Genomic DNA, 57,671 nt, shown 5'->3' on the forward strand with positions numbered 1-57,671 from the left:
AACCTTATTTAGGACGGGTCAAATGAATAAAAAAAGGGACGTTTTCACGTCCCTTTTTTATTTTTAAGCACTTTCCACTTTGACACTGTAACCGCAATCTTTCTGCGGGCAGACTTTTTCAGTACCTTTACTCTTGGTGGTTTTGATACTCAAAATCGGCCAGTTACAATTCGGACAGGGTTCGGCAACCGGCTCATTCCAAATGGCATAATCGCAAGTCGGATATTCCGAACAGGAATAGAACACTTTGCCGCGTCGTGATTTACGGGTAAGGATCTCACCTTTTTTACACTTCGGACATTCAACACCGGTTTTATCCGGCTGTTCTAATGATTCAATATGCTTGCATTTCGGATAGCTGCTGCAGCCGATAAATTTGCCGTATTTACCTGTGCGAATCCATAAGTCCGAATCACATTTAGGGCATTTACGTCCTTCAACAACTTCAGGTTCACTTGCAGTAGTTTCTTCACCATCAATATTGCGGGTGTAATCACACTCCGGATAGCCAGTACAGCCGATAAATCGACCACTACGCCCCAACCGGCTGGATAGTTTTTTACCGCACTTGGGGCAGTCTTCGTCTAACAGCTCCTGGGTCACATCGCTGCGCTGGACTTCTTTATCCTTAGTTTCAACCTGCTCTTTAAACGGGCCCCAGAAGTTGCGTAATAGAGGAATCCACTCTGCCTCACCACGTGACACCGCATCCAGATCGTCTTCCAGTTTGGCAGTAAAGTCATAATCCACATAGCGGGTAAAGTGTTCAACCAGAAACTTGCCGACGACTCTTCCCACATCAGTGGGATGAAAACGCTTCGTTATCAATTCGACATATTCACGTTGCAGCAAGGTGGATATAATGCTGGCATAAGTCGAAGGCCGACCAATATCGTGTTCTTCCAGACTGCGTACCAGACTGGCTTCACTGTATCTCGGTGGTGGCTCAGTAAAGTGTTGTTCCGGTCGAATAGCGACCAGATCAACCACCTCGCCAACTTCCATGGGCGGCAGAATATTTTCGTCCTTATCGCCTTTGGTATCGTCTTTACCCTCAAGGTAAACGCTCATAAAGCCGGGATTCACCACGGTAGAGCCATTAGCGCGGAACGTATTGCCTTTGCCACAGCCTAAATCCACAGCAACGGTATTCAAGGTTGCATGAATCATCTGACTGGCCAGGGTGCGCTGCCAGATCAGGTTATACAGTTTGTGCTGATCGACGGATAAATATGCCTTCATTTCATCCGGTGTACGCAGCACCGATGTCGGCCGGACAGCCTCATGCGCTTCCTGTGCATTTTTGGATTTGGTTTTATATTCCTGTGGTTTACTCGGCACTGATTTGGCGCCATAACGCTGACCGATAAACATGCGGATTTCTTCAATCGCCTCTGCTGCCAGAGACACCGAGTCGGTACGCATATAGGTGATTAAACCTTCCGCACCCTCGCCAGTATCCACACCCTCGTATAATTGCTGGGCAACACTCATGGTGCGCTGCGCACCAAACCCCAATTTACGCGAAGCTTCCTGTTGCAATGTTGATGTGGTGAAAGGTGCCGCCGGGTTACGTTTGCGTTGTTTTTTCTCAACGTGAGTAACCAGTAACTTGCCTTCAGCAGCCTTCGTTAGGGTTTTAACGACATCCTCCGCCTGCTCAGTTTTCTCGATACTGAACTGGCTGAGCTTGTCATTTTTATAATGCGTTAATTTTGCCTGAAACGGGGTTTTCTCAGCGGTTGCGTCTGCCTCAATGGTCCAGTATTCCTGAGCTTTGAACGCTTCAATTTCCAGCTCGCGCTCGACGATCATTCGTAAAGCAGGACTTTGCACCCGACCCGCAGATAACCCTCTACGCACTTTTTTCCACAGTAATGGTGAGAGCGTAAAGCCGACCAGGTAATCCAGAGCGCGACGTGCTTGTTGTGCATTCACCATGTCCATCGACAGTTCACGTGGATTGGCGACCGCATCGTTAACAGCCTGTTTGGTGATTTCGTGAAAGACGACACGGAAAACTTCTTTATCTTTTAAAACGCCTTTCTTTTTAAGCAACTCAAATAAATGCCAGGAGATTGCCTCTCCTTCACGATCCGGATCCGTCGCCAGATAGAGCGAATCGGCTTTTTTCATGGCTTTGGCAATTGCATCAACATGTTTACTGTTGCGATCAATTATCTGATATTTCATCGCAAAATCATTAGACGGGTCGACTGCGCCTTCTTTAGGCAATAAATCCCTGACGTGACCATAAGACGCCAAGACTTCTACATCTTTGCCCAGATATTTTTTGATGGTCTTGGCCTTGGCCGGTGACTCAACAATGACGAGTTTATTTCCCATAAAATCCTGTACCAAAAATAGACGCTCTAAATAACACTGCCCGTGTAAAACGGGCAGTGTTATGAATTATAAGAGCGGTCAAATTCAGTGAATAACCGCCTCCAAATCTTCAAACACCAGATCTTCCATCCAGGCATAAGCCACTTCTCTGCCCGGTTGATAAAACAGCACCATGAGTACCACCCATTTGAGCTGTTCCAGATCAATTTCTTCACTATCCAGTGCCAACACACGCTCGATGACAACTTCGCGGGTTTCGACATCCAAAACACCCACCTGTTCCAAAAACAATAAATAGCCGCGACACTGAATGTCGAGACGCTCTATTTCACTTTCGCTGAAAACACGGATATGTGTATTGGGATTGTCTGTCTGCGGGGCCACCACAGTCATATTGTCAAGCCAATCAAGCGCTTTGTGTATCTCCAACTCCTGAAAGCCTACCTGCTCTAATTCAAGTTCCAGGACATCTTTATCAGGTTGGCTGCTATCTTCAGTATCGATATAGTTTTCGAACAGATAGAGCAACACATCAATTACATTTTCTTTCATCGGCTTCTCTATTGTGGGCCTGATCAGGTTCCGGCTCGGACGTATCGTCCTCCGGGTAATGATGCTACCTGACCTTGCAGCTCCAGTAATAACAGCATGGATGAAACGGCATCAGCCGTCAATCCGCTTTTGTCAATAAGTATATCGATGTGGATCGGGTCATATCCCAGAAACTCAAACAGTTGTTGATAATCTTTATCTAATTCCGCTGTCGCCAAAACCTTCTCTGTCGTCGCATAAGGATCCTCCAGTTGCGGGACAAATCCAGCTAAAGCTCCCAGCTCTTCAATAATATCATTGGCTGTCTCAACTAACTTGGCACCTTCTCTAATCAACTGATGGCAGCCCCGTGATAACGGGTTGTGTATTGAGCCTGGTATGGCAAATACCTCCCTTCCCTGCTCCATCGCCATTCTTGCCGTAATCAGCGAACCACTTTTAACGGCGGCCTCAACCACCAGCGTGCCTAAACTCAAACCGCTGATAATACGGTTTCGCCGGGGAAAATTTTCAGCTTTGGGTGAAGTCCCCAAAGGAAACTCCGAAACGATTGCACCGATTTCTGCAATATGGTGCGCCAAATCCCGATTGGCTGCCGGATAAACCCGGTCCAGTCCAGTACCGATGACGGCGATTGTTTTGCCGGATGCAGCTAAAGCGCCTTTATGTGCCGCCGCATCGATACCTGAAGCCAATCCACTGGTAATGACAATATCGCCATCTGCCAGATAGCGGGCAAATTCAAATGCTGTATCACGCCCCGAAGCCGATGGATTTCGGCTACCCACAATGGCCAGTTGCCATTTACCAAGCAAATTAATATCGCCCTGAACAAACAATAAAGCAGGTGGATCCGGTATTTGCTTGAGCAGCTCTGGATAGAGCGGATGCTGCTGATCAATAACATGACGATTATCAGCCGATAACCATTCCAGATCGCGTTCAACCTGATCCCAGTCCGGAGATTGCAGTAAGGTCAGGATTTTCGAATCAACACCTTTTAACAGGCGAGCTTCACGAAAGATATCGGCTGGCTGATTAACTTGTTGAACAAGTTTGGCAAAGGTAGCTGGCCCGACACCGGGAGTACGCTGTAAAGCCAGCTGACATGCCAGGGACAGTTGCGAAGCGGAAAATCGATGCAAACTGTTTCCTTTATTCTGCGGAACGCACCTTGTCAAACAGGTGCATGGAGGTTGTTGCTTTCATCACGATGGCGTAACTTACTTTGTCATAAAGCTTGAAGACCATTGCTTCCCCGGCATGTTCATCCGGTAGGGTTACCATTGCTTTGCGATCTTCACTGACCGCATCGCGAATCGTTTTTCCTGCTTTATATACGGATAAAACATGGCCGGTTTCCAGGCCGTCGCGACGACCGATATTTAATACAACAATCTGATACTGACCCACCTGAGAAACACCATCAAAGACAGAAATAATCACCCCTTCCATCGGTTGCGAGGGTGCTCTTGGGAAGAAGTTAAGATCAAAGTCTTCCTCTTCAACCGCTAACAATCTATCACCCACCATGACTTCCCGATTGGTGTAGGTTAAATCCATGGTGGAAACATCCCCAGGCTCCCTGACCACTGCATCGCCTGAATAAATAGCTTCAACACCAAGCTCTTCACCAGTATTCGGATCAAAATAAATCTTTCCGCCACGAAATACACTGAATTCATCTTGTTCCGGCTCGGTAATTCCGCGTGCATAAACAATATCACCGGCTCCGGATAACAATCTTTCATCAGAGGTCGCGACAACATATGGGGCAGCATCAAGCACTTCGGCCCCAACGACCCGCGGCTTGGTGAGAAACGGACGAATAATCGATAAAGGAATGGTACTTATTGCTTCATCCATCCTGATTTCACGCATTTCTGGTGAAAGTTTGAATGTTTGCTGACCACGATTCAGTTCCAGTACTGGCCGACCATCCCGGTAAACCAGTACTAATTCATCACCGGGGAAAATAAGATGGGGATTTTCAACCTGTGGATTAACTTGCCATATTTCCGGCCAGTGCCAGGGGTATTGGAGAAACTTCGCAGATATATCCCAGAGCGTATCGCCTTTGACTACCACGTAGCGTTCAGGATGGTTTGGATTAAGGGCTACCTGATTCGCAAGTAACGCAGAACTCATCAATAGGGCCATTAAACCCAAACAGATGTGACGTATCATCATAAAATCCTCATGGACGCTACAGGGCAGCCATTATCCCTGGATAAGCAGCAACGGCTCATAGTGTCTAATAAGCGTATACACTTATCAAGTCATCCGGCAACAAACTTGGTCTATAATGTGTCGATATCTCGACTGGTTAAACTTTTTTTGCCTGGAAAGGCCCTCTTCCTTGACGGAGTAAACAATGAAATTATCAGCTTTCTTTATTGCCAGCATGGCTACGATTGGCATTAATTCCGCTGCGATGGCTGCAGGCGATGTAGCTGCCGGAAAAGCAAAATCCGCTGTATGCGCTACTTGTCATGGTGCTGACGGCATTGCCATTATGCCGGTATACCCAAATCTCGCCGGGCAGAATGCGGAATATTTAGAGTCAGCACTTAAAGCTTACAGAGATAAACAACGTCAAGGTGGCATGGCCGCCATCATGCAGATGCAGGCAACAAACTTATCTGATGAAGATATCGCAAACCTTGCCGCATATTACGCAAGTTTAAAATAAATAAACTGCTGGTTAATTGATTCATAGCAGGTATTAACATGGCCTTACTAAACATATTGCATTTTCCGGATCCCAGACTGCGTCAGAAAGCCTTGCCGATAAAACAGGTAACGGATGATATTCGCCAGCTGGCTCAAGATATGCTGGAAACCATGTACGATGCTCCCGGCATAGGTCTGGCGGCGACCCAGGTGAACGAACAAAAGCGGTTAATCGTGATTGATGTTTCCGAAGATAAATCCAGTCCGCTGTTTTTAATCAATCCTGAATTACTGAACACTGAGGGTGAACGTGATTTTGAAGAGGGTTGCCTCTCGGTTCCTGAAGCCTACGAAACCGTTACCCGTGCCGATAAAATTCGGGTTCGTGCATTAAATCTTCAAGGCGAAACCTTTGAAATGGATGCTGACGGTATTCTGGCCACCTGCATTCAACATGAAATTGATCATCTGGAAGGAAAACTGTTTGTGGATTACTTGAGTAATCTCAAACGTCAACGCATCAAAAAACGGCTGGAGAAACACCAGAAACAAAAACTATAAGGACATCCATGCGAATCATTTTTGCCGGCACTCCGGACTTTGCTGCAACTATGCTGGCAGCTCTACTGACGACGGATCATGAAATCTGCGCCGTCTACACCCAACCGGACAGGCCTGCCGGTCGTGGCCGGAAACTCACTGCCAGCCCGGTTAAGCAACTCGCTTTACGGCATCAGATTCCTGTCGAACAGCCCATTAATTTCAAAGCCGAAGCGGATCGGGGAAAACTCGCCAGCTATCAGGCCGATCTGATGATTGTGGTGGCTTATGGGTTGTTACTGCCTCAAACGGTATTAGATACGCCCCGATTGGGCTGTATCAATGTTCATGCTTCTTTATTACCACGATGGCGTGGCGCTGCGCCCATTCAGCGCGCCATATTATCCGGGGATACGAAAACCGGCGTTTGTATTATGCAAATGGAAGCCGGATTAGATACCGGACCGGTTATCCAGCGTAGTGAAATTGCTATTGAAATGTCGGATACCGGTGAGACTTTACACGATAAACTTGCCCTTCTCGGCGCTTCTACCCTGCTGGATACGCTAAGTCGTTTTGATGAGTTACAGAAACACGCTGTTCCGCAAAATAATGCTGAGAGTTGTTACGCTACAAAATTACACAAAGCCGAAGCCAATATTGACTGGTCACATTCTGCACAGCAAATCGATCGTCAAATCCGTGCATTTAACTCGTGGCCGGTTGCTCAGACCCTGTGGCAAGACAAGGTACTCCGCGTCTGGAGTGCTGAAATAATCGATAATGCCAACAATGCAGAACCCGGCACTATTCTTCAAGTTAATCGTCAGGGGATAGATGTGGCTACCGGAGCCGGAATCATTCGTCTGTTATCTATCCAGGCACCCGGAAAAAAAGCGATGCCTGTCAATGATTTTCTGAATGCCCACCCATTGATAGCGGGTGATCATTTTGGCTAAAAGCAAAATATTGTGCGCACGTAGTGCAGCAGCTTTAGTTATTCAGCGGGTGACTCAGGGTCAATCATTAACGACGGCTTCTGTTGATATCATCAAACGTCTGGACGAAACACAGCGCAGCTTATTTCAACAGCTGGCTTATGGTGTGATTCGCTGGCATCCCTTGCTTGAAGCACTCAGCCAACAATTACTTTCCAAACCATTAAAATCCAAAGATGGCGATATTCAAGCGCTTTTACTGATTGGAATTTATCAACTTCGCTCCTTACGCATTCCGGATCATGCCGCCCTGTCTGAAACCGTTAGCGCCTGCAAATTGCTCAATAAATCATGGGCTAGCGGCTTAATGAATGCATGTCTGCGAAATTATCAACGGCAGCAGCAAGCAATGGAAAAATCCATCGCGGAACAGCCTGTCAGTCAATATGCGCATCCCGCATGGTTGATTGAAAAGTATCAAAACGACTGGCCGGAGTTATGGCAGAACATTTTGACAGCCAATAATCAGCAACCACCCATGATGCTGCGGGTTAACCGCCGGGAGTATTCCACTTCGGAATATCTGGAATTATTGGCTAAAGCCGGCATCCAGGGTGAAGCTATTGAAAATTGCCCTCAAGGCATCTTGCTGGAACAGGCATGTGATGTATTTGCCTTGCCGGGTTTTGTAGAAGGTGCCGTTTCAGTACAGGATGGTGCCGCACAAAAAGTTGCTGATTTGCTTGAATTACAGTCTGAACAACGCATTCTGGATGCCTGTGCAGCGCCGGGAGGCAAAACCTGCCATATTCTGGAAAGATTTCCAGCAAACCAGGTAACCGCACTCGATATTAGTGAGGAGCGGCTCAAACAGGTGAACGAAAACCTTTCCCGATTACATTTATCAGCTGATTGTCTGGCAGCAAATGCCAGCGATACTCTAAACTGGTGGAATGGTGAGCAGTTTGACCGTATATTGATTGACGCACCATGTTCAGGCAGTGGAGTCATTCGTCGGCATCCGGATATCAAACTGCTGAGAAAACCAGACGATATCGAACAATTGGCTCTGCAACAGCGAGCTTTGCTGGATAATTTGTGGCCATTACTGAAACCCGATGGTTTACTGGTTTACACTACCTGCTCTGCATTTAAGCAGGAAAATGAATTACAGATAGAAGCATTTTTGCAGCGTCAGCCTGACGCGATGGAGCAGCATCCAGCAAAGGCTCCAGCACGAAGAGTACGTTTTGGCTATCAATTGCTACCGGGAGATAACGATCTGGATGGTTTCTATTATGCCTGCCTGCGTCACCGCTAAACGTCTTCTGACGTCTGTTTTTTTGGTCTTTGTATCAGTGCAAACTGTACACGCGGAAGTTTTTCGTGTTGAAGAAGCTCGGACATCTCCAGCAGGCAATGGTTATCTATTGAATGCCAATATCAGTTATCCACTGAATCCCCGTGTAAAAGAAGCGCTATACAATGGTGTCCCTATAACGTTCGTGCAGGAGATTCAGCTCATCAGGATCTATCCTGTTTTGGGTGAATGGTGGCAATGGCGCAGCAATATCTGGTCAACCGAAATCCGTTACGTTTTGCGTTATCACGATCTCTCCCAACAGTATTTACTGCACTCAATGGAAACCAAAACGCATCGTAATTTTCCGACGATGGAGAGCGCGCTGATGGGTATGGGGGTGATAAAAGATTTCAGCTTACCCCCTCAGCATACCCTCGATACGCATAACCTCGTTCTCAGAGTACGCAGCCAGATTGATTTGAACGCCCTGCCGTCACCGATGCGGCCCGGCGCATTTCTGTCCAGCAAATGGGATTTAGCCAGCGAATGGTATGAGGTGGCATGGCCTTCCAACTAATCAGGGGACTCAGCTCAGGAACTGCACCGTATTTTTCACTGGCCTTGCTACTGTTAGTTCTGGCCTATTTACTCAGTGCGGCAACTCAGGATACCTCACGACTCAGTGACTTGTTTCTCTATATTTTCGGGCTGGGGCTGGTGTGCCTTTTATTGCTGGCCGGAATTCTGGCCCGTGGGTTATATCGGCTTTACCGGGATTTTAAACGCAAAGCACCGGGTTCCCGACTCACACTGAAACTGGTCAGTTTGTTTGTATTATTAATCGTCGGCTCAACCAGTATTGTTTACGGATTCTCTGTCCACTTCCTGCAACGCGGCATTAACAGCTGGTTTGATGTAAAAGTTGAGCAAGCTCTGGAAGATTCTCTTGAGTTAAGCCGCAGCGCTTTTGGTATACGTATGCGTACTTTACTGCGACAGACACGAATGATGGCGGGTGTATTATCAGAATTGCCAGACACCCGTCTGACCAATAGTCTGCGAGAGCTGGTGCAATTGAGTGGCGCCCTGGAAATCAGTATCTGGAATATGAGTGGACAACTAGTGGTTTCCAGCATTGAAAACCCGGCCATTTTTCTTCCCCAAGGTCCTGATGAATCGATTGTGCGCCGTTTGCAGCAAGGCGAAGACTATATAGGTCTGGATCCAGCAGCAAATGATGAACTGGAATTACGGGCTGCAGTAATGTTACCGCGTAAATCGATTCTGGCCGAAGAACGGTTTTTACATGTGGCTTTTCCGGTCAATGAACACTTGAGCTCCCTGGGCAAAAATGTTCAGGATGCCTACACTGATTACAAAGAGCTGAGCTATTTACGCAAACCGTTAGTCACCATATTCACCCTGACACTGAGCCTGATAGTATTTTTGACCATGCTTGCTTCAATCTGGTTTGCAGTATGGATTTCAAGACGTATGGTTCAGCCGCTACAGGAATTGGCTGCAGGAACCCAGGCCGTCGCTTCTGGTAACTACAATATGCAATTAACCGCATCCGGACATGATGAGATCGGTTTTCTGGTACGTTCATTTAATCAGATGACGCAACGCCTGACGCAAGCCAGAAATGCCTCCGATAGAAGCCATCGGTTACTGGAACAGCAAACCAGTTACCTGACGACAGTACTTGGCAGCCTGTCAAGCGGTGTTATTACCATTGATAACGATCTGTATTTGCGTACCGCCAATGTCGCCAGCAGTAAAATACTTGGCGTGAACTTGCAGCAACGATTGGAAAGCTCTCTGGATACATTGGGCAAAATCAATGACAACCTGCATAGCTTTTCCCTGTTAATACAAAACTACACATTCAAATCAGTTGCCTGGCAACAGCAGATAGAACTGCAACAAACCAAGGGACGTCAAACACTGATGTGTCACGGCACCCCTTTACCGGCTGACACGGGCTGGGTTATCGTGTTTGATGATATAACGACATTGCTTCAGGCACAGCGAAATGCAGCATGGGGCGAAGTGGCCAGACGTCTGGCACACGAAATCAAAAATCCGTTAACCCCAATCCAATTATCTGCCGAGCGCTTACAACACAAGTACGCTTCATTAGTGCCACCGGATCAAACAGAGACATTACAAAAACTCACTGATACGATCGTGCAACAGGTTGAAGCCATGAAAGATATGGTCAACGAGTTTTCGGATTATGCCCGCAGTCCCGGATTACAGCTGGAAAAAGTCTCCATCGGCGAATTACTCAGAGAAGTATTGACCCTGTATCAAAGTCATTCCAATCATCAATTCACTTTACTGAACAGTCCAACAGAGATTCCTATCAGGCTTGATAAAAACCGGATGCGACAGGTATTCCACAATTTACTGAAAAATGCCATTGAAGCCAGTGAAGAAGCGGACAAAGCTGTGGATATTGTGATCAGTTATCACGTTATCATTCAGCAACATATGCCGTGGTTGGAAATTACCATTAATGATCAGGGGCCGGGTTTTCCCCAGGAAATGATCGATAAACTGTTCGAGCCATACGCTACCACTAAAATCAAAGGCACCGGGCTGGGACTGGCAATAGTTAAAAAAATCATCGAAGAACATGGCGGGGATGTTTGGGCAGAAAACCTTAACCCCGAAGGAGCAGGTATAATAATCCGGCTACCACTGGAGGAAGATTAGGCGTGAGTACTGAAAAACCACTTATTTTAGTTGTAGATGATGAGCCTGATATCCGTGAGCTCATTAAAGATATTCTCGAAGATGAAGCCTACAGGGTCATCACGGCAAGTAATGGTGAGGAAGCGCGTCTGATCTTTACCCAAAAACAGCCACAACTGGTGTTGCTGGATATCTGGATGCCTGATGTAGACGGTATCAGCTTGCTGAAGGAATTTAAGCAACAAAATACAGGTGTCACCATTGTTATGATGTCAGGGCATGGCACTATCGAAACGGCCGTAGAGGCTACCCGCTCCGGTGCCAGTGATTTTATTGAAAAACCCTTATCCATGGCGAAATTACTCCGTGCAGTGGAATTAGCCATTGAGAACCGTGCAAAACAGGCTGCTCAGCGTTATGAGTTTGCTTTAGAACCGGTCGGTAAAAGTGCCAAAATGGCGCAGCTGCGTGAACAGGCCGAACGTGTTGCCGGGCATGAAATGCCGATATTACTGATTGGCGAAGGTGGCACAGGGAAACATTGTTTTGCCTATTATCTGCACAGATTAGGCTTATATAACAACGGGAAATTCATTGAGTTCAGTCCCGAAAGCTTCCCGCTTGATAGCCACAAATTGATTTCACTGGCTCAGAACAACACGATCTATATCAATGATGTCGCTTTACTCAGTGACGAAGCCCAAGCTTTGCTATTGCACTTGCTGGAAAGTGGTCGTCTCAGAGAATGCCAGTTGATTTGTGCCACCCAGCAGGGACTGGACAAGGTTATTGCTCGTGGAGACTTCAGTGAAGGTCTGTTTTATCAACTTAATACCATCACGTTACAATTACCCGCATTACGGGACCATGTTGAAGATATACCCGAACTGGTGCATTTCTTTGTTGATCAGCAGACCTCACAGGCGGATTTGCCCTATCGCCGTTTTACCGTAGCGGCTCAGAACCGCTTACGAAATTATGCCTGGCCAGGCAATGTACTGGAATTAAAAAATGTCATTCAACGGTTGTTGGTATTTGGCGATTCTGATGATATTGATGTCGATGATGTGGAAGCGGCTTTGCTGGCCGAGCAACCACCCCAGGCGGATGACGTAACCGGTATCAACTTTGATCAACCCTTGCGTGAGGCACGCGAACAATTTGAACGGATTTATTTACTGCAGAAACTGCAGGAAACCGATGGCAACGTGGGCAAAGCCGCTAAATTAGCCGGTATGGAACGCACCCATCTGTACCGGAAGTTACGGGCGCTGGGCATTGATAGTAAACAAGTTTAAGGATTTGCAATGAAGATTCTAATCCTCGGCGCTGGACAGGTTGGTGCCTCCGTTGCAGCTACTCTCGCCCGTGAGGATGATGACATTACCTTAGTTGATACAGACGCCAATAGTCTGCATAAACTTCAGGATCATTACGATATTCGTACTATTCAAGGTCTTGCTTCGCATCCGGCCGTATTAGAACGAGCAGGAGCGGCTGATGCCGATCTGGTGCTGGCTGTGACCAATAGTGACGAAACCAATATGGTGGCTTGCCAGATATGTCATACGCTGTATAACACACCCACCAAAATTGCCCGGATTCGTGCTCCTGAATATCTTACAAAACCAGAACTTTTCAACAATGAAGCCATTGCTATTGATGTGCTGATCAGTCCTGAACAGCTGGTCACCGACTACATTGAAAGATTAATCAGTCATCCTAATGCCCTGCAGGTTCTGGACTTTGCTGATGGCCTGGTGCAACTGGTTGCTGTCCGAGCTTTTCATGGGGGGCCTTTAGTCGGTAATCCGCTGCGCGAACTACGAAAACATATTCCAAAAACCGAAACCCGGGTGGCGGCAATCTTCCGTAATGGCAAAGCCATCCTGCCGGAAGCCGAAACCGTCATCGAAGCGGATGATGAAGTATTTTTTATCGCCGCCAGCAAAGATATCCGCTCGGTGATGGCCGAATTACGACGACTGGAAAAACCGTATAAACGCATCATGCTGGCCGGTGGTGGCAATATCGGTATCCGGTTGGCCAGAGCGCTGGAAAACGACTATCAGATCAAAATCATCGAAGCCAATAGCGATCGGGCAGATTATTTATCAGAAGAATTATCCAAAAGTATCGTCCTGTTAGGCGATGTCGCCAATGAAGAGTTATTACTCGAAGAAGAAATTGATAAGGTGGACTTATTCTGCGCACTGACCAATGATGATGAAGCCAATATCTTATCGGCAATGCTGGCGAAGCGCCTGGGTGCCCGCAAAGTATTGTCATTAATCAATCGTGCCGCGTATGTGGATCTGGTTGAAAGCGGCACCATTGATATTGCACTGTCTCCCCAGCAAGCCACAATCGGCAGCCTGCTCGCCCATATTCGGCGTGGTGATATTGTAGCGGTGCATTCCTTGCGCCGTGGCGCTGCTGAGGCTTTGGAAGCCATTGCTCATGGCGATAAAGGTTCTTCCATGGTAGTTGGCCGACGCATTGATGAAATTGATTTGCCACCGGGCACCTCTATTGGCGCAATCGTTCGCGGTGAAGAAGTTATTATTGCTCACCGAAACACCATGATTGAAGCAGAAGATCATGTCATTCTGTTTTTAACCAATAAACGCTACATCAAAGAAGTTGAACGCTTATTCCAGGTCGGGTTCACCTTCTTTTAATCTTATGTCCTATTCACTTAAACATCATTTTCTGATCGCCATGCCAACCCTGATAGACAGTTTTTTCTATCATTCAGTGGTGTATCTATGTGAACACGATGAAGAAGGTGCAATGGGCTTAATCATAAACCGTCCCACCCGAATCATGATGCAAGAGCTACTTAACCACCTGCAAATCACCAATACTTCCGAATGGGCTAGCAACACCGCCGTTTTGTTTGGTGGTCCAGTGCAAAAAGATCAGGGTATGGTGGTGCATGATGGTGGGGAACAATGGAAAAATACCCTTAAGATATCCGAGCAAACATTTTTAACCACTTCCAGCGATATCCTGCAATCATTAGGCACCCAGAACGGGCCGCCACATTCAATAGTCACTTTGGGTTATGCTGCATGGGAAGCCGGTCAACTGGAACAGGAAATAGCGGAAAACAGCTGGCTGACCGTGCAGGCGACCCCTGAACTGCTATATCAAACGCCCGCAGAGGAACGCTGGCATGCGGCAGCTAAATTACTGGGCATCGACATCAATCTGATGTCTAATACAACTGGTCATGCATGAATTCTGAGAAAAATATACTCGGTTTTGATTTTGGCATGAAAAGCATAGGTGTTGCGGTCGGTCATCAATTAACCAACACGGCCAGAGGCATTGCCGCTTTATCCGCCCGTGATGGCATTCCGGATTGGGATAGCATCGCTAATTTAATTAAGGAGTGGCAGCCTGGTCTTATTGTGGTTGGCTTGCCGCTGAATATGGATGGCACCGAACAGTTAATGACCGCCGCCGCCAGAAAATTTGGCAACCGGATGAACAATCGTTTTAATATTCCGGTGGCCTGGCAGGATGAACGCCTGACAACCTTTGAAGCACTCGATCAAATGGGAATACGCAGTAAAATGCAGTCCGATAAACGCAGCGATGTCGATAAACTTTCGGCTCAAATTATTCTTCAATCATGGCTGGACCAACAATGACAATGCCCCAAACCACAGCGGAAATTCAAAGTCTGCTAGAAGAGATGGCTGAATCCATACGTGATGATCTCGCCGACAAAGATCCGTTGCTGATCGGAATCCATACCGGTGGCGTCTGGGTCGCAAAAGCCTTGCAGAACATTCTTGGCGAAGACTTTTTTGATGCGCCGCTTGGCACCCTGAATATTGCCTATTATCGTGATGATTTCACTCGCATCGGCATGCATCCTCAGGTTTCGCCTTCCGATCTGCCCTTTGAAGTAGACAATCGCCATCTGGTGTTAGTAGATGATATTTTTTACAGTGGTCGCACAACACGGGCTGCGCTGAATGAAATTTTTGATTATGGTCGTCCAGCGAGCGTGACGTTAGCCGTGCTGATTGAACGGGATGGTCGTGAATTACCCATCCGTCCGGATATTGTTGGGGCCTCTGTTATTTTACCCCGCAATCAACATTTAAAACTTCGTAACCGCGATGGTTTGCAACTGGAAACACGCGCAGCAGGAGCGCTGCATGCCGAGTAATCAACTGACAGAAGGTGGCCAATTGCGGCATTTTCTGACGATTGAAGGTCTGAAACGCCCATTACTGACAGAAATCATGGATCGGGCTGAGCAGTTTTCCAGTATCAGCCATCGCCAGGTAAAAAAAGTCCCATTGCTACGTGGCAAAACCATTATCAATTTATTTTTTGAAAACAGTACACGCACCCGTTCAACCTTTGAGTTAGCTGCCAAACGTCTTTCAGCCGATGTGATGAACTTTAATATCAGCACCTCTGCAACCTCTAAAGGTGAAAGCCTCCTCGACACACTGCATAACCTTGAAGCCATGCACACGGATATGTTTGTGGTTCGCCATGATCAAAGTGGTGCAGCAGAGTTTATTGCCCAACATGTCGCACCGCATGTCAGTGTTATCAACGCAGGCGATGGCTGTCATGCTCACCCCACTCAGGCCATGCTGGATATGTTTACTATCCGCCGCCATAAACAGGATTTTGCCAACCTTCGCGTGGCAATAATCGGCGATATTCTGCACTCGCGGGTAGCCCGCTCACAAATTCAGGCGCTAGCCACACTTGGTGTAGGTGAGATCCGCGTTATTGGTCCACAGACGTTATTACCGCGTGAGAGCCAAACACTGGGTGTGCATGTTTATCATGACATGGCTGCGGGTCTTGAGGGTGTAGATGTGGTCATTACCTTACGCTTACAGCTTGAACGTATGCAAGGCGCTTTATTACCCAGTGCACGGGAATATTTCCGCTGCTATGGGCTGACCGAAGAAAAACTTAAATATGCAAAGCCGGACGCCATTGTCATGCATCCCGGCCCGATCAATCGTGGTGTTGAAATAGCCTCGTCAGTTGCCGATGGGCCACAATCAGTGATTCTTGAGCAGGTAACCCACGGTATCGCCATTCGCATGGCGGTGATGTCGATGGCCCTGGCCAGTCAATCAGAACAGGCAGAAGTCGAATAATGAAGATTTGTATTCAAAATGGTCGTGTCATAGACCCTGCCAGCCAACTTGATATCGATCACAATGTTTACATCGAAGATGGCCGCATCATTGCCATCGCTGAAGAGTTGCCAGACTTTGATGCCGATATCGAAATTGATGCCTATAACAAAATCGTCTGTCCCGGCCTGGTCGACCTGAGTGCCCGGTTACGTGAACCCGGACAGGAGCATACTGCCACCATTGAGAGTGAAACCCGTGCTGCTGCTGCAGGAGGGATCACCACATTGGCCGTTCCACCTGATACCGATCCAGTAATCGATAATCCAGCAGTAGTTGAATTGATCGAGGATCGAGCAAAAAAGGCCGGCCGCACGATGGTGCTCACCGTAGGTGCATTGACCCAAAAACTGAATGGCGAACTGCTGGCAGAAATGGCCGCGTTAAAAGCAGCGGGCTGTGTGGGGGTCAGTAATGGCGTGACCGAAATTAAAAATACCGTAGTCTGGCGCCGTGCACTTGAATATGCTGCTACGCTGGACTTGACTGTATTTATTAACCCCGCTGATCCCTGGTTACAAAAACAGGGCTGCGTGCATGAAGGAACGGTCAGTGCCAGATTAGGTTTATCCGGTATCCCGGAAAGTGCGGAAACCATTGCCGTAAGTCGGGACTTAATTCTGATTGAACAAACCGGAGTGCGTGCTCACTTTCACAGTATCTCTACAGGAAAAGCGGTCAAACTTATTCGCGAAGCACAAGAGCGTGGCTTACCTGTTACTGCTGATGTCAGCGCCCATCACTTACATCTTTGTGAACATGATCTGGGAAATTACGACAGTTTCAGTCATGTGATGCCACCCTTACGAAGCGTACGGGATCGCGAACAGTTAAAACAAGGCTTACGTGATGGAGTCATTCAAGCGGTCTCTTCTCATCATCAGCCGCTGGATGCCGATGCCAAATTAGGTCCGTTTGCCGAAACCCTGCCGGGCCTTTCGGCACTGGAAACCCTATTACCGCTGACACTCAAGCTGGTAGAAGATGATGAAATCACCCTGCATCAGGCTATTGCCAGTCTGACCTGTCAGCCAGCCGCTATTCTGGGTATTGAAGCAGGACAACTCAAAGCCGGTGCCAGTGCTGATATCTGTATTATTGATGCGGATGTACAATATGACTGTCAGCCCTCCGAATTTGTCAGTGCCGGAAAAAACAGCCCTTTTGGCGGGTGGTTGTTTCAGCATCAGGTCAGCCATACGCTGTTTCAGGGTAAACTCGTTTATCAGCGCCAGCCCAACTAGCCCATGCGGAGTCTTTAAAATGACAATTATGCGTTATTGTTTTCGAGTTCTTGGTTTGCTCGCATTTACTGTACTGTTTTCAGCCTGTACTCCTGAAATTGGTTCAGATGAATGGTGTGTGCATATGAAAGAGAAGCCCAAAGGTGACTGGACAGCAAATGAAGCCGGTGCTTATGCGGAACATTGTCTGCTCTGACTATCATGTTGCAACCGTTATTTGCATTTGATTTTGATGGGGTAATTTGCGACAGCGCCATTGAAACCGGATTAAGTGGCTGGCAAGTTGCAGCGCAAATCTGGGGAGATATGCCAAAGCAAATGCCGGAACAAATCCTGACGGATTTTCGTCAGGTGAGACCGGTGATGGAAACTGGCTTCGAATCGATTCTGATATGTCGACTATTGTTTGAAGCGATTAGCCCAGATAGTTTATTAAATGATTTTACCGGCCAAATCGACAATCTTGTGCTACGGGACCAGCTTGATAAAACGGATTTAAAAAAACGGTTTGGTGTGTACCGGGACAGCTGGATTGACGCCGATTTTGCCGGCTGGATCAAAATGAATCCGCTTTACCCGGGTGTTATTGACCTGTTAAGTCAAATCCCCCGTCACCAGCTTTTTATTATTACAACCAAACAGGAACGATTTGTCAGTGCGATCCTTGAAGCCAATCAAATAACTGTGGAGCCTACACAAATCTATGGTTTGGAACGTAATCTGAAAAAGCCTCAAATTCTTAATCAGCTACAGCAATCACATCCACAAACCGCTATTCTGTTCATTGAAGATCGACTGCCCACATTACTGGATGTTATTGCGACCGCTTCCCTGTCCAGCGTTCAATTGTATTTCGCAAACTGGGGTTACAATACTGGCGATGACAAACATCACGCATACCTGCATCCCAGAATCACCCATATAGATTTACCTTCTTTACAAAACTTGACACCATGTTGAGGTAACATCCCCTTGGAACTCTCGGCAGGGAAATTTGCCCATAAACGGAAACCAGACATCGCACCTAGCTGAATTAAGTTTAGACCATCATTCGAGACAACATCAGCCAATGAAGCACAAACTTTTATGGCATGCTCTATTGCTTACCATTATGGGCCTTACAGGGTGTGAGCGTGACAGACCACAGGCAACACAACAAATAAAACCTCACCTGGTTGAAGTCGTCACAGCTGAATTAAAAGATATTTCCGTTTCACGCGAACGTAACGGCACATTAAGAGCCATTCAGGAAATTCAGATCTTCAATCAGGAAGAAGGGCAAATTGCGGAGCTGCCTTTTTTTGAGGGCGATCAGGTTGAGAAAGGCCAGGTTATCGCCAGACTTGATGATCGCTTGCTTCGCTCCCAACTCACCCGCGCCCAGGCATTAACCAGAAAATCTGCTACCGATCTTGCCCAAATCAAAGATCTGGTTGCCCGAAAATTGACGACTCAGACCGAATTAACCCGTATTGAAACAGAACTCGCTGTCGCCCAGGCTGAACAGGAATCCCTACAAACCCGCCTATCCTATTTTGTCATTCGTTCTCCGATAAGTGGCGTCATTACACAGCGTAACAGTGAACCCGGCAACATTGCTGAGCGTTATTCACATCTGATGACGATTGCCAATCAACAGACGTTAATTACCGAAGTGCGCCTCTCAGAATTACTTTTAAACAATATTCAGGTCGGTGATGATGTATCCATTCAAATTGATGCATTACGTACTGGCCGACGTCCGCATCCAGACCTCACCGGTAAAATCAGTCGAATCTTTCCGGATATTGATCCAATGACCCGAACCGGAACACTTGAAATAGCGTTGTCCCCCGTTCCGGAAGGTGCCAGGGCTGGCCAATTTGTCCGTGTAACGCTCACCACACAACAGGCAAAAAGACTGTTAGTGCCATTTATCGCGCTGCGCCGTTCTGTCGAAGAGGAGTATGTGTTTATTGCAGATAGCGATAATGTCGTGAAGCGTGTGCCCGTCTCTACCGGGCTGGAAATTGCAGATCAGATAGAAATTGTAGAAGGCCTGGAAGGCGGTGAGCAGGTTGTTATTCGTGGATTTACCAATCTTCGGGAAAATAAAGCGGTGAAAATCGTTAATGCGCCTGCTGCAAGACAAGCCATGCCGGCATCAACCAAACAAATCACTTCCCAATGAAAATCCAGGGAGGCGGGCTGGCAGCCTGGTCGATTAAGCACCCGATCGGTGTCTCAATGATTGCAGCAACAGTCATCGTCCTTGGATTAGCGGTTTTAAGCCGCCTGGCAATCGATCTGCTACCCCAAATTGTCTATCCCGATATTCGGGTACGTATTCTCGATCCAGGTGTCCCCGCAAGTGTCATGGAAGATCAGGTCACACGGTTAGTCGAAGAACAGTTAGCGATTACCGAAGATGCGTTAAACGTGCAGTCCTCTTCTGATCTCGGTTTGGTTGAAATTGATATTACCTTTGATTATGGCAAAGATATCGATATCGCCCTCCGAGACGCCAGTACGCGATTGGATCGGGCCAAAACCCAGCTCCCCGATTCCATTCAACCACCTGAAATCTACAAACGTGACCCATCACAGATCCCGGTTATTGAATTTGTCGTTAGCTCTGATTTAATGGATTTAGTTGATCTGCGAACCTGGACCGACGATGTCTTAAGCAAATGGTTTATTAATTTGCCTGGGGTTGCTGCCGCAGAAATCGGTGGCGGGGTTGAACGCGAAATTCAGATCATCCCAGACCAGCAGCGCCTGGCAGCGATGGGACTCAGCTATCGCAATATTGTAGATGCCATTCAGACAGCCAACGATGATATCGCAATTGGACGATTGCAAATGCCGGGCAATGAGATTACCGGTCGCATTGGTGGCCGATTGAATTCGGTTGAAGCAATTCGGCAACTACCGATTGGACGATCAGATAATAATATTATCAAACTGCATGAAGTGGCTAAGGTTGTCGACAGCAGTGAAGATGAGAGACTGCGAATCCGGGCCAATGGTATCAGCGGCATCAAAATGGCCATCCAAAAACAGCCAACGGCCAACACGAATAATGTGGTTGAAGTGGTGAAACGCCAACTGCTCTGGCTTGAAGAACAGAATGTCATCCCCCCCGGCATCGATGTGACAACCGTGACAGACCAATCTGTCTATATCAAACAGTCTCTGAAAAATGCTGCAACAGCCGCTATCAGTGGCGGTATTCTGGCCATGCTGGTGGTGTATCTGTTTCTCGGCAATTTACGTCGTACCTTAATCATTGGCAGTGCTATCCCAATTGCCATTATGTTTACCTTTGTATTGATGGGCATGGGTGGACTGACGCTCAATATCATGACCTTAGGCGGTCTGGCGCTTGGTGTGGGAATGCTGGTGGACAACACCATTGTCATGCTGGAAAACATCTATCGTCATCAATGCAAGCATGAGCAACCCCTGGAAGCCGGTACCCATGCAGCAGCGGAAGTCAACGGTCCGATTATCGCTTCAACATCAACCAACCTTGCAGCCATTTTGCCGTTTTTATTTATCGGCGGTTTAACCGGATTATTGTTCAGCGAACTGATTTTCACTATTTCAGCAGCCATTTTTGCCTCTATGGTGATTGCCCTCACCCTGGTTCCAGCCTATGCCGCCAAAGTCACCCAAATCAGCAATAATCCCATCCGTAGAATGATGGATGGTTTAATTGGCTTTTTACAATTGGGTTACGGCAAAGTCATTCGTTTTTTCCTGAAAATCAAATTGTTAATCATCGCGTTATTTATTGGTGGCTTTGCCCTGAGTTTGCCAGTTTTTACCAGTGGTCATCAGATCTTACTGCCCAATATCGATGACGGTCGTATTGAAGTACGGATGATTTCTGACTCCGGTGTCTCGGTGGATGAGATGGACAGTTATGTTCAGGAGCTTGAACGAATCATGCATGCCAAACCGGAAACGATGACCATCTTCACTCTGGTAGGGGGCAGCGTCTTCGGACGCTCTCAGCGTGAAGAACCCAGTCGGGCAGAAATGACTGTTGAGCTTGTGCCTGCGGATGAAAGGGAGATATCCAGCCAGCAATGGATAAAAGATATCCGCAAACAGGTCGATGAACTGCAGATCGCGGGACTACGCGTGTTTTTATTTCAACGCGGCATTCGGGGATTACGCACTCATAGCGGAGATCAGGATATAAGTCTGCGATTACAGGGCGATGATTTTTCTGTCATGAAAACCGTTGCCGATGAGATCGCCGATAAAATGCGACGAATTCCGCAATTAAGCAATGTAGAACACTCTGCAGAAGATGAACGGTTTGAAATTTCCATCAAACTGAATCGGGATAGAGCACAGGAACTTGGGTTAAACATGCAGGATCTTGCTGAAGCCGCTCAAACGGCTTTGCAGGGACGCGTTATCAGTGATTTTCTTGAAGGTAACCGCTCTTATGATATCCGTCTGAGACTTCCTCAGGAAGAAATGAACAATCCACAGGCATTACGATCCATCATTCTGTTTCCTTCATCAGATGGAAGCACACCGTTATATCTTGGCGATGTTGCCGAAATTGAATTACTGGATACACCGTCACGGATTCGTCGTGAAAACCAGATGCGTATTGTAGAGTTATCAGCTGCATTGGTTGATGGTGCAACGTTAGGAGAAGCCTTGATTCAACTGGATCAAATGCGTCAGGAAATTAATTTACCATCGGGTTATACCATCTACGATGGGGGGCAAAGACAAGCCCTTGAACAACAGCAAAATCAAAACCTTCTTCTGATTGCTCTGGCATTATTTCTGGTTTTGGTCGTTATGGCGATTCAGTACGAATCGTTGCTTAACCCTATCATTATTCTGTTAAGCGTTCCGTTTTCCGCGATTGGTGTAGCACTGGGAATTTATTGGATCGATCTGCCACTCTCCATGCCAATTTGGTTAGGTACGATTATGCTGATTGGCATTGTGGTCAATAACGCGATATTACTGGTGAACTATATTGAGCTTGAACGTCGACACAACAACAACTTAACCGAAGCCGTCGTTGAAGCCGTGCGACTGCGGTTGCGTCCGATATTAATGACCACATTGAGTACGGTCATGGGGATGCTGCCACTGGCGATTGGTTTTGGGGAAGGTTCTGAAATGTTGCAGCCACTGGCGATAGCCGTAGTATGGGGATTAAGCTTTTCGATGATGGTCAGTTTACTGCTGGTTCCTCTGGTATATCACCTGTTTCACTCGATTAGAGATCGAAACACACTTGATAACCAGGCAGCTTTAACTTAGAGGGAAAGGTCTACCAAATAAATGGCGGAGCGGACGGGACTCGAACCCGCGACCTCCGGCGTGACAGGCCAGCATTCTAACCAACTGAACTACCGCTCCGCGACCTGATGGTTAACAGACAACCGGTCAGGAAGCGTGCAAGAATACAGCAAAAAATCAAAAGGTGTTAGTGTTCAACGGAAAAAAGCTTTTAGGACCAGATAAGTATTTGAAAAAACGTCTATTAAATGGGTCTATTGATTGCTGGACAGCTGCCTTGGCGAAGAATTAAAGACAAAAAAATCCCCCGGAAGCGTTAATAATTGCCTCACGGGGGATTTGGATTACATTGCTTCAGCTGCCTGGACCGCTTTATTTACCAATCGTTTTGCAGCACCCTTCGCGCCGGAGTTTTTGATCTGTTCCAGATTGACTGGCTCGCCTACGATAATAGCGCCGCCCATGCCAGCGCCGAAATGCGGTGTGCATTTATATATGTAGATACCTTCCTGAGTAAAAGTACGGCTGTAGTTTTCACTCATTTGAGACACCCACATTTCTGCACCTTCCGGAATCAGGCCTTCGATTGACTCGGTATTATGTGTACTCATATTGGTCCAGGATACAGAATCACCCGGTGCAATCGTGACAACAAGCGGTTCATAAATCAAACCTTGAGCAGTCACTGTATGATTTTTTGATTCTACCGTGGCGGGAGCAGCCACCTCTTCCGGCTCTGCCTTAATACCAGCTTCTTTAGCGACTTCTTCGAGTCTTGCTTCAGCATCAGCCCGGCCTTCAGCAGCTGCATTTTCTGCCGCAGCAATAGTTTCGCTGGCACGTTCACTGACACTTTGACTGGTTTCCTGAGCGCTCTCAATGGCAGACTCTACCGCATCGCTCGCGTTATCCACTACCTCTGTCTGTGTATTACTTTGCAATGCTTCTTTTTCCTGCTGTGAGGCCTCAGAAACCTGTTCACTGATTTCCGAAGTGGGTTCTGATTGAGCAACCTCCTCCGTCGACTCAGCAACCTCCGTCATTTTTTCGATTACTTCCTTAGGAGAGCTTGGACGATCGTAATGATCACTGCTTCCAGAGATAAAGGATGAAACAGCAGCCACAACAAAAACCGCTATGGCAATAATAATGACCGCAGTAATAATTGAACGGGAATGACGCATTAGACTCTCCAATTTGATAAATTTTTACCGATCATACCATCCCCCTAACGCTATTTATAAGCAATTCAGTCCTTTTCTTTGACCTGGGACAATTTATGGTTAGCAATCCGTTTTCTTGGTGTTTTTACAACACGCCAAAATAGTTTTGCACTTTCATCCTCAATTAAAGGTGTTAACTAGCAAAAAAAGGGCATTACTCCTGAAATTATGTGCGCAACTTCCCGAAAAACATCGATAAAAATAAGTGAAAAGCATCACCTCGTTGCATTTATACAACAATTTTTTATGTTTTTTTTCATTCAAACAACACTTTACAGGTGGGGCTGCATTTAACCAGATGGACGGCTACTTACAACCAACTATTTACAGGCCTTCCAAGAAAGCATGTTTTTTATGACTTCAACTTAATTCCTTCCCAAATTCATATTGGTTAAAAACAGCCACCCCCAAACTATGGCCATCTTAAACCGCATAAACACTTGGATTAGCGTGGTGATTTGCGTTGTTTTAGGAATTTTTCCTATATGAAGCTAAAACGGCTAAAGCTAGCCTGCATGAGCTTTTTACGCACAGGAGAGAGAAATGAATCTAAAACCAAAACTCATCAGCTCGGCGATAATGTCATCGCTGATGCTGATGCCTTATGCCGTTCTGGCTGAGGAAGATGCAATTGATACAGGCAAAATGACCGTCACCGGCATTTTGCCTGATCGTCTTGAAGCCGTTCCGGGCTCATTCGATATTATTGATGAGCAATATCTCGAAGAACGCCGCCCATTATCAGTTAATGAACAACTTAGAACTGTTCCTGGTGTAATGGTTGTTCCAGATGGCAGCATGAGCTTTGATTTAAATATAGGTATTCGTGGACAAGATCCACGTCGCAGCGCCAAAACTATGGTGATGGAAGATGGTATGCCGATTCAGTTAGCACCATATACCGATCCGGTTAATCACTATGCTACACCTTCAACAGCTGTTAGCCGAGTTGAAGTTGTTAAAGGTGCTGGCCAGATTCTTTATGGACCTCAAACACTGGGCGGTGCTGTTAACTTTGTCACTAAACCAGTACCTAGAAACGGTGAAATTGAAGGCAGTGTTACTTCTCGTTTTGGCAATCAGGATTTCCGTGGTTTACATGGAAATGTTGGGTTTGGGAACGAGGTTGGTGGCGTTATGTTTGATTTCTCGCAAATCAAAGGTGACGGCATTTTTGACGGCAGTGACTATGACATTAAGGAATATCGCTTCAAAGGTGAATTGGATATTACCGACCGCCAGACATTAGGATTGAAACTGGTTCACACTCGTGATCGTCGTAACCAGACTGAAAATTACCTCACTCGTGATGAATATGCTCGCGATCCATTCTCACATCCAACTGTAGAGCTGGATGAATGGGAACAAGATCGTGATGTGGTTCAGTTGACACATAAATTTGAAGTCAACGATAACTTCACATTACGTTCACAAGCTTATTACACCGATACCTTCCGGAATGGTTTACGTGGTAGCAACAGTGGCCGCTTAGTTGATGGTCAATGGGTTTCACGTTTACGTAACTGTGATGCGGCTAACGGTGGTGCTGGTGCCGCGAATGTAGCTGAATTAGGGAATCAGGACATTAATATTTGTGGTGGTCGACATGCTCCACGTCAATACTACACCTGGGGGGCTGAAACCCGTGCTGATTTTGGCCATAGCTTATTTGGTCTTGAAAATGATGCGATTGTTGGTGTCCGTTATCACCAAGAAAGAGCTCATCGTCAGCAGGTTTTTGCAACCAATACCGCCCAACGTGAGGACTACGATTTAGCATTGATCGCCGGTGAAGACCGTGAAGGAGCAAGGCTCGATGCTTACGCATTGTCCTATTATGCTCAGAACACGACATACCTTGGCGATTGGTCAGTTACTCCGGGTTTCCGTGTGGAAGATGTTCGAACAAGAGACCGGGATGAATTGTCTTCTGATCGTGCTTCAGACAGCTATACTGAGTTTCTACCAAGCTTTGGTGTCGCCTGGAATGGTTTACCGGGCACAACCGTTTTTGCTGGTGTGCACAAAGGTATTTCGCCTTCTCGTGCTGATCGTGAATTCGATGCCCCTGGTGCACGCGCTGAACCAGAAGAAAGCACTCTCTATGAATTAGGTATGAGAAGCAGCTATTTCAATGGTGTTGTTATGTCGGCAACGTTGTTCCACAACGATATCGAAAACACCATCGTTGATAATGGCGCAACTTTTGATAACAGTGGTGAAAGTGAGCAACAAGGTATTGAGTTAGCTGGCCGTATTAATTTCGGTGATATCTATGGCTGGACCAACAATATCTATTTCTCAGGCGCTTACACCAACCTGTGGACTGCTGAGTATGAAAAAGCAAATGACCCTGCCAATGACGGTAACAGAATGCAATATGCTCCAGAACATCTATTAAATTTAGATCTGGGCTATGAGCATGTTAGCGGTATCGATGCCCGAATTGGTGTTCAGTACGTCAGCAAGCAGTTTGTGGATGATGAAAATACTCGTGTTGAGACCGGAAACGGTATCGAAGGTACCATCCCTGGCTATACCATCTGGAATGCTACGGTTAATTATTACATTCCAAACACCAGTGTTACGTTGTTTGCCAGTGTCGAAAATCTGTTTGATAAAGAGTATCTGGTCAGCCGTAACGAAGGTAAGTTAGCAGGTCGTGAGCGTCTGTTCTTCGGCGGTATTACTTACGACTTTTAATCAGCTTCAACGTTGACGGAGAAGGTATGCAGAACATGTTTTAAATATGTAACAAAAACAGCCATTTCTCCCAGATTTGCTGTTTCTGCATCACCATTGCCGACAAGCCCGCCCTGTGCGGGCTTTTTTTTTGCACAAAAAAACCCACCTTTTCTGGTGGGTTTATTGTGTTTTACAGGTATCTTTAGGGTTAGTCTTTTTGTATTTATGGTTTATCGAGATCCATCAGCATGATTTGTCTATCGGGATATATCCTTTGAACCGCTTTTTCTGAACGTGTCACAAAAGCTTTTTAACTCGGGAGCAGGTTTCTTCATTTCCCAAGATTATCCAGAAGAACCAAGACCTGGAAAGTCATGGGAGCAGTATAAAAATCGTATGCTGCAATAACTGGAATAGGTTATTCGGTAGCTTCCAACTTTGTTTTCAATGACTTCATCGAAAATATACTGTCGATAATTTTCATGCTCTGCCAGAACGTAACCAGACAAAAACAAACCGCTGACATCAATAAGCTGAGCTTTCACGACACCAGTACTTTATTTAAAGCTCAGACTTAATTCTCACAAAACCCGGGTCCAGGTTATTAAGACTTTGAATCTCCCATTTTGCTTATGGTTTTGATAACCTCCATATAAGCTTCACCATGATCCCGTACTGCATCTGCATCATATTTTTCAGAGGCCAGGTGCACTTCTTCAAGTGTTGCAGCTAATTTGTCCAGTTCTTCATTTATTTTGGCCAGTGCATTTTCCAGGGTATAAGTCAGCTCATGGATTTTGGTCACATCTTCTGCCGACATCGACTCTTTTTTCAGTAATGTCTCCAATCGATCGTTGTAGCGTTTGAAGTGCGTTACCGCTTCTTCTAATGACTCGGCTGATTCGCCTTTAAAATGCTCTACCGTTTCCGCTTTCGCCATTGTGGCCACACCAAAACTCAGTGCTGCCGCTGCCAGGTAATTTATTACTTTCATGTTGATACCTAAATGTAAATAAGAACCGTTAACATATACAACGATAACCAGACTTGCAAATATAATTGGATAAACAAATACAAAACTCCAAGGCATAAAAAAACCTTCCGTCATTTAACGGAAGGTTTTTAACGTGTGATTCTGAATATCGGGTTACATTGCTTCTGCTTCCTGAATGGCTTTTCTGACTACACGCCCTAAGCCCCCGCTAGCATCAGACGCCTTGATGTCGTCCAGATTAGTCGGTTCACCTACAATCACGGCACCACCCATACCGCTTCCGATATGCGGGGTACAGATATAAACGTAGATACCTTCTTTATCAAAAGTATGTTGATAGTTTTCACCCATTGGAGACATTATTTTTTCAGTACCTTCTGGCACAAGACCTTCAATGGTTTCCACATTATGTGTCGGCATGTTTTCCCAACGAACGGTATCACCGGGCGCGATCTTAACGACCATAGGCTCAAACTTCATACCTATGGCGGTAACCACATGGGTTTCCGCAAATACCGACTGAGTTATAAACAATAATGCTGCAGGAATCGTTAGAGCTAGTTTAGTTTTTGGCATAATGCCTCCTCTAAAGAAGATGTATTAAAAAACACCATCAGGGTAAATTATTAATAATATTGAACGCTTTTCTGTGTGAAAAACTCCCTAATAATATTCAGGACAACGTTTTAGCGTTAGTGTTCCTATTTGATATATATAGATTTTTTTCATTTTGATAGTGGGATGATTTCCCGGGGAGTGCATTAACCTGCGTTAATCATTTTTGGGTCTGGCATTAAGTTTCGTGTTTAAAAAAGCTACTGACCTGGAAAATGAGAAAGCCCAGCGCCGATAAAACAATGGCAATTTCGTAATGAGCATAAGCGACCGACAAGCCAATAGCACCCGTCAGCCATATACCTGCTGCACTAGCTGTACCATTTATGGATCCTGATGTATTCATAATGCCGCCGTCACCAGAGGATAGGTTCGCATCCCAGCCCCTTTTGTCTTTTACTCACGGTTCAAGGCAATCGGAAGGCCAGCAAAAGACGATACCCAGTTGATATGAGTGATACCAAATCAGACCGACATTGATATCCATAAAACAACCTACTTTTGGTTAGGTTGATTTTGAACAAATAAATATAAAATGCTTACTTAATCTGAAGCAATTTGTGATTTTAAACTTCGTGGCCAGGCTGTCACCAGTGCCTTGAGTAAGGTTGCCAGAGGGATAGCAAAGAAAATACCCCAAAAACCCCAAACCCCACCAAAAAACAAAACGGCCAGAATGATCGACACCGGGTGCAGATTAACCGCTTCAGAAAACAAAATGGGAACCAGCACATTGCCATCTAAGGCCTGAATAATTCCGTAAGCCACCAATACATAGGCAAACTCCTCAGTGAGACCAAAATGAAAGCCTGCAACCGCTGCAACCGGCAATGTTGCTACTGCGGCACCGATAAACGGAATCAATACTGAAAATCCAACTAACACGGCCAGCAATGCCGAATAAGGCAAACCAAACCAGGCAAAAGTTATAAAAGCCACTGTACCCACAATAATGATTTCAACCACCTTGCCACGCACGTAGTTAGCAATCTGACCATCCATTTCATTCCAAATCCTGCTCATCAAGCCACGTTTTTCCGGCATCATTGATAAAATAAAGCCCACCAGCTTTTCTCTGTCTTTAAGCATGAAAAACACCAGAATTGGTACCAGGACCAAATAAACAATCAGACCAATCACATTGCCTAGTGAAGCTAAAGATAAAGTCAGTGCACGCTGACCGTAGATACTCAATTCTCTTGCCACCATTGAGATCCAGTTCTGAATTTCATCCGGAGTTATCAGTGTGGGATATTGCGCCTGAAGCTCATCCAGCCATTGCTGTCCGCTCGAAAGCATTCTGGGTGTTTCCAATACCAGATTAACCAGCTGATTCCATAACAATGGCATCAACAAAAAGGCCAGCGCTAACATCACACTGACAAAACCGACAAAAACGATTGCCACGGCAATCATTTGCGGCACGTGCCTCCTTGTTAGCATATTCACTACGCCCTGCAACAGAAACGCAATGATTAACGCCGTAAAAAAAGGGGCTAACATACGACCAAACCAGATGATCACAGCAAAGCCTAATACCAGTACAATCAGCATAATGACGGCTTCTTCATCAGAAAAATATCTTTCCGCCCACTTTTTGAATACTGCTCGCAAGGTCATATCTGTTTTGGTCCTGTTCAGCGTCTTAAGGTATGTCTGTTACTATTTTGGCATATCGTCATCAGACTTGTAGCGCATTAAATGCAGTCTAACATTCAAATTTGAGGAACTATCCAAGTGGATATCGTTCATTAATTGCATTCACCAACCATGCGAACCACTATGTTGAAATCATTTTCGTCAAGCAACCTGCTGGGTTGCGGGTTTATTTTTATACTATTCACTCAACCCGGCCTCGCGGCCACACCGGTAAGTGTCAGTAAGCCGATAGTATCAGAATCGACTGAAACACTGACCCTATCAGGCTCATTAACAGCTGAACGCAGGGCATTGCTGTCTCCAAGAGTTGATGGCTTAGTCAAAGAAGTTTTAGTGGATGCCGGCTTCCGGGTTAAACAGGGTGATGTTTTACTGAGACAGGATCCAGCTATCGCCAAACAACAGCTGGAACAGGCAAGGGCTGCAACAAATGAAGCTCAGGCCAGTGCAAGTGAAGCCGAGCGATTGGTCGAAGAAGCCAAACGGCTTCGTGGAGATAATTACATTTCGGCTACAGAGCTGGCTAATCGCGAATCCAATCTCTTATTGAGTCAAGCGGCTCTGGCAGCGGCCACGGCCATGCAAAACACCGCGGCAGAACAGCTGAGTCGACATGAACTGCCAGCCCCCTTCAGTGGTGTTATCAGCGCCAAAATGACGGAAGCCGGTGAATGGATTAATCGAGGTGATCAAGTGCTGGAATTGGTAGCTCTGGAGCCTGTCAGACTTGATGTTAACGTGCCCCAGGAACGATTTTCTGAGATCACGACAGAAAGCCGGGTCGAAATACTGCCTGATGCACTGCCGTCACAGAAACTCTCTGGAAAAATTACTGCTCTCGTCCCGGTCAGTAATACACAGGCCCGCTCATTTTTAGTCCGCATTGTTGTGGATTCAAATGATGTGACTCTGTTACCCGGCACTTCTGCCAGTGCAGTAATCTATATGGGTGGGGATAAAGCAAAAGGGTATCTCATTCCTCGTGATGCAGTATTACGTCATCCTGATGGCGGAAGAAGTGTCTTTATTATTGATGACAACAACCGGGCGCAACGCCGAACTGTGAGTGTCGGTAGTGAAAGTTCTGACGGTATCATTATTACTGAGGGGTTAACAGCCGATGACTTAGTGGTGATTCGCGGTAATGAGGTGCTTAGCGATAACGATGAAGTTGAACTTGCCAGCGACGCCAGATAAAAGGAATTAACCCCGCATGCTAGAAGCACCGATTCGTAACGCCAAACTACTTACTGTCATGGTGCTGATTGTTTGTGTTCTCGGCATCTCTGCCGCACGAATGATCCCCGTACAGATGATTCCTGATTTGGATGTACGCACCATCAGCGTTGTGACGCAATGGCCTGGAGCAACGCCTCAGGATATTGAAAAGGAAATCCTGATCGAGCAGGAACGCTATCTGCGTAATATTCCAAACCTTAAACGAATGGAATCGTTTGCCGAAACCGGTGTTTCATACGTTGAGCTGGATTTCCCGTTTGGCGTCGATATAAATGAAACCTTAATAGAAGTCGCCAATGCGCTAAGCCAGGTTCCCAGCTATCCGGAAAATGTCGATCAACCCAGTATCCGCAGCAGCTCGTTTTCGGAAAACGCTTTTATGTATTTTGCGGTATCCCCGCTACCAGGCAACCCGCTGAATCTTGATATCGACATGATCACCGACTTTATCGATGACAATATTCGTACTCAGATGGAGCGTGTGCCGGGTGTTTCCGAGGTTCAGCTCCGCGGCGGCGCCGAACGACAGATGCAAATCTTTATTGATCCCGCCAAACTGGCTCAAAGAGGCTTAAGCCTTACCCAGGTGCGCGATGCCATCCGTGCCCGTAACAGCGATACCTCTGCCGGTGACCTGGATGATGGAAAAAAACGCTATTTAATCCGAACGGTTGGCCGGTTTGATAATAAGCAGGAACTGGAAGAATTGATTCTGGCGCATCGCAACGGCACTGATATTTTCCTGAAAGATGTCGCCACGATTAATCTGGGTCACTATGAAGTTCGTGAAGTCGCCGTGGTCAATGACGAGCGTGGCCTGACGATGGCGGTTAAGCGCGAACCGGGTTCTAATGTAATCGATATAAAATCCGGCATGATGCAGGTGGTTGAAGAGATGCGGCGAGATTTACTGCATCCGAATGGCCTGGATTTAGTCCTGATTGGCGACGATGTTCGCTATGTCGAATCATCAATACAGAATGTCTCTCAGAACTTGCTGCTAGGGGCATTGCTGGCCACCATCATACTTTTTTTATTCCTTCGCAGTATTCGTGGCACATTAATCGGTTTGATGGGGATGCCGGTGTGTATTATTGCGGCATTTTTAGGGTTATTGGTTTTTGATCGTACGATCAATGTGATTTCCTTGGCCGGTATTGCCTTTGCGATAGGCATGACGGTCGACAACACGATTGTTGTACTCGAAAGCATTGAACAGGCCAGGCGCCGCGGCCTGGATAGAATTGAAGCCGCTATTACCGGTGTTCGTGAAGTGTGGACAGCGGTCCTGGCTTCCAGCATGACAACGATTCTGGTTTTTGCTCCGGTATTATTTGTTCAGGAAGAAGCCGGCCAATTGTATTCGGATATCGCTATTGCCATTTCGGTAGCCATTCTGGCTTCAATGCTATTTGCCGTAACCGTGGTGCCCGCCGCCTGTGCTCACTTCGGCCTTGGCAAAAGTCGTGGTACTCATGAAGATTTACATCGTCGAGGCGTCATCCTCCATAGCGTCAACTGGATTACCGGTGGTTTTTTCAGACGCCTGATCACCATGCTCATTACGGTATCAGCAACCCTGGTTGCCGCATGGCATTTAATGCCGCCGGCTGAATACCTCCCTGAAGGTGAAGAACCCAAAGCCTTTACCAGTATGATTCCCCCCCCCGGCTATAACCTCTCGGAAATGTTGCGAATCAGTGAAGAGGTCATTGAAATTCTCAGTGAGGCCAAAGGAGCTGATCCAGCCTTATTTGATCGTGGAGAAGCCCCGCTTCCATCACTTGCCTATTATTTTATTCGTACCACTCCAACCGGTTTACGCGTGCTCAGTGAGCCTACCCGAACGCAAGATATCGAACTAATGATGAATGCGTTAACCGATTTATTTGAAAGTTATCCGGGTATGCGTGCTTTCTCAGGTCGTGGTTCAATTATTTCCAGCGATCAGGGCGGAACACGTGCGGTCAGTCTGGATATTGCCGGTCCGGATATGGAAAACCTATACAGTACGGCAGAATTTGCGCTCAAACGAGCCGAACAGTTGTTTGAAAACCCACAGATAGATTCCATTCCTGGATCGTTATCGCTGGATCAACCATTAATTGAAATCCGGCCTCGCTGGTCGCGGTTAACCGAGGTCGGGTTTACAGCCAACGATTTTGGTTTTTCAGTTGCAGCATTAAGTGATGGCGCTTTTGTTGATGAGTTTTTTATTGATGATGACAAAGTCGATATGTTTCTGTTCAGCACTGCAGGGCAACAACAGAATTTGTCAGGCTTAGCCGGTCTGCCCGTACTCACCCCCAATGGCGGTATTATTCCATTGAATGCTTTGGCTGATTTGGTCGAAACCGTTGATAGTGCAACCCTTAGACGGGTTGATAGTCGCAGAACCGTCACCCTGCTGATTATTCCGCCGAGAGATGTGGCTCTGGAAACCGCAGTGAATAAAGTTCGCAACGAAATGATTCCCGCCATGCAGGCTGAAGGTGAAGTCGCCAAAGGAATTAACCTTTCTATTTCCGGCGCTTCGGATCAATTGGATGCCACAAGAGAATCCTTATCTGAAAATCTTGTGGTGGCCGTTATACTCATCTATCTGGTTCTGGTCGCTATATTCTCACATTGGGGCTATCCATTAATTATTTTAACCACTGTGCCATTAGGCATCGCCGGAGGTATTGTCGGGTTGGTCGCCATCAATGCCTCTGGCAGCCTGTTAAACTCGTTCGGCTTACCGGCAATCATCCAACCATTCGATATGATTACTATGCTGGGCTTTGTCATCCTGCTGGGTACAGTGGTCAACAATCCGATTTTGATTGTTGAACAGGCAAGACGTAATTTGACCGACAAAGCCATATCGGTACATACGGCCGTTAATCAAGCCGTAGCAACTCGGTTGCGCCCGATATTGATGTCGACATTGACCACCATTTTTGGTCTGGCACCGTTAGTGTTTATCCCTGGTGCCGGTACTGAGCTCTACCGAGGTGTGGGTATTGTGGTTCTGGTGGGCATCGCGGTTTCCACCCTTATCACGCTGACATTCCTGCCAAGCTTGTTAATATCGATTTTATCGTGGACACAACGTAAACAATTATCTCGGCAGCCTCAATCATCTAACGCTTGATCCTGTTCAACAAAGATCAGCTTGTCAGTATCAAAACCACGTTGCTCAGCCTCGTTAATAAAGCTGGCAATTAACTTGTCACTGACTTGCGGTGTACGGGCCAATAACCATAAATAGTTATGGTTAGGGCCTGACACATACGCATACTGGTAATCCTGTTTATCCAGACCAAACACCACATAACCACCATAAAATGGTCCAAAAAAGGATACTTTCAGGTGTGCAATATCAGCTTCTCTGACGAACTTTGCTTTACCTTCAGCTTCTTCCCATTGTCCTTTCTCACTGTTGTAGCCGCGATTGATCACCCTGACGGATCCATCATCCCGCAAGCTATAGTCGGCGGTCACCGATGTTAAACCCCGTTCAAAAGAATGATCCAGTCTCGCTATTTCAAACCATTTACCCAGATAACGATCCAGCTCAAAATCAGGGACAGGCTCAACCCCTTTGGGAGTTCCAGTGCAAGCAGTTAACATCAGTGATAGCAGAAGAATGGTAAATAGACGCATATTTCACACACCTTTGGTTAATTTACGAGTTTATATCTGAGGTCGCATGTATGAGTGAGACGCTAAGTTTGGCGGATATTTCCCGAATCATTGAAATGGCGTGGGAAGATCGTACACCGTTTGAAGCGATTTTCCGGCTGTATGGCTTACCGGAGAATCAGGTCATTAAATTGATGCAACGCGAAATGACACCAGGTTCATTTCGTCTGTGGCGGGAACGGGTTGCAGGGCGAAAAACCAAACATCAGGCTTTGCGTGATCCGCGTATCTCGCGGGCCTACTGTCCGACTCAATATAAACCACGCTAAGCCACTTGAGTTTTATTAAACGGCTGTAAAGGCTCTTATCGCAATATAAACACAACTTAACCAGCCGACCATAAAAATCAAACTGCGAAAAACAGCCAAATCCAGGGCGTAAAAAATCGGGTGTAGAATACGACAGGCCAGAAACAAAATGGCTGCTTCACTCAAATCCCGCAGATTTACACTGGAATAAAACGCCAGCAACGTGACGGCGGAATAGAATATCAACGCCTCCCAGGCATTTTTCTGTGCCGCTAACACGCGGGCAGCCACACCGGTTAACTCAGACTGTTGCTCTCTGGGATGGCGGTTATCAAAGATATCAACGTGTTTATAACGTAAGTAGCCGCCGATAAATGCCAGTATCATCGGGAAAAAAGTAACGATAAATAACACGATAAACAACGCAGGCATGTATTACTCCAGGCAGCAAAAGTTAATGGAATTAATCAGCTGAATTCAGCTGCAATTTTCAGTTGGGCATAATTTTTTACAAACAACTCACTGAACGCTGGATCAAATGCTTTTCCTGATTGTTCGGATAAATATTCAAGTACTTTATCTTCCGGCCATGCATCTTTGTAAACCCGGCGATGATAAATCGCATCCCAGACATCAACAATGGCAAAAAGTCTTGCTTCAAAATGTATCTCGGTTCCCTTCAAACCCTGTGGATAACCTAAACCATCCCATCGTTCATGATGTTCATAAGGAATCATCATATACTGTCGCAGGTAATCGTTCTTTGACAAAATATCATAAGCGATTTGTGGGTGTTGTTTCATGATTTCCCATTCTGCATCGGTGAGCTTTCCGGGTTTTGTCAAAATCTCATCCGGGATGCCGATTTTGCCAATATCATGCAGAATTGCGCCATAACGAATCGATTCCAGTTGTTTTTCATCACTTATGCCGCGGACAGTTTTGCCAGTGCTACCGTCATTCGGGTAACCCGCTCGGAATGATCTTTGGTTTCCTTGTGCCGTGCATCCATCACATGAATCCAGCCCATCACTGCCTGTTCAATACTGTCCAGAATTTTACGATTGGCTGCCTGAATCGCCTTGAAGTCATGACGAATCAGCACATACAGGAATGCAGCCGTTAAGATTACAAACGCCCAACCTTTGAAATGTTGTATCTGAGTAACACGTTCTCCTGAAAATAAATACTCTACAGAGATATCTGAAAAAAATATCCAGGCTATCCCAACAAGCAAATACACCAGAACAATTCGGTAATGAGGGGGTAAATTCATGTATTTTTTATTGTTAGCTGTCGGGAAACCATCCTTCAGACCCCGCGCAATAGATTAATTTGGCAGTTTTGCTTCCAGAAACTGCAATAGACGCTGCCACGATTTCTGATCAGCTGCAGCATTATAGCGATCAATACCAAACACGGTAAAAGCATGTTCCGCACCGCCATAGGCAATCATTTCGTTGGGGACATTATAGGTTTCAAGCTCTGTGCTCAGCTGAGCAAACTCCTGCATGCTTATCGCTTTATCAGCGGCACCATGCAATACCAGAATTTCTGCTGAAGTACTGGCATAATCCTGTCCCTGAGGGGTTTTTAAGCCCCCATGGAAACTGACAAAACCTTGCAGATTCTCCCCCGAACGAGCCATTTCAAGCACCGCTGCACCACCAAAGCAATAACCGATAATAACAACCTTTTGCCGGTTGGCTCCCAGTTCAGCGGCTTTGTCCAAAGCACCTTTCAGTAACTGACGCATTTTCTGCCTGTCCTGATACAGCTCACCGGTATGTTGCTTTTTATCTTTATCTTCCGTGGGTCGAATGCCTTTACCAAATAAATCCGCAGCAAAAACCGCATATCCCTCTTCAGCCAGCATATAGGCACGTTTGATTTCGTAATCCGTCAAGCCGTCCCAGTCGTGGATCAATAACACCAAAGGGGCGCTATCTGCTGGACTGACATAGAAACCTTCGTAGGTTTCATCATTCACCTGATAATCGATATTATCAGCGGCTGCCGCCACTGAAAAACAGGTAAGCCCGATTAATAAATATTTTTTCAGCAACATGCTATCTCCCTGGCAATCGTCTATGAACTATTACGACCAAATGATCGCTGCAGAGTTGGCAAAAAAGCTACCTTATTGAATGCATCTTTAGTTAGCCATCATGATGGTAGCGAACCACTCTGTCGACTTCGTTTTTTGAGCCCATAATGACGGGGACGCGCTGATGAATGTTTTCCGGCTGGATATCCAGAATCCGCTCGGTTCCGGTAGAGCTTACACCACCGGCCTGCTCGACAATGAAACTCATCGGGTTTGCTTCGTACATCAGGCGTAACTTACCGCCTTGCCTGGCAATTTTGGAATCTGTCGGATACATAAAAATGCCACCTCGTGTCAGTACGCGATAAACTTCTGCGACCATTGATGCCACCCAGCGCATATTGAAATTTTTCTCCCGTACACCCTCGGTGCCTTTCATACATTCTTCGACATATTTCTGGACCGGAGCTTCCCAGAAGCGCTGATTAGACATATTGATAGCAAATTCAGCGGTCTCTTTGGGAATACGCATATTTGGGTGGGTCAATATAAATTCACCGACATCACTGTCCAAGGTAAAGCCATTTACACCGTTACCGGTGGTCAAAATTAACATCGTCGCTGGTCCATATACTGTAAATCCAGCACAAACCTGCTCTGTGCCTTTTTGCATAAAGTCTTTTAATGTCGGATTTTTACAATCATTGGGGCAACGTAAAATGGAGAAAATAGTGCCTACTGAGAGATTGATATCAATATTGGAGGAGCCATCCAATGGATCAAAGCAAATCAAATACTTACCTTTGGGAAATTTGCTGGGGATCTGAATGATTTCTTCAATTTCTTCAGAGGCCATTGCGGCAAGATGGCCGGTCCATTTAAGATGATCAACCATTACATCATTGGTAATGATATCAAGTTTTTTCTGCGTTTCGCCCTGCACGTTTTCACTTTCAGCAAAACCACCGAGACCAATGATGTTGCTGCGACTGACTAAATGAGAGATTTTTTTACAGGCACTGACTATATCGCCTAATAATCCCGTCAAATCGCCTGTCGAATCCGGATGGGATCTTTGCTCTTCAACGATAAGTTGATTCACTGATTTGCCGATATCAGACATGGCGTTTCTCTCTTTAACTATTTATTTTTCAGGGTGTCGAGCTGATGATTCGCAGCTGTTTAAAGCGAGAGTAAACCAGTGGCGATGAAAATGCCAAGAGCAGTTAGAAGTGTTTTAAAATGCAGGGGAACAGACCCGCTTTTCCCCTGCTAATAATAACTAGATTTTAACGAGAATCTCACCCATACCAATGCCACCGAGATCACCCGCATAACGCTGCACCCTGGAAAAACTCTCCACCTTGGCAAATTGGCTGTCCAGCTTTTTAAACGACGCAAACATCAGGGGTAAAAATGCCAGCGTGTGCGATCCACAATCATTGAAATTGGCGGTAATGCCATGCTGTGGCATTTTGGGCAGCAATATTGTGCCCCGTTTCATCGCATATCCCAGATGTTTGCCGACCTCACCGAGCACTGCAATAGTGCCGGATATCATTCGTGAACCACAGTAATCACCAGCATTGCCTTCAATCAGAATCATGCCACGGCGCATATGATCACCGGTACGTGCGCCGGTATTTCCGGTGACGATAATAATACCGCCGGTCATCCCGTTTTTATAACCGCTGCGTGCTGCGCCAACAAAATCACCTGCGTTACCGTTAATTTTGATTTGGCCACCTTTCATTTCACAGCCGGTATAAATAAATGTGTTTCCGGTAATTTCTATATTTCCGCCTGTCATAAACTGGCCCAGATAGGCACCGGCATCGCCCTCAATAGTGATGCGTCCATGAGTCATCGCATGACCGATATGATCCAGTTTGGCAGAACTGTTCTCAAAGCGGATATCATTGACATCATCGCCGCTGATATCAAACAGCTGATCAACCGGTAACGTTAAACGTCCACTGACCAGTTCCATCGCAGCAATATCGGCTACATCTTTACCCGCCAGTTTATCCGGCGTTAATCGGGAGCAATCGACACGTTGTGCCAAATCCATTTTGAGTTTAAGAGTCAGTGCTTTCATGCCATGATCTCCTGCAAATGAAAGTGGAATGGGCCGAGTTTGCCACCATAATTACCAGCACTGATTCGGCGAATACCGTTTTCAGCGCCTAAATCACATGCCGCCTGAATGCCGACCCGCATGGCTTTATCAATATCTTCTTTGCTCAGACCATCAATAACGATTTCCATCACCGATTCGACTTCCGGCGAACATTCGGATTTAGTCTGACCTTTTAACGTTGGACAGAAGGCATCATTGGTTGACGCATTAAGTGCTTTGTACTTTGAACCGACTTTCGATCCACTGCGAACGACGCCTCCGGGAAACGGCATAATGATATTCGGTAACTGTTTCATCGCCTTAACTGCTGCTTCGCAGGCCGCCAAGGCCTGAGGCTGAGATTCCGCCAGAATCAGGAAGTTACCCCCTCCAACAGAAGAAACCACACCGGTGTTTTCCTGGGTAAGGAATTCCCCATCCATTACTGGAATGCGCCAGTAACGTTTACCATCAATCATTTTGGATATTTGATAACCATCACCAAAGAAACGCAGGTTTTTACCCAGGGCAATTTCTTTCCCATCTTCACCTTCAATACCCGAAAATAAAGCAGATGTTGGGGAAGTAAGTACACACTGACCAGCACGGGTTTCAACCTGTTTGGCTAATCCTTTGCCACCCATAGCAAAAATCAGACAGGCCACACCGGGACGACCATCAGGGGTTTCAGAAGGCTCTAATGTTCTTTCAATCGAAGCTTCACAACCGCAGGCAATAACCGAGGTTGCAAAACCAGTGAAGGCAGTTGCTGAATGCATCGCCCATTCAAGATTCTGAGCAGTAATAATGATTCGCGTGCCTTTCATCGGAAAGGCTTCGGCAAAGGTTTTATCAATGCTGACGCCATTGATGATCATAGTCTGCCTCCCTTATGCAGCGGCTGAATGGTTAAGCTACCACGACCATCATCGACGATTTCGTCATTACTGATTTTGAAGTTGCTCATTTTCAAAGTGTGGAATTTATCAAAATATTCCTGTAACGGTTTTTCGATACTCACATCATATTCCGGTTTAACCACATGTGTGGTGCCCCAGGTAATTTTGATGACCTGGCCTTGACGCACCACCATTTCCCCATCTTTAAAGACATAATCCGGTTTTTCGAACATCTTCTCACGATCACTGTTATCGGTGTAAACAGTGATATCCGCTGCCGCGCCAATTCCCAAATGTCCACGATCTGCCAGACCAACGAGTTTGGCTGCACCTGCCCGGGTCATGATGGCAATTTCATACAACGAATATTCACGATCCAACGACGCCAGATGGGTGGCTTTCTGTGCTTCCGGATGCAAAGTAGAGAGCATGTCGTTACGGAAAGACTTATCCATCAATAACTTAATCAGATGCGGATAGCTGGTAAACGGTGCACCATTCGGATGATCGGTGGTCAGGAAAATCCGCCAGGGATCATCGACCATCAGGAAGGTTTCCAGACCAATCATCCATTGCAACGCGTTTACATAACTTTGATCTTTATATTTAAACGGTACTACACCGCAACCGGCTTCACATTCGATATCCATACACACCCATTTATTAGGATGTGCATGTGGTGCTCCGGCAAACTGACGCATATTGTCGCCCGATGCCGTCACCGTCTGGCCGAACAGGATCTGCCCGACATCCACAGTAATATTTTTATGTTTATTAATCGCTTCAGCGATTTCAGCTGCGCCGGATGAGAATTTAAAATCACCTTCGGTGCCGTAGCTGTGGAACTGAATATGCGTCAAATGCATCGGCAAACCTTCAGCGCCCTGAATGGTATCCAGCGTCGTTTGCATATTCCCGGGTACGCCCAGATTACAACCATGCACATGTAACGGGTGCGGCACACCGATTTCTTTTACTGCTGTAGACAGCCGGTGCAGGATATCGCGCGGTGTCACCCCATAAAAATCGTTCTTTTCATCCAAATCAAGTTTGCGCTGATTAAATTTAAAAGCACTGATACCACCAGGATTAACTACTTTGAGGCCGACTGCCTGTGCATGATTAATGGTCCAGGCAACATAATTGTTAATCGCTTCCTGATCCGAGTTGGCGGCCATCATCCGCAGCAGAAAATCATCACTGCCGAGCATCACGTAACCACCTTTATCAATAATCGGTGTGTCATGCATTTCCATATGGGCCTGGCGTGCATTAATCGGTAATACGGCTGGCTCAAACCCGGCGGTATAACCCATTTCTGCGTATCGGTAGCCCGTCGTTAACGTGCTGGGTGCCGCGTGACCAGTTCCTGACCGTAACAACTCCGTCCGTTCATAAACTGCTTGAGCATGATCTTCCGGCAACATGGTTCGGGCAATATTGACCTTCCCGCCACCAATATGGGTATGCATATCAATGGCACCGGCCATAATGACTTTGCCACGCACATCGATTTCTTCATCAACCCGACCATCTGTCGGTTTTTCGACAATACGCCCATCGCGGATATAGATATCCCGTACCACATCATTTTGATCGTGTGCCGGGTCAAAAATACGTCCGCCTGTTAATTTTAAAAGCATCTTTATCTCCGTTTACAGGGCCTGTTCGACCGCACTGAGTACTTCAAACACGCTGGGTAAGCCGCTGTCACGTAATTTTCTTAAAGGAACTGAAACAACACTGTCGGTACGAAAGGTCCGGCCTTCGTGATCGATACCGGGCACACCAACCGGAATATAGACTTCCGGTTCCGTTTCAAACTGCATACCGCTTCGTCCAAGCACAATCGTGGTGGCTGACGTTTTGGGTGGCGTAACGGTGGTGTTAAAGCTGGAAACCCAGATAACAACATCACTCTCACCTTCAGCAAGAATGCGTCGACCGTCATTTAAAAACGGGTCGTAATCTGGAAAGCGACGATTGAAGGTGGTTCGCATCGGATATCCACTTTGCCAGGAAGCTACGGCATTCACAGTGGTATCACCTTCTTTACCGCCTAATGGCAAGCCATTGCTGCGGGTGGTAGCGTTAATTTCCTTGATCAGTTCACAGACGTTTTGAATGGTGGCCTCAGCATGATCAAAATCCAGTTGGCCAGCTGACCAGGTCACTACCGAATATTTAGCGGCCATTAGTCTGTCGGCCAAGGTTTGTAATTCACTGACGGCCACTCCAGCAACGGCTTCTGCCTGAACCGGTTTACCTTTCAGCAAAGCGCGCAATACCGAAACCACTTCCGGTAAGTCAGCATTATCGCAGCCGATAACCTGAGCCTTTTTACCTTTTGGCGAAGTGGAGGCATCTCCACTTGGTTTCTTGCCTAAATAGATAACTTCACGCGACTCAATATCCTGGCCGAACATGCTCTCTTTGTTCCAGATCATTCGTTCAAAAAAGCGTGGGAATGTGGATTCGACATCCGTTCCTACAACCAGTAACAGATCGACCCGGTTTCTTACTTCGGTAAGCGTGGTCGTCATATAGCCGGTGTCCTGTAATACCAGGATATTGCGAAAGGCGGCTGGAGAATAAAAACTATCAATCGTGGCGCCGCTTTTATCAGCCAGTGCCATGGCAGAACGCGCACCGTTTAAGTCCGTACCCAAACCTGCGATTAACGGTTGTTTGCTGTTAATGAGTAAATCAGCAATATGGGAAACAGCCTGATCCAGAGTGACTTCTTTGCCTTGAATGCGGGGTTGTAAATCGGATATCGGCGTTTCAAAACCCGGACGAGTGACAGCATCACCATTTTCCAGCACTTTAATGTTGTTACCGCTGACTTGAATTGTCAGATCATCGGATGCTATACCACAAAATGGACTGGCAACTTCATGCCAAACGGTTGCCGTGCTGTTTTCTGTCATATCGCTGTCCTCGATAAATCTCACATAAATAAACTGGGGCCGTTATAACCTGCTTCAAGTCCAGGCGTTCAGCCGCAATATTGAAAAGCATTAACCATGTTTTGCGCGTAATAAAAGCGAATCAATATTGTTGTCACGTAACTGTTTCTGTAAGGCATCGGCTTTATCACGACCGATGACTGGTCCAACCTGAACACGGTGCCAGGTATCAGTATTATCTATTGTCACAGTTTGCACTTTTGATTCAATACCTAAAAAGGCTAACCTGGCCCGAAAACCATCCGCATCATCAAGCTTTTTAAATGAACCGACCTGAATCATATAGCTGACTGCATCAACGGCGGGCTCCGCAGCGGCTTGCTGGGTTTGTTCTGCAGTTTGTGCAGATGGCTGAGGGGCCTCAGCGACCTCTTCAGGTGGAGAAGAGACGATTGGTTTTTGCGGCTGATTGGCAATAGTTCTGGGTTTTTCAACCACCACTTCCGTTTCAGGCAATAAGGTATAAAAATCAAAAGTGGGCTCCACAGCTGATTTTTTTTGCTGTTGTTGCGTGGTTTTTGCCTGTTGCTGATCCGCTGGAACATTATCTTTCAGATGTAATAAAAACATCACAAAAGCACCTACCGCGAAACTGATTAACATAGGTCCCCAAGGCATACTTCCGCCCTGCTTTGGAGACTGTTTACGGGTATTTCTTCTGGCTGCCACAAAAACCTCTTACATCGTTTGTGGCGCTGAGACGCCCATTAAACCCAAACCATTAGCAATAACCTGTCTGACAGCAGTGATCAGTGTTAAACGCGCCTGACTGACATTGATATCTTCTGTCATAAACTGATGGGCGTTGTAATACGTATGGAAATCACGGGCCAAATCCATCAGAAAATGCGCCAGCAGATGTGGCGTGTAAGTTACTGCGGACAGTTCAACTACTTCCGGATAACGTGAAAGCATAGTCAGCAACGCTTGTTCGTGATCTTCGGTTAATAAAGACAAGTTCTGCAACCCGGCCTGTTCATCCCAGTTCAGTTGTCTTTCAGCTAATTGACGGAACACACTGCAAATCCGTGCATGCGCATATTGCACGTAATATACCGGATTATCATTACTTTGTGATTTCGCCAGCTCCAGATCAAAATCCATATGCTGATCAGCCCCACGCAGCACATAAAAGAAACGGGCAGCATCCTTACCAACTTCATCACGCAGTTCCCGTAGCGTGACAAATTCACCACTGCGAGTCGACATACCGACCTTTTCCTTGCCACGATACAAAACGGCAAACTGCACCAATAAAACACTTAGTTTGCTGACATCCTGATGTAACGCCGTCATTGCCGCTTTAACACGTGGAATATAGCCATGATGATCGGCACCCCAGATATCAATAACCTGCTCAAAACCACGCTGAAATTTATTCAGATGGTAGGCAACATCAGAAGCAAAATAGGTTGCCTGACCATTATCCCGCACCACAACGCGATCTTTTTCATCGCCAAACTCTGTGGACTTGAACCACCAGGCCCCATCCTGCTGATAGAGCACATCAGCTGCTTTTAATTGCTCGATTGCCTCATCAACCACGCCCGATTCAACCAGTGATCGCTCGGAAAACCACTCATCATATTCGGCGCCAAATTCAGCCAAATCATTACGAATATCATCCAGAATGGCATTTAAACCTAAATCAAATAATTCACGGTACAGCTCAGCACCAAGTAATTTTTTGGCCTGTTGTGTCAGGCCATCAATATGCAATTCTTTGTCACCACCTTGCGGTTCGTCTGTGGGCACGCCATCAAATACCACTGCAGCTGGGTGTAATAGTGCATCGGCATGCTGATTTTTAAGGGTCTCAGCAATGTCAAAAACATATTCACCACGATAACCATTACTGGGAAAAATAAACTGTTCACCACATTTTTCCAGATATCTCAGCCAGACACTGGTGGCCAGAATGTCCATCTGACGGCCAGCATCGTTAACATAATATTCGCGATGTACATCATAACCTACCGCTTTAAGCAGACTGCTGACGACTGAACCATACGCAGCACCACGACCATGACCAACATGCAAAGGACCTGTCGGGTTGGCAGAGACAAATTCCACTTGAACTTTCTGGCCCTTACCGTAATCACTCAAACCGAACTGACCGGCTTTTTTCAATACCTCAGCAACCACTTCCAGTCTGGCATTTGCTGATAAAGTGAAGTTAATAAAACCGGGGCCAGCAATATCGACTTTATCAATCATCTCATGCTGCGGCAAAGCATCAACAATTAAAGTCGCTATCTGACGTGGATTCATTTTGGCCGGTTTGGCCAATACCATGGCAATATTGCTGGCAAAGTCACCATGGCTGCGATCTTTGGTTCGTTCCAACTTAACATCAACCGAGGAAATATCTGCAGGGAGGCTTTGTTGTGAAATCAGCGAAGCTAACGTGCTTTCGATAATTGTTTTCAATTGGTCTTTCAAGGTAATGAAGTCCAGATAACAGAAATGTGATGGCGAATTTTAACCGATCAGGCTGGTGGATGACACTATCCTTAGGTTCAGATTAACTCCGTAGGATCGATGTCTATCGACCAGCGACCTTTTCGCGCCAGTTTAAGCTTACTGATGGAATTGATATGTTGATCAATTAATCGATGCAGAGCAGCACGATCTGCGGATCGCATCAGTAGTTGTGCACGATATCGTCCTGCACGCTTTTCCATTAAAGCGGGAACCGGTCCCAGAATCAGTACTGACGAAGTTGTGTGATGTAATAATTCAGAAATCTGTTGCAATAATTGCATAGCCAGATCCGCTTCTTTGCTTTCAGCACGCCAAACCGCCCAAAAACCATGAGGCGGTAATTGCATCTCCATCCGCTCTGCTAATAAATTTTCGGCTATGGTTTCATAACCGTGTTGTAACAGTTTTTTCCAAAACGGATGTTCCGGCTGTTCGGTTTGAATCAAGACTTCCCCGGCTTTTTTGCCACGTCCAGCTCTTCCCGTCACCTGAGTGATCAATTGTGCAAGATTTTCGGTCGCCCTAAAGTCGGCACTGAACAATGCCTGATCAGCATCTACCACCCCTACCAGGGTTACATCATGGAAATCATGGCCTTTAGCTAACATCTGGGTACCAACCAGAATCGCGGCCTGCCCCTGATTAATCTGTTTAACCATATCGGCAAACGCATTCACCCGCTGGGTGCTATCCCGATCAATTCGCATGACAGGCACATCTTTAAAAATCGTTGTCAGAGCCTGTTCGACTTTTTCAGTGCCAATGCCATAACTTTTCAGTTCCGTGTTACCACATTCCGGACAACTTTTTGGCAACGTTTGTATCAATCCACAATGGTGACAGAAAAGACGGTTTTGCTGTTGATGTACCACCATTTTTGCATCACAACTCCGGCAATTAGCCTGCCAGTTACATTGGTGACACATCAGTACCGGAGCAAATCCACGACGATTGATAAACAGTAAAACCTGATGATTTTGCTCAATATGTTTTTCGATGGATTTTAACAATCCTGTACTTAAGCCATTGTTATCAATAGCACTATTTGCGGCTATCAGTTTCACTTTGGGTAAGGTGGCCCCACCGGCTCGTTGCGTTAACTTAAGCAGCTGATAACGTCTCTGATTTACTTGATATAAGGTTTCCAATGAGGGTGTTGCACTACCCAGCACAACAGGAATATTCAGTCTTTTAGCACGCATTAATGCCACATTTCTGGCGTGATAGCGTAATCCATCCTGTTGTTTATAGGAACTGTCATGTTCCTCGTCAATGATGATCAACCCCGGATTAAGCATTGGCGTAAAAACAGCTGAACGGGTACCGATAATAATATCTGCTTTTGCTGCTCTGGCCAGTAACCAGGCTTGTTTCCGATCGTTATCTGAAACGGAAGAATTTATGACTACAATATTTGCCGTTAATGATTGACGGAAACGTTCAACAAATTGCGTGGTTAATCCAATTTCCGGAATTAATACTAATATCTGTTGCTGGTTTTCAATGAGCTCCCGACAGATTTCAATATAAACTTCTGTTTTGCCACTTCCGGTTATTCCCTGTAGCAAAAAAGTGGAAAATTTATCCCTGGCCTTCAGTATTGTTTCAACAGATTGTTTTTGTTCATCATTTAGCAATACCCCCTGCTGTATTTGTAAACAAGGTAGTGGTAATGCAACTTGTTGGCTGGCAATAATCGATTCTTGTTTTTGCAGGGCAGTCAAGCTGCTTTTTACATTTCCTAATTGAACCCGCAATGCCTTTTCACTGAGTCCTTCCGGATAATCTTCCAATAAATTCAGGATCTGCTGCTGCTTTTTGCCGGGTTTATTGTTTGGTCGTTGTTTTAAAGACCAAAATGTTTCGGTTTGCATCTCATCAGCATCACCAAGTCGTAATTGTTTTGGTAAAGCGGCTTGAAAGCATTCTCCAATGGGATGATGGTAGTAACGGCTTACCCATTGCACCAGCTGCATGACTTCTGTTGGCAAAAATGCCTGTTTATCGACTTGCTGATCAATTTTTTTTAGTTTACTGACTGAAGCTTCCGTTATGGGTTTTATCGCAATGACAATTCCAATCAGTGGTCTACTGCCAAAAGTGACAGCTGTACGCATACCGGTTTGCCAGCTCTCTGCAGGATCATCACTTAGATAATCAAATGTCTGACGTAATGGACAGGATAAGGCGATTTCGACGATGCAGCTCATTAATCAATACTAAATAAATAAAAGAGATCTTTTTAATGATGTTAATGCTTTAGTCCTGTGTATAGCTGTATTAATCCAAAAAATACTTATTATTCATTGTGTTAAATAATGGTTGGGTTGTGCATAACTTTAAGCTTGCGGGATGGATCTCCTGTGTATAACTTTGCGACTTATCCACAGAGAATTTTATCCACAGCTTATGATCTGTTTTATAAGCAAAGCATACCGTAGTTGTTAAGCTTGTTTTACCAGATTATCAATAGGGGGATCGGCTTGGCTGGTTTTAAAAAATGCTGTGGCTTTTACAGCTTGCTGACAGAGCCGCCTGAGTTGAGATATGGCTTGCAATTCTTTTTCCATGCGAGCAATAGAAAGTCTTCCTTCTGCACCACGTCTTAACAATAATGATTTTAATGAAAGATACGTTTTTTCGAGGGTATCGAGCTGATTGGATAAATCTGGACCGGGTTTATCCAGGGTGGCGATATCAAGCAACATTAAACAGTCCACATTGAAATATGCCAGTTGTTGTTGTAATTCAGCCGCAATAGGATGATTGGATAAAGCACGATTTTCAGCAATACCAACCGTAAGTGAGGAAATAGCGTCACAGTATTGGGAAACACGTATCAAATCAGCTGTTTTTTCTGCGATCTGCTCATTAATATGTTGCTGGTAGAGTAGCCGACTGAATTCCCCTATTTTTAAAACATTTTGTTCAGTGAAACTGTGTTGCTGTTTTAACCAGCTCACAGGCCGATTTTTATGAATACAATGCGTCGCCATTTTTATTACATGCTGATTTAATCGAATTAATTCAAGACGGATTGAAGTAAGTGCCAGGTTCGGAATTTTTAACGTCGTTTTATCAAGATATTTCGTTTCGGCAATACTTTGATCAACACCGGAAAACTTGGTTTTCAGCCAGTTTTCCAAAGGGGCTGCCAGCTTCCAGATAAGTGCAACTCCTAATACATTAAAGACCGTGTGAAATAAGACTAATGTGGTGGTGAACTGCACATCGTCAACTATTAATTGCTGAAACCAGTGGATCAGCCATATTAACGGCACCAACAAAATTAGACTGACAATGGCCGTTAAAAGATTAAAAATGACATGGCTGGCAACGATACGCTTGGCTACTGGCTGACTACCGATAACTGAAAAAATGGACGTTGTGGTGGATCCCAAATTACTGCCGATGACAATTGCAGCTGCAGGTAATAAACCAATTATTCCACCAGCGAGCGAGGTTAACGCCAAGGTTAAGGTGAGGCTGGATGATTGCAGTAGCGTTGTCAGGAGCAACCCAGCTAACGCAAACAATATTATATCAACGACTAATAAGCCACTGGAAAAATGCAAATCAAACAAGCTGTCGGCACCACTGAAAGTGGCTTTTAAAGCGGCTATTCCTAAAAATAGCAGGCCAAAACCGGTTAATGCCAAACCGATATTGGCATAACCACGATTACTACCTAATAAGCGCATCGCCATACCGATACCAATTAACGGTAAGGCAAATTTTTCAATATTCAGGTTGAAACCAACCAAGACAACTAACCAGCCCGTGACCGTGGTGCCGACATTACTGCCAAACACAATCCACATTGCTCTTCTCAGGCTGATAATGCCGGCATTGGCAAAACCAATTGTGGCCAGAGTGACGGCACCTGAGTGTTGAATAATAGCCGTGAGCAGGAAACCCGCACTGAGGCCGCGTAGACGAGTGTTGGTCCAGTTTTGCAGGATTTGATTGAGCTTATCCCCGGCAATTTGTTTGAGTCCGTCAGTCATCAACCACATGCCTAACATAAACAAACCCAAGCCACCGATTAGCGATCCCAGCATATTCAACATGTAACACCTACCAGATTCCTGAAGCATTGAATTGATGATACCGGATAAAATTTCAGCGATGCTATGCTATGCAAAGTAAATCAATGAGGTGTGAGATGAAAACGGCGTTTGTAGTAGCAATGGATGAACAGGGGTTAATTGGACGCGACAATGATCTGCCATGGCGACTGTCAGCGGATCTGCAATATTTTCGCCGTATTACTATGGGTAAACCCATTTTAATGGGCCGTAAAACCCACGAGTCGATCGGCCGAGCCTTACCTGGTCGGCAAAATATTGTGGTGAGTTCGTTAGCTGATTATCAGGTTGAAGGATGTGATGTCGTCAATTCGATTGAAGCCGCATTAAAGCTTGCCGCAGATGCGGATGAAATAATGGTGATCGGTGGATCGTCATTGTTTGAGCAGATGTTCGATAACGTCGATAAACTTTATCTCACAAGAGTTCATGCTGAATTGGAAGGCGATACCTGGTTTCCTGAATGGGATAAAACTCAGTGGCAGTTAATCAGCCAGGAATCGCACCCGGCAGATGAAAAAAATGATTATGCCTATAGTTTTGAGGTTTACCAGCGCGTTTAATTCGGCGGCGACATCAGCTGTATAGCAGTATGCAGATGTTCAGAGGCTTCATGACCCAAATCGGTCAGATATCCACCATCAGCCTGTGTAATTAAACCGTTATTAAATAATTGTTGCGCCGCTTCAACCAGACCTTCACGCGCTGTTGAATGATGAATTTTTATACCTTGCAGCGTATTGCTGGGATCAAATTGTAATAAGACTTCGATCTGGTCAATTTTTTGCTGTTGCATATCCGGCTCCATTACCAATTTATGTTCAGTCTACGCCTAAATTACTCAGCGGTGGATGATTTAATAAATTAAAAAACTGGTCAGCCGGGACAGGTCTGCTGAATAAATAACCCTGCATAAAGTCACACCCCTTGTTTTTTAATGCTTGCAGATGTTCTGTTGTTTCAACACCTTCCGCCAGCGTTTTCAAACCCAGTGATCGGGCAAGAGTGATAACGGCATCAACAATGGCTTCATCATCTTCATCTATCAGCATGTCAAACACAAAACTCTGATCAATTTTGAGTTTATTAATAGGGAATTTTTTCAGGTAATTCAAAGAAGAATAGCCGGTACCGAAATCATCCAGTGATAACCGAATACCAGCATCTGCAAGGGATCTGAGTTGTTTAATAGTCAGATCAATATTGATCATAGCGACCGATTCGGTGATTTCCAGCTCCAGGTTATCTGCTGCCAGCTGATGTTCATGAAGAATGGCATTTATCATGTTAACCAGCAAAGGATTATTGAATTGCACGGCAGACAGGTTTATCGCCACTAATAAATCCTCATGTCCGGCTTCAACCCATTGTTTACATTGCGCAATTGCCGTGTGCAAAATCCACTGTCCTATTGGATTAATCATGCCTGTTTCTTCTGCAATAGGAATAAACTCCATTGGCGAAATCATTCCAAACTCCGGGTGATCCCAGCGTAACAAGGCTTCTGCACCGGTAATTTTGTTTTGCTTGATATCCACTAAAGGTTGATAAACCAAAGACAGTTCATTACGGGCCAGTGCAAATCGCAAGGCATGCTCCAGTTCCAGTTTATACACAATCTGTGAATGCATCTCAGCGGTGAAAAACTGATATTGATTGCGTCCGGCCTGTTTTGCCCGATACATGGCTGTGTCTGCATGTTTATTGAGGCTTTCTGCATCTTTTCCGTTATCCGGATAAACACTGATACCTATCGAAACAGTAACAAACAGCTGGTTACCTTCAATTTCAAAAGGTGCGGTGATATTTTCCACTAACTTCTGGGCCACATGTCCGGCTCCATCAGCATCGGTGTCAGGCAATAAAATAATAAACTCATCGCCCCCGGTCCGGCATACGGTATCCTGTTCCCGCATTTGTTCGATAAGTCTTCCGGCCACTTTTATCAGTAAACTGTCACCTATCGCATGACCGAGACTGTCATTGATAAATTTAAACCGATCCAGATCCAGATACAGTAACGCCAGTTTTTGCTGATGACGCTCTGCTGAAATCAACGTCTGGTGAATGCGATCCTTGAGTAAGGCCCGATTAGGTAAACTGGTCAAGACATCGTGATGTGCCAGGAAATTTATTTTCTGTTCCGCTTCCCGGTACTTGCTGATATCCGACATGATGGCAACATAATTTTGCAGCTGCTCCTGCTCGTTATCAACACGGCTAATGGATAACCATTGCGGATAGATTTCACCATTCTTGCGACGGTTTTGTACTTCACCAGACCAGAAACCCTGTTGTTCAAGCTGATTCCACAACAGTTCGTAAAAGTATTTATCATGGTAACCAGAGCTGAGGATGGATGGGTTTTTACCGGTGACGTCTTCCAGAGAATACCCGGTCATAATGGTGAACGCCGGGTTCACAGTAACGATGAGATTGTTTTCATCGGTAATGATGATGCCTTCATTGCTGTTTTCAAACACTAAACTGGCCAGACGTAATTCCTTTTCAGCTTCGTATTGCCGACTGATATCACGACTGATGCCAAGCACACCTATCGTTTCACCGGTTTCATTCTTAAGCGGGGTTTTCAGGGTTTCAAACAATACCTCTCGCCCATCTGCTCCGTATTTACGTTCTTCATAAAATTGGCTGGTGTCGTGCTGCAAGGTGAGTTGATCACTGTGACGATAATTACGGGCTTCTTTCTCCGGGTAAAAGTCAAAATCTGTTTTTCCAATAATTTCCGATTCATTCGTCCCCAGGAAATTTATCACTGCCTGATTACAACGGATATATTTACCCTGTTCGTCCTTACAGAAAATTAAATCGGGTGATGAGTCAATAATACTTCTCAGCAAAACACGCTCTTGATTCAGATGGGTCTGAACTTGTTTGCGGAGGGTGATATCTTCAGTAATGGCTATACAGACGGTTTTTTCATCGTAGATGGCGGTTTGCAAATCCACATGGACTTCATAACGGCTGCCATTTTTACGATAGTGATAGGTTTCAAAATTCAGGCGTTGTGTTTCGCCGTTTATCAAGGGTGAAATTAAGGCTTCAAACGTTACCCGGTTATAGTCTTTATTCAGATCGATAGGCGTCATTTCCTGCAATTCTTCCATACTGAACCCCAGATTGGATTTAGCACCATGGTTTACTTGAATAAATTTGAATGTCTGGGCATCAAAGACATATATTTCATTTAACGAGCGTTCAAGAATTTCACCAAATAACGCATTTTGTTCAGCGGTTTGTTTTTGTTCACTGATATTCAGCACTACTCCGACGATTTGCACTTTTTGTGTCTGAGCATTTTTTACTGCAGAAAGATGATCCTCAACCGTAATGTAATGACCATCTCGATGACGAAAACGAAATTGATTACTGACTGGTTTATCCGTTTGTAAAGCCGCCAGCAAAGTACGCTTAACGCCATTGATATCATCAGGATGAACACTTTGTTGCCAGGCTTGGGGCTGGCTCAACCAGTATTCGGCAGGATAACCGGAATAACTGATGACGGATTCACTGACATAGCTCAGATGAAATTCTCTGTGGCTGGCTTCATTGACGTCCAGAATGTAAGTAACACTGGGGCTTATGGTCAGCAAGTTTTTCAGAAAATCGACGGATTGACGTAGCTCCTGACGCAGTTGGTACTGGTTGGTCACATTGGTAAAAACCAGTATCACCCCAAGAATTTCGGTCTGACGATCATGATCAACACGGATCGGTGCTGCACTATCAGAGATATGATATCGCGTACCATTTCGGGCAACCAGAACGGTATGATTGGCTAATTCGACGACTTCACCACTTTTGATGACCAGGTCTACCGGGTTGGTCATCTTTTCGCCGGTTTCCGCCTGATAAATATCAAATACTTCAGGTAATGGTTGTCCGATGGCATCCTTTTCATGCCAGGCCGTCAATTCACTGGCCACTCGATTCATTCGTGTAATATTACCGATAGCATCCGTGACAATAACCGCATCACCAATGGATTCCAGTGTAATTCGCAAACGCTGCTCGTTCTCAGTCAGAATACTGATGTGTGACTGTAGTTGTTGGGCGGCATCAACTAATGTCTGAGCGACTTGCGTCTGTTCAGTATTCCCTTTAAGGGGATTGATCAGATTAAATTGTTGATCCTGAATCTGTTCGGTCAGTTGTTTTAATGCCTGTAATGGTCTTATAACAAGCTTGCGAATAGTGACCATCAGAATGATGTGTGCCAGCACAATCAACAATAACAAAGGAATAATGGCATTGATGGTTTCTGCCCTGGCTTTTTCCAGCTTGCTTTCAATGGAATTTTGTAACACCAGTATCCATTGCTGTTCCGCTTCAAATAATGGTAACACCAGGTTCAGCAAGTTTTTTTTATCGTTGTCGAACTCGAAGATTTTTTTGGTAGTACGTGCCAGTTCAATATATGGCAACAATTGTTCGTCGAGCACTTTTTCAGCCGGTTGGTTTTGCCAGATAAAGTGTGTGGCGGATTGAATCTGATTATTCTGATCGATTAACACAGCCAGCTGGGCGTCGGCACGTAATGAAAATCTTGCCACATTGCTTCGGGCTTGCTGATAGTCATCGTTAGCAATGGCATATTCAAGGCTATGGCCTAATTGTAAAGCGGTTTCATGAAGCTGGGTTTTTGAGGTTTCTTTTATATCAGACAGACGGTGACGATATTCATTAACAGAATAAAAAAACAAAAGCCCCAGAAACAAAAAGGTAACGGTTAGAGGCAGCCAAAAAGTAAGCCGGTATGTTTGGATTGCAGACATGATTAATCCATACTTTCATAAAGCAGCTGTTGACTATCAACAGCATTATTTAATAAACCTGCCTCAGTCATGAGCCCACTCATCGATTCAATAATATTTTCAAGCTGATGGCTGAAAATATATTGTTGATGCTCGCGTTCTGGCAAAATCACTTTTTTGGTAAAAGTGATCCAGCTCTTCGTTTGAAACACCCAACCGCGGAGCCATTCTGGTTAATGCATCTTGCTGATTATCCGTCATATATTGACGAGCTTGCCAATACCCGTTCAGTAGCTGTTGAATGCTTTTGCGTTGCTGATTTACTGCTGAGTCACGGGTCAGCAGAACATCGACAATTTCACCGGGTAGCTGACTGCTATCAAGCAGATTAATGTAGCCCTGTTGTTGAAGCTGATAGGCAACAGGGTCAAAGCTGATAACAGCTTCAACCTGGTGATTACTCAACATCAAAAAATGTTGATTGATAGTCGATGGAACAATGATGACCTCATTACTTTGCAACTGAGCCACTCGCAAAACCTGTGACAGCATATAGGCTCCAACGCCACTTTGTTCGACCGCAATACGTTTATTTTTGAGTTCTGCCAGAGAGGTTATTCCGGGCTCAACGATCAGTTTGTCTGCCCCGTTCGAGATATTAAAGATCAGCACGATTTTAAGGTCTGAGTGAGTTTCAGCCATTCGCAGGGCTTCATCCAGCGTAACGGCTATTGCATCCAGCTGGCCCTGCCGAAAGGCATGCAAAACTTCCGTGCTGGAGGCTAATTCCTTGAGTTGGATTTGCGCGTTATCGTAATACCCCAGATCGCGAGCCAGGTAGAGTATCTCGTAGCCCGCCCACGGAATGGTCCCAACACGCAATGGCTTATCCGTTTGCGAACTACAGGCAACCAGGCTGACTATAAGTAACAGCAAATAAAAAATCCGTTTACCCATGGTGCATGACCTATTCCCCCTCAGTATGGGTCAGCTAAACGATAGCATAGAACACGCATAAAATAGTATTTGCTAATATTTCATTAAAATGAGAGAAAACCATGGTTTTTCAAATACCTGCGTTTACAATTCAGCAATGATAAGAGTAAGCTGTAACTAAAGACTTTTATACAGGAGTAACAAAATGGAAATTCCTGGTATCACCCCTTTTAGCGGTCAGCCCACACTGACTAATCCGTTATCTTCGGAAAATGTATTGGTCGGGCGGCAGACCCCGGTACAGCAAAACAGTGAAACTGCCTCGACTACGGTAGTGCAGGAGCAAGAGCCAGCCAGTTTGCAGACGGTTGCCGTTGTCAATGAAGCGACACAAAATGAAGCAACGGGCTTTGATCCGGAAAATCCGGGCGGTACGATTGATATTACAGTTTGAGGTTTTAGATGGCAGAACCAAAAATCACTCAAGATCCGCTCTATCAACTGTTGCGCGATGGAAAAATAGAAGAATTTAATCACCGTATTGCCAAGGGAGAGACGGTTGATTTAACCAGCTGTGATTTTCGACATCTTAATTTGCAGGGCTTAATTGCCAGCGGCCTCGATTTCAGTAACAGTTATTTCCGTCAGGCCGATTTACGCGGTATTGATTTCAGTCAATGCATCAGTCTTCGTGGAGCCAGTATTCATGGCGCTAAAATCTCGGGAGTATATTTCCCTACCCCATTAACAGCAGAAGAAATTTCCCTTTCATTGCAGCATGGCACCAGAATGCGCTACACAGACTAGGGCTTGTTGATCTTTCATAGTCACCACTGCTGGGACTATGAAAGATCAACAAGCCCTAATCCGCTATTTCTGATTTCTCTCTGTTTTTTGGAATAAACCGCGAAACCTGTAACCCCAGTTCAAATAACAACCAGATTGGAACCGCTAACAATGTTTGTGAAATCACATCTGGAGGGGTAAGTAACATGCCAATCACAAAAGCGCCGACAATCACATAAGGCCTTTTTTGTGAAAGACTTTCTCGAGTGGAGATCCCTGTCCAAATCAACAGTAACGTGGCGATTGGCACTTCAAATGCCAGACCAAAAGCAAAAAATAACTTCAAAACAAAATCCAGATAACTGCTGATATCTGTCATCACTGCAACACCTTCAGGCGCTGCCTGTGTCAAAAAGCCAAACACCAGCGGAAAGACGACAAAATAAGCGAACAATATGCCCAGAATAAACAGTAGCGTACTGGCAAACATCAGTGGAAAAACCAGCCGTCTTTCATGTTGATACAAGCCGGGAGCAATAAAGGCCCATAATTGATAAAGCAAAACAGGCATCGCCAGCATAATCGCGGCGGTCAGTGTTAATTTAAATGGGGTCAGGAAGGGTGAAGCCACTTCTGTGGCAATCATGGAACTGGTTTCTGGCAGATGTTCAAGCAAGGGCGCAGATAAAATAAGATATAAGTCATTGGCGAAGGGTAACAGGCAGACGGCAATGATTAATACGGCAAGGATAGCTCTGAGCAACCGATCCCGAAGCTCAACCAGATGAGAAATCAGTGGTTGTTGTTCACTATTTTCCATCGTCAGCCTGCTTTTTTTCCGCTGAATTATCTTCAGCGTTATCCGAGGGATTCGATTCAGGTTTTACCGGTTCATCAATATCAATGATTTCATTCAGATCGGGTAAATCATCGGGTTTTTTAAAGGCCTGCTTGATTTCTTCGGCTCGAAGTTCTTTGGCAATATCATTTTTGACCGCTTGAAGTGAAGCATTGGCTCGGCCAATCCACAAGCCACAGACACGAACCACTCTTGGCAGTTTTTCCGGGCCAATTACTATTAATGCCACAACGGCAATAATTAACAGTTCCCAAAAACCAATATCAAACACGGTGATTAGCGTTTGGTGTTGTCGTGTTCTTCATGTTGCTGTTGATGCTGCTCGGTCTCGTTGTCATGCTTCAGATTGCCAGCTTCATCTTTTTTTTCATCTTCGCCTTCACGTACCGAGGATTTAAAGCTGCGAATAGCACTACCGAGGTCACCACCCAGGGAGCGCAGTTTTTTAGTGCCGAAAAGCAAAATGACAATGACCAGAACAATCAATAATTGCCATACACTGATTCCACCAAATCCCATGACGCGCTCCTAATGAAAACCAGGCAGATTGTTACCGCCCAGCAAATGAATGTGTAAATGATCGACTTCCTGACCACCGCCGGGACCGGTATT

At 45.7% G+C, this 57,671-nt stretch carries 54 protein-coding genes and 1 tRNA gene (1 of these 55 running past the window's edge); 24 read left to right on the plus strand and 31 right to left on the minus strand.

The genetic code is table 11. From position 1 onward, the window contains the following. Positions 1-63 precede the first annotated feature (63 nt). The 4 genes from topA to B2337_RS14070 form a co-directional block, all read right to left on the minus strand. A complete protein-coding gene (gene topA / locus B2337_RS14055) occupies positions 64-2,346 on the minus strand; it encodes a type I DNA topoisomerase (RefSeq protein WP_292414596.1) in 2,283 nt (760 codons plus the stop codon). Positions 2,347-2,430: 84 nt separating this feature from the next. Next, entirely contained in the window at positions 2,431-2,898 is a 468-nt protein-coding gene (locus B2337_RS14060; protein WP_292361179.1) for a DUF494 family protein, read from the minus strand. A gap of 23 nt (positions 2,899-2,921) precedes the next feature. Further along, entirely contained in the window at positions 2,922-4,043 is a 1,122-nt protein-coding gene (dprA, locus tag B2337_RS14065) for a DNA-processing protein DprA (RefSeq protein ID WP_292414597.1), read from the minus strand. A 10-nt stretch (positions 4,044-4,053) separates the two neighbouring features. Beyond that, a complete protein-coding gene (locus tag B2337_RS14070; RefSeq protein ID WP_414673679.1) occupies positions 4,054-5,085 on the minus strand; it encodes a LysM peptidoglycan-binding domain-containing protein in 1,032 nt (343 codons plus the stop codon). Positions 5,086-5,272: 187 nt separating this feature from the next. On the opposite strand from B2337_RS14070, the gene B2337_RS14075 reads away from it, so the two are divergent. The 17 genes from B2337_RS14075 to B2337_RS14155 all read left to right on the plus strand — a co-directional run bounded on the left by B2337_RS14075 (position 5,273) and on the right by B2337_RS14155 (position 22,765). After that, positions 5,273-5,590, plus strand: coding sequence for a c-type cytochrome (locus B2337_RS14075; protein ID WP_292361176.1), 318 nt, complete (start codon positions 5,273-5,275; stop codon positions 5,588-5,590). Between the two features lie 38 nt (positions 5,591-5,628). Next, positions 5,629-6,132, plus strand: coding sequence for a peptide deformylase (def, locus tag B2337_RS14080; RefSeq protein ID WP_292361175.1), 504 nt, complete (start codon positions 5,629-5,631; stop codon positions 6,130-6,132). Between the two features lie 8 nt (positions 6,133-6,140). Next, the gene (gene fmt / locus B2337_RS14085; protein ID WP_292414600.1) at positions 6,141-7,070 is read left to right on the plus strand and encodes a methionyl-tRNA formyltransferase; all 930 of its coding nucleotides are present in this window, start codon (positions 6,141-6,143) and stop codon (positions 7,068-7,070) included. Next, the gene (gene rsmB, locus B2337_RS14090) at positions 7,054-8,370 is read left to right on the plus strand and encodes a 16S rRNA (cytosine(967)-C(5))-methyltransferase RsmB (protein WP_292414601.1); all 1,317 of its coding nucleotides are present in this window, start codon (positions 7,054-7,056) and stop codon (positions 8,368-8,370) included. Before fmt ends, rsmB begins: the two co-directional genes overlap by 17 nt. Positions 8,371-8,407: 37 nt before the next feature. Then, complete coding sequence (locus B2337_RS14095) at positions 8,408-8,929, plus strand: DUF4390 domain-containing protein (RefSeq protein WP_292361172.1); 522 nt, start codon at positions 8,408-8,410, stop codon at positions 8,927-8,929. Continuing rightward, positions 8,914-11,073, plus strand: coding sequence for a sensor histidine kinase (locus B2337_RS14100; protein ID WP_292361171.1), 2,160 nt, complete (start codon positions 8,914-8,916; stop codon positions 11,071-11,073). The genes B2337_RS14095 and B2337_RS14100 overlap by 16 nt, the downstream gene beginning before the upstream one ends. A gap of 2 nt (positions 11,074-11,075) precedes the next feature. Further along, positions 11,076-12,350, plus strand: a complete 1,275-nt coding sequence (locus B2337_RS14105) for a sigma-54-dependent transcriptional regulator (RefSeq protein WP_292361170.1) — start codon at positions 11,076-11,078, stop codon at positions 12,348-12,350. Between the two features lie 9 nt (positions 12,351-12,359). Next, positions 12,360-13,733, plus strand: coding sequence for a Trk system potassium transporter TrkA (gene trkA, locus B2337_RS14110; RefSeq protein ID WP_292361169.1), 1,374 nt, complete (start codon positions 12,360-12,362; stop codon positions 13,731-13,733). A gap of 40 nt (positions 13,734-13,773) precedes the next feature. Then, a complete protein-coding gene (locus tag B2337_RS14115; RefSeq protein WP_292361168.1) occupies positions 13,774-14,295 on the plus strand; it encodes a YqgE/AlgH family protein in 522 nt (173 codons plus the stop codon). Then, positions 14,292-14,711 carry a Holliday junction resolvase RuvX gene (gene ruvX / locus B2337_RS14120; RefSeq protein WP_292361167.1) on the plus strand — a complete coding sequence of 140 codons (420 nt, stop codon included), beginning with the start codon at positions 14,292-14,294 and terminating at the stop codon, positions 14,709-14,711. The genes B2337_RS14115 and ruvX overlap by 4 nt, the downstream gene beginning before the upstream one ends. After that, positions 14,708-15,238, plus strand: coding sequence for a bifunctional pyr operon transcriptional regulator/uracil phosphoribosyltransferase PyrR (pyrR, locus tag B2337_RS14125; RefSeq protein WP_292361166.1), 531 nt, complete (start codon positions 14,708-14,710; stop codon positions 15,236-15,238). The genes ruvX and pyrR overlap by 4 nt, the downstream gene beginning before the upstream one ends. Next, on the plus strand, positions 15,228-16,199 hold the full coding sequence (locus B2337_RS14130; protein WP_292361165.1) for an aspartate carbamoyltransferase catalytic subunit: 972 nt from the start codon (positions 15,228-15,230) through the stop codon (positions 16,197-16,199). The genes pyrR and B2337_RS14130 overlap by 11 nt, the downstream gene beginning before the upstream one ends. Next, complete coding sequence (locus B2337_RS14135; RefSeq protein ID WP_292414602.1) at positions 16,199-17,482, plus strand: dihydroorotase; 1,284 nt, start codon at positions 16,199-16,201, stop codon at positions 17,480-17,482. The genes B2337_RS14130 and B2337_RS14135 overlap by 1 nt, the downstream gene beginning before the upstream one ends. A gap of 19 nt (positions 17,483-17,501) precedes the next feature. Continuing rightward, positions 17,502-17,678 (plus strand): DUF3012 domain-containing protein, encoded by a 177-nt coding sequence (locus B2337_RS14140; protein WP_292361163.1) that lies wholly within the window; start codon positions 17,502-17,504, stop codon positions 17,676-17,678. Beyond that, complete coding sequence (locus tag B2337_RS14145) at positions 17,666-18,442, plus strand: HAD family hydrolase (RefSeq protein WP_292414603.1); 777 nt, start codon at positions 17,666-17,668, stop codon at positions 18,440-18,442. The genes B2337_RS14140 and B2337_RS14145 overlap by 13 nt, the downstream gene beginning before the upstream one ends. Before the next feature lie 109 nt (positions 18,443-18,551). Beyond that, complete coding sequence (locus B2337_RS14150) at positions 18,552-19,652, plus strand: efflux RND transporter periplasmic adaptor subunit (protein WP_292361160.1); 1,101 nt, start codon at positions 18,552-18,554, stop codon at positions 19,650-19,652. Then, positions 19,649-22,765, plus strand: a complete 3,117-nt coding sequence (locus B2337_RS14155) for an efflux RND transporter permease subunit (RefSeq protein WP_292414604.1) — start codon at positions 19,649-19,651, stop codon at positions 22,763-22,765. Before B2337_RS14150 ends, B2337_RS14155 begins: the two co-directional genes overlap by 4 nt. A 22-nt stretch (positions 22,766-22,787) precedes the next feature. On the opposite strand, the gene B2337_RS14160 is transcribed toward B2337_RS14155, so the two are convergent. Beyond that, a tRNA-Asp gene (locus B2337_RS14160) sits at positions 22,788-22,864 on the minus strand. A 224-nt stretch (positions 22,865-23,088) separates the two neighbouring features. Continuing rightward, on the minus strand, positions 23,089-23,928 hold the full coding sequence (locus B2337_RS14165; protein WP_292414606.1) for a plastocyanin/azurin family copper-binding protein: 840 nt from the start codon (positions 23,926-23,928) through the stop codon (positions 23,089-23,091). Between the two features lie 582 nt (positions 23,929-24,510). Between B2337_RS14165 and B2337_RS14170 the strand changes: the two genes are divergently transcribed. Beyond that, positions 24,511-26,670 (plus strand): TonB-dependent receptor family protein, encoded by a 2,160-nt coding sequence (locus B2337_RS14170; protein WP_292414607.1) that lies wholly within the window; start codon positions 24,511-24,513, stop codon positions 26,668-26,670. 586 nt (positions 26,671-27,256) lie between these two features. On the opposite strand, the gene B2337_RS14175 is transcribed toward B2337_RS14170, so the two are convergent. From B2337_RS14175 to B2337_RS14190, 4 genes are all read right to left on the minus strand, one after another. Then, on the minus strand, positions 27,257-27,646 hold the full coding sequence (locus B2337_RS14175) for a DUF6746 family protein (protein WP_292414608.1): 390 nt from the start codon (positions 27,644-27,646) through the stop codon (positions 27,257-27,259). A gap of 153 nt (positions 27,647-27,799) precedes the next feature. Next, positions 27,800-28,222, minus strand: coding sequence for a plastocyanin/azurin family copper-binding protein (locus tag B2337_RS14180; protein WP_292361151.1), 423 nt, complete (start codon positions 28,220-28,222; stop codon positions 27,800-27,802). Positions 28,223-28,439: 217 nt separating this feature from the next. Next, a complete protein-coding gene (locus B2337_RS14185; protein ID WP_292414609.1) occupies positions 28,440-28,607 on the minus strand; it encodes a hypothetical protein in 168 nt (55 codons plus the stop codon). Between the two features lie 197 nt (positions 28,608-28,804). Continuing rightward, positions 28,805-29,881, minus strand: coding sequence for an AI-2E family transporter (locus B2337_RS14190; RefSeq protein WP_292361149.1), 1,077 nt, complete (start codon positions 29,879-29,881; stop codon positions 28,805-28,807). Positions 29,882-30,043: 162 nt separating this feature from the next. Between B2337_RS14190 and B2337_RS14195 the strand changes: the two genes are divergently transcribed. Together B2337_RS14195 and B2337_RS14200 are read left to right on the plus strand one after the other, a co-directional pair. Next, a complete protein-coding gene (locus B2337_RS14195) occupies positions 30,044-31,117 on the plus strand; it encodes an efflux RND transporter periplasmic adaptor subunit (RefSeq protein WP_292361147.1) in 1,074 nt (357 codons plus the stop codon). A 16-nt stretch (positions 31,118-31,133) separates the two neighbouring features. Then, entirely contained in the window at positions 31,134-34,295 is a 3,162-nt protein-coding gene (locus tag B2337_RS14200; protein ID WP_292361144.1) for an efflux RND transporter permease subunit, read from the plus strand. Here the strand turns inward: B2337_RS14200 and B2337_RS14205 are convergent. After that, complete coding sequence (locus B2337_RS14205; RefSeq protein WP_292414610.1) at positions 34,277-34,807, minus strand: lipocalin family protein; 531 nt, start codon at positions 34,805-34,807, stop codon at positions 34,277-34,279. The two genes, B2337_RS14200 and B2337_RS14205, sit on opposite strands and share 19 nt — an antisense overlap. A gap of 50 nt (positions 34,808-34,857) precedes the next feature. On the opposite strand from B2337_RS14205, the gene B2337_RS14210 reads away from it, so the two are divergent. Further along, positions 34,858-35,115 carry a TIGR03643 family protein gene (locus B2337_RS14210; RefSeq protein ID WP_292414611.1) on the plus strand — a complete coding sequence of 86 codons (258 nt, stop codon included), beginning with the start codon at positions 34,858-34,860 and terminating at the stop codon, positions 35,113-35,115. A gap of 15 nt (positions 35,116-35,130) precedes the next feature. On the opposite strand, the gene B2337_RS14215 is transcribed toward B2337_RS14210, so the two are convergent. The 13 genes from B2337_RS14215 to B2337_RS14275 form a co-directional block, all read right to left on the minus strand. Continuing rightward, the gene (locus B2337_RS14215) at positions 35,131-35,526 is read right to left on the minus strand and encodes an MAPEG family protein (protein WP_292361138.1); all 396 of its coding nucleotides are present in this window, start codon (positions 35,524-35,526) and stop codon (positions 35,131-35,133) included. Between the two features lie 35 nt (positions 35,527-35,561). Next, positions 35,562-36,119 carry an HD-GYP domain-containing protein gene (locus tag B2337_RS14220; RefSeq protein ID WP_349677088.1) on the minus strand — a complete coding sequence of 186 codons (558 nt, stop codon included), beginning with the start codon at positions 36,117-36,119 and terminating at the stop codon, positions 35,562-35,564. Then, positions 36,020-36,370 (minus strand): hypothetical protein, encoded by a 351-nt coding sequence (locus B2337_RS14225; RefSeq protein WP_292414612.1) that lies wholly within the window; start codon positions 36,368-36,370, stop codon positions 36,020-36,022. Before B2337_RS14225 ends, B2337_RS14220 begins: the two co-directional genes overlap by 100 nt. Before the next feature lie 54 nt (positions 36,371-36,424). Beyond that, entirely contained in the window at positions 36,425-37,162 is a 738-nt protein-coding gene (locus tag B2337_RS14230) for a dienelactone hydrolase family protein (protein ID WP_292414613.1), read from the minus strand. Between the two features lie 91 nt (positions 37,163-37,253). Next, positions 37,254-38,264, minus strand: a complete 1,011-nt coding sequence (locus B2337_RS14235; protein ID WP_292414614.1) for a class 1 fructose-bisphosphatase — start codon at positions 38,262-38,264, stop codon at positions 37,254-37,256. Positions 38,265-38,423: 159 nt separating this feature from the next. Further along, entirely contained in the window at positions 38,424-39,239 is an 816-nt protein-coding gene (locus tag B2337_RS14240) for a formylmethanofuran dehydrogenase subunit C (protein ID WP_292414615.1), read from the minus strand. After that, complete coding sequence (gene fhcD, locus B2337_RS14245) at positions 39,236-40,138, minus strand: formylmethanofuran--tetrahydromethanopterin N-formyltransferase (protein ID WP_292358588.1); 903 nt, start codon at positions 40,136-40,138, stop codon at positions 39,236-39,238. The genes B2337_RS14240 and fhcD overlap by 4 nt, the downstream gene beginning before the upstream one ends. Continuing rightward, entirely contained in the window at positions 40,135-41,802 is a 1,668-nt protein-coding gene (locus tag B2337_RS14250; RefSeq protein WP_292361127.1) for a formylmethanofuran dehydrogenase subunit A, read from the minus strand. Before B2337_RS14250 ends, fhcD begins: the two co-directional genes overlap by 4 nt. A 12-nt stretch (positions 41,803-41,814) precedes the next feature. Further along, positions 41,815-43,089 (minus strand): formylmethanofuran dehydrogenase subunit B, encoded by a 1,275-nt coding sequence (locus B2337_RS14255; RefSeq protein WP_292414616.1) that lies wholly within the window; start codon positions 43,087-43,089, stop codon positions 41,815-41,817. A gap of 90 nt (positions 43,090-43,179) precedes the next feature. Then, positions 43,180-43,797: an SPOR domain-containing protein gene (locus B2337_RS14260; RefSeq protein WP_292361123.1), complete on the minus strand. Its 618-nt coding sequence runs from the start codon at positions 43,795-43,797 to the stop codon at positions 43,180-43,182. Between the two features lie 9 nt (positions 43,798-43,806). Further along, the gene (gene argS, locus B2337_RS14265; protein ID WP_292414617.1) at positions 43,807-45,570 is read right to left on the minus strand and encodes an arginine--tRNA ligase; all 1,764 of its coding nucleotides are present in this window, start codon (positions 45,568-45,570) and stop codon (positions 43,807-43,809) included. Positions 45,571-45,647: 77 nt separating this feature from the next. Beyond that, positions 45,648-47,822, minus strand: coding sequence for a primosomal protein N' (locus B2337_RS14270; protein WP_292414618.1), 2,175 nt, complete (start codon positions 47,820-47,822; stop codon positions 45,648-45,650). A gap of 234 nt (positions 47,823-48,056) precedes the next feature. Continuing rightward, the gene (locus B2337_RS14275) at positions 48,057-49,682 is read right to left on the minus strand and encodes a Na/Pi cotransporter family protein (protein ID WP_292414619.1); all 1,626 of its coding nucleotides are present in this window, start codon (positions 49,680-49,682) and stop codon (positions 48,057-48,059) included. Positions 49,683-49,777: 95 nt separating this feature from the next. Here B2337_RS14275 and folA point away from each other — a divergent pair, with 95 nt between their 5' ends. Continuing rightward, positions 49,778-50,263 (plus strand): type 3 dihydrofolate reductase, encoded by a 486-nt coding sequence (gene folA / locus B2337_RS14280; protein WP_292414621.1) that lies wholly within the window; start codon positions 49,778-49,780, stop codon positions 50,261-50,263. Here folA and B2337_RS14285 read toward each other — a convergent pair. From B2337_RS14285 to B2337_RS14295, 3 genes are all read right to left on the minus strand, one after another. After that, positions 50,260-50,496, minus strand: coding sequence for a TIGR02647 family protein (locus B2337_RS14285; protein ID WP_292361113.1), 237 nt, complete (start codon positions 50,494-50,496; stop codon positions 50,260-50,262). The two genes, folA and B2337_RS14285, sit on opposite strands and share 4 nt — an antisense overlap. 25 nt (positions 50,497-50,521) lie before the next feature. After that, on the minus strand, positions 50,522-54,499 hold the full coding sequence (locus tag B2337_RS14290; protein WP_292361111.1) for a sensor domain-containing protein: 3,978 nt from the start codon (positions 54,497-54,499) through the stop codon (positions 50,522-50,524). A 99-nt stretch (positions 54,500-54,598) separates the two neighbouring features. Beyond that, on the minus strand, positions 54,599-55,435 hold the full coding sequence (locus B2337_RS14295; RefSeq protein ID WP_292414622.1) for an ABC transporter substrate-binding protein: 837 nt from the start codon (positions 55,433-55,435) through the stop codon (positions 54,599-54,601). Between the two features lie 184 nt (positions 55,436-55,619). Between B2337_RS14295 and B2337_RS14300 the strand changes: the two genes are divergently transcribed. Beyond that, on the plus strand, positions 55,620-55,868 hold the full coding sequence (locus B2337_RS14300) for a hypothetical protein (protein WP_292361107.1): 249 nt from the start codon (positions 55,620-55,622) through the stop codon (positions 55,866-55,868). 8 nt (positions 55,869-55,876) lie between these two features. Next, positions 55,877-56,221, plus strand: coding sequence for a pentapeptide repeat-containing protein (locus B2337_RS14305; RefSeq protein WP_292361105.1), 345 nt, complete (start codon positions 55,877-55,879; stop codon positions 56,219-56,221). 55 nt (positions 56,222-56,276) lie between these two features. On the opposite strand, the gene tatC is transcribed toward B2337_RS14305, so the two are convergent. The 4 genes in view from tatC to B2337_RS14325 are tightly spaced (at most 9 nt apart) and all read right to left on the minus strand, a layout consistent with a single transcriptional unit that may run on beyond the window. Beyond that, positions 56,277-57,020, minus strand: coding sequence for a twin-arginine translocase subunit TatC (tatC, locus tag B2337_RS14310; RefSeq protein WP_292361103.1), 744 nt, complete (start codon positions 57,018-57,020; stop codon positions 56,277-56,279). After that, positions 57,010-57,330 (minus strand): Sec-independent protein translocase protein TatB, encoded by a 321-nt coding sequence (gene tatB / locus B2337_RS14315; protein ID WP_292361101.1) that lies wholly within the window; start codon positions 57,328-57,330, stop codon positions 57,010-57,012. Before tatB ends, tatC begins: the two co-directional genes overlap by 11 nt. 5 nt (positions 57,331-57,335) lie before the next feature. Next, the gene (gene tatA / locus B2337_RS14320) at positions 57,336-57,578 is read right to left on the minus strand and encodes a twin-arginine translocase TatA/TatE family subunit (protein ID WP_292361099.1); all 243 of its coding nucleotides are present in this window, start codon (positions 57,576-57,578) and stop codon (positions 57,336-57,338) included. Between the two features lie 9 nt (positions 57,579-57,587). Then, positions 57,588-57,671, minus strand: partial view of a histidine triad nucleotide-binding protein gene (locus B2337_RS14325; protein ID WP_292361097.1) — the final stretch only. It continues 255 nt past the right edge of the window; 84 of the gene's 339 nt are visible here — the last part of the coding sequence; its start codon lies beyond the right edge, outside the window; its stop codon occupies positions 57,588-57,590.

Origin of the sequence: Methylophaga sp. UBA3192 (assembly GCA_002363955.1) — a bacterium.
In the GTDB taxonomy this organism is placed as follows: Bacteria; Pseudomonadota; Gammaproteobacteria; order Nitrosococcales; family Methylophagaceae; genus Methylophaga.

Coding starts and splice junctions, on each gene's coding strand:
- topA (WP_292414596.1), bottom strand. CDS start 2,346: ATGGGAAATAAACTCGTCATTGTTGAGTCACCGGCCAAGGCCAAGACC.
- B2337_RS14060 (WP_292361179.1), bottom strand. CDS start 2,898: ATGAAAGAAAATGTAATTGATGTGTTGCTCTATCTGTTCGAAAACTAT.
- B2337_RS14070 (WP_414673679.1), bottom strand. CDS start 5,085: ATGATACGTCACATCTGTTTGGGTTTAATGGCCCTATTGATGAGTTCT.
- B2337_RS14075 (WP_292361176.1), top strand. CDS start 5,273: ATGAAATTATCAGCTTTCTTTATTGCCAGCATGGCTACGATTGGCATT.
- def (WP_292361175.1), top strand. CDS start 5,629: ATGGCCTTACTAAACATATTGCATTTTCCGGATCCCAGACTGCGTCAG.
- fmt (WP_292414600.1), top strand. CDS start 6,141: ATGCGAATCATTTTTGCCGGCACTCCGGACTTTGCTGCAACTATGCTG.
- B2337_RS14100 (WP_292361171.1), top strand. CDS start 8,914: ATGGCCTTCCAACTAATCAGGGGACTCAGCTCAGGAACTGCACCGTAT.
- trkA (WP_292361169.1), top strand. CDS start 12,360: ATGAAGATTCTAATCCTCGGCGCTGGACAGGTTGGTGCCTCCGTTGCA.
- B2337_RS14115 (WP_292361168.1), top strand. CDS start 13,774: ATGCCAACCCTGATAGACAGTTTTTTCTATCATTCAGTGGTGTATCTA.
- ruvX (WP_292361167.1), top strand. CDS start 14,292: ATGAATTCTGAGAAAAATATACTCGGTTTTGATTTTGGCATGAAAAGC.
- pyrR (WP_292361166.1), top strand. CDS start 14,708: ATGACAATGCCCCAAACCACAGCGGAAATTCAAAGTCTGCTAGAAGAG.
- B2337_RS14130 (WP_292361165.1), top strand. CDS start 15,228: ATGCCGAGTAATCAACTGACAGAAGGTGGCCAATTGCGGCATTTTCTG.
- B2337_RS14135 (WP_292414602.1), top strand. CDS start 16,199: ATGAAGATTTGTATTCAAAATGGTCGTGTCATAGACCCTGCCAGCCAA.
- B2337_RS14140 (WP_292361163.1), top strand. CDS start 17,502: ATGACAATTATGCGTTATTGTTTTCGAGTTCTTGGTTTGCTCGCATTT.
- B2337_RS14150 (WP_292361160.1), top strand. CDS start 18,552: ATGAAGCACAAACTTTTATGGCATGCTCTATTGCTTACCATTATGGGC.
- B2337_RS14155 (WP_292414604.1), top strand. CDS start 19,649: ATGAAAATCCAGGGAGGCGGGCTGGCAGCCTGGTCGATTAAGCACCCG.
- B2337_RS14165 (WP_292414606.1), bottom strand. CDS start 23,928: ATGCGTCATTCCCGTTCAATTATTACTGCGGTCATTATTATTGCCATA.
- B2337_RS14170 (WP_292414607.1), top strand. CDS start 24,511: ATGAATCTAAAACCAAAACTCATCAGCTCGGCGATAATGTCATCGCTG.
- B2337_RS14175 (WP_292414608.1), bottom strand. CDS start 27,646: ATGAAAGTAATAAATTACCTGGCAGCGGCAGCACTGAGTTTTGGTGTG.
- B2337_RS14180 (WP_292361151.1), bottom strand. CDS start 28,222: ATGCCAAAAACTAAACTAGCTCTAACGATTCCTGCAGCATTATTGTTT.
- B2337_RS14185 (WP_292414609.1), bottom strand. CDS start 28,607: ATGAATACATCAGGATCCATAAATGGTACAGCTAGTGCAGCAGGTATA.
- B2337_RS14190 (WP_292361149.1), bottom strand. CDS start 29,881: ATGACCTTGCGAGCAGTATTCAAAAAGTGGGCGGAAAGATATTTTTCT.
- B2337_RS14195 (WP_292361147.1), top strand. CDS start 30,044: ATGTTGAAATCATTTTCGTCAAGCAACCTGCTGGGTTGCGGGTTTATT.
- B2337_RS14200 (WP_292361144.1), top strand. CDS start 31,134: ATGCTAGAAGCACCGATTCGTAACGCCAAACTACTTACTGTCATGGTG.
- B2337_RS14205 (WP_292414610.1), bottom strand. CDS start 34,807: ATGCGTCTATTTACCATTCTTCTGCTATCACTGATGTTAACTGCTTGC.
- B2337_RS14210 (WP_292414611.1), top strand. CDS start 34,858: ATGAGTGAGACGCTAAGTTTGGCGGATATTTCCCGAATCATTGAAATG.
- B2337_RS14215 (WP_292361138.1), bottom strand. CDS start 35,526: ATGCCTGCGTTGTTTATCGTGTTATTTATCGTTACTTTTTTCCCGATG.
- B2337_RS14225 (WP_292414612.1), bottom strand. CDS start 36,370: ATGAATTTACCCCCTCATTACCGAATTGTTCTGGTGTATTTGCTTGTT.
- B2337_RS14230 (WP_292414613.1), bottom strand. CDS start 37,162: ATGTTGCTGAAAAAATATTTATTAATCGGGCTTACCTGTTTTTCAGTG.
- B2337_RS14235 (WP_292414614.1), bottom strand. CDS start 38,264: ATGTCTGATATCGGCAAATCAGTGAATCAACTTATCGTTGAAGAGCAA.
- B2337_RS14240 (WP_292414615.1), bottom strand. CDS start 39,239: ATGAAAGCACTGACTCTTAAACTCAAAATGGATTTGGCACAACGTGTC.
- fhcD (WP_292358588.1), bottom strand. CDS start 40,138: ATGATCATCAATGGCGTCAGCATTGATAAAACCTTTGCCGAAGCCTTT.
- B2337_RS14250 (WP_292361127.1), bottom strand. CDS start 41,802: ATGCTTTTAAAATTAACAGGCGGACGTATTTTTGACCCGGCACACGAT.
- B2337_RS14255 (WP_292414616.1), bottom strand. CDS start 43,089: ATGACAGAAAACAGCACGGCAACCGTTTGGCATGAAGTTGCCAGTCCA.
- B2337_RS14270 (WP_292414618.1), bottom strand. CDS start 47,822: ATGAGCTGCATCGTCGAAATCGCCTTATCCTGTCCATTACGTCAGACA.
- B2337_RS14275 (WP_292414619.1), bottom strand. CDS start 49,682: ATGTTGAATATGCTGGGATCGCTAATCGGTGGCTTGGGTTTGTTTATG.
- folA (WP_292414621.1), top strand. CDS start 49,778: ATGAAAACGGCGTTTGTAGTAGCAATGGATGAACAGGGGTTAATTGGA.
- B2337_RS14285 (WP_292361113.1), bottom strand. CDS start 50,496: ATGCAACAGCAAAAAATTGACCAGATCGAAGTCTTATTACAATTTGAT.
- B2337_RS14290 (WP_292361111.1), bottom strand. CDS start 54,499: ATGTCTGCAATCCAAACATACCGGCTTACTTTTTGGCTGCCTCTAACC.
- B2337_RS14295 (WP_292414622.1), bottom strand. CDS start 55,435: ATGGGTAAACGGATTTTTTATTTGCTGTTACTTATAGTCAGCCTGGTT.
- B2337_RS14300 (WP_292361107.1), top strand. CDS start 55,620: ATGGAAATTCCTGGTATCACCCCTTTTAGCGGTCAGCCCACACTGACT.
- B2337_RS14305 (WP_292361105.1), top strand. CDS start 55,877: ATGGCAGAACCAAAAATCACTCAAGATCCGCTCTATCAACTGTTGCGC.
- tatC (WP_292361103.1), bottom strand. CDS start 57,020: ATGGAAAATAGTGAACAACAACCACTGATTTCTCATCTGGTTGAGCTT.
- tatA (WP_292361099.1), bottom strand. CDS start 57,578: ATGGGATTTGGTGGAATCAGTGTATGGCAATTATTGATTGTTCTGGTC.